General features: G+C 38.8%; 44 protein-coding genes, 2 tRNA genes and 3 pseudogenes (1 of these 49 running past the window's edge). 31 read left to right on the top strand and 18 right to left on the bottom strand.

All coding sequences use genetic code 11. The annotated features are described in order from the left end of the window. Positions 1–901, bottom strand: part of the annotated coding region (locus tag H6F39_RS20750; protein ID WP_242028642.1) for an esterase-like activity of phytase family protein (this coding region is incomplete at its 3' end). The annotated region extends 5467 nt beyond the left edge of the window; 901 of its 6368 annotated nt are in view. 402 nt (positions 902–1303) lie between these two features. Between H6F39_RS20750 and gshA the strand changes: the two genes are divergently transcribed. From gshA to H6F39_RS12150, 4 genes are all read left to right on the top strand, one after another. Further along, on the top strand, positions 1304–2464 hold the full coding sequence (gene gshA / locus H6F39_RS12165; RefSeq protein WP_137909078.1) for a glutamate--cysteine ligase: 1161 nt from the start codon (positions 1304–1306) through the stop codon (positions 2462–2464). A gap of 203 nt (positions 2465–2667) precedes the next feature. Then, positions 2668–3129, top strand: a complete 462-nt coding sequence (locus H6F39_RS12160) for a tRNA (cytidine(34)-2'-O)-methyltransferase (RefSeq protein WP_137909079.1) — start codon at positions 2668–2670, stop codon at positions 3127–3129. A gap of 823 nt (positions 3130–3952) precedes the next feature. Then, positions 3953–6268: a peptidoglycan DD-metalloendopeptidase family protein gene (locus tag H6F39_RS12155; protein ID WP_370539386.1), complete on the top strand. Its 2316-nt coding sequence runs from the start codon at positions 3953–3955 to the stop codon at positions 6266–6268. A gap of 171 nt (positions 6269–6439) precedes the next feature. Continuing rightward, positions 6440–6513 (top strand) — tRNA-Met (locus H6F39_RS12150). Here the strand turns inward: H6F39_RS12150 and H6F39_RS21050 are convergent. From H6F39_RS21050 to H6F39_RS12130, 5 genes and pseudogenes are all read right to left on the bottom strand, one after another. Further along, a pseudogene (locus tag H6F39_RS21050) lies at positions 6473–6646 on the bottom strand (hypothetical protein); the annotation flags it as partial. The gene H6F39_RS12150 and the pseudogene H6F39_RS21050 overlap by 41 nt on opposite strands. Positions 6647–6844: 198 nt before the next feature. Then, the gene (locus H6F39_RS12145; RefSeq protein ID WP_190396784.1) at positions 6845–7483 is read right to left on the bottom strand and encodes a Uma2 family endonuclease; all 639 of its coding nucleotides are present in this window, start codon (positions 7481–7483) and stop codon (positions 6845–6847) included. Positions 7484–7693: 210 nt separating this feature from the next. After that, positions 7694–8446: a GIY-YIG nuclease family protein gene (locus H6F39_RS12140; protein ID WP_190396783.1), complete on the bottom strand. Its 753-nt coding sequence runs from the start codon at positions 8444–8446 to the stop codon at positions 7694–7696. A gap of 6 nt (positions 8447–8452) precedes the next feature. Next, positions 8453–8971: a type I restriction-modification enzyme R subunit C-terminal domain-containing protein gene (locus H6F39_RS12135; RefSeq protein WP_162501205.1), complete on the bottom strand. Its 519-nt coding sequence runs from the start codon at positions 8969–8971 to the stop codon at positions 8453–8455. Between the two features lie 10 nt (positions 8972–8981). After that, positions 8982–9055, bottom strand: a tRNA-Pro gene (locus H6F39_RS12130). A gap of 125 nt (positions 9056–9180) precedes the next feature. Between H6F39_RS12130 and lipA the strand changes: the two genes are divergently transcribed. The 4 genes from lipA (at position 9181) to H6F39_RS12110 (ending at position 13614) form a co-directional block, all read left to right on the top strand. Further along, positions 9181–10050, top strand: a complete 870-nt coding sequence (gene lipA / locus H6F39_RS12125) for a lipoyl synthase (protein WP_190372711.1) — start codon at positions 9181–9183, stop codon at positions 10048–10050. A gap of 54 nt (positions 10051–10104) precedes the next feature. Continuing rightward, complete coding sequence (locus H6F39_RS12120) at positions 10105–11058, top strand: NAD(P)H-dependent glycerol-3-phosphate dehydrogenase (RefSeq protein WP_137909083.1); 954 nt, start codon at positions 10105–10107, stop codon at positions 11056–11058. Positions 11059–11607: 549 nt separating this feature from the next. Next, complete coding sequence (gene sigC / locus H6F39_RS12115) at positions 11608–12855, top strand: RNA polymerase sigma factor SigC (RefSeq protein ID WP_190396782.1); 1248 nt, start codon at positions 11608–11610, stop codon at positions 12853–12855. A 303-nt stretch (positions 12856–13158) separates the two neighbouring features. After that, positions 13159–13614: a Fur family transcriptional regulator gene (locus H6F39_RS12110; protein ID WP_028084223.1), complete on the top strand. Its 456-nt coding sequence runs from the start codon at positions 13159–13161 to the stop codon at positions 13612–13614. 228 nt (positions 13615–13842) lie between these two features. On the opposite strand, the gene cobN is transcribed toward H6F39_RS12110, so the two are convergent. After that, positions 13843–17547 (bottom strand): cobaltochelatase subunit CobN, encoded by a 3705-nt coding sequence (cobN, locus tag H6F39_RS12105; protein WP_190396781.1) that lies wholly within the window; start codon positions 17545–17547, stop codon positions 13843–13845. A gap of 182 nt (positions 17548–17729) precedes the next feature. Between cobN and H6F39_RS12100 the strand changes: the two are divergent. The 12 genes and pseudogenes from H6F39_RS12100 (at position 17730) to H6F39_RS12045 (ending at position 26896) form a co-directional block, all read left to right on the top strand. Beyond that, a pseudogene (locus tag H6F39_RS12100) lies at positions 17730–18602 on the top strand (Rpn family recombination-promoting nuclease/putative transposase). A gap of 332 nt (positions 18603–18934) precedes the next feature. Then, positions 18935–19111, top strand: coding sequence for an N-6 DNA methylase (locus H6F39_RS12095; RefSeq protein WP_199290919.1), 177 nt, complete (start codon positions 18935–18937; stop codon positions 19109–19111). A 39-nt stretch (positions 19112–19150) separates the two neighbouring features. Next, positions 19151–19426: a hypothetical protein gene (locus H6F39_RS12090; protein ID WP_028090247.1), complete on the top strand. Its 276-nt coding sequence runs from the start codon at positions 19151–19153 to the stop codon at positions 19424–19426. Next, positions 19423–19848: a PIN domain-containing protein gene (locus tag H6F39_RS12085; protein WP_028090246.1), complete on the top strand. Its 426-nt coding sequence runs from the start codon at positions 19423–19425 to the stop codon at positions 19846–19848. Before H6F39_RS12090 ends, H6F39_RS12085 begins: the two co-directional genes overlap by 4 nt. A gap of 35 nt (positions 19849–19883) precedes the next feature. Further along, complete coding sequence (locus H6F39_RS12080; RefSeq protein WP_190396780.1) at positions 19884–20552, top strand: N-acetylmannosamine-6-phosphate 2-epimerase; 669 nt, start codon at positions 19884–19886, stop codon at positions 20550–20552. A 65-nt stretch (positions 20553–20617) separates the two neighbouring features. Continuing rightward, entirely contained in the window at positions 20618–22681 is a 2064-nt protein-coding gene (locus H6F39_RS12075; protein WP_190396779.1) for a serine/threonine-protein kinase, read from the top strand. Positions 22682–22788: 107 nt separating this feature from the next. Then, positions 22789–23902 (top strand): peptide chain release factor 2 gene (gene prfB, locus H6F39_RS12070; protein WP_190372713.1). Its coding sequence is split into 2 segments (ribosomal slippage): positions 22789–22860 and positions 22862–23902, totalling 1113 coding nucleotides; the frame shifts between segments, so codons are not numbered across the junction. Between the two features lie 276 nt (positions 23903–24178). Beyond that, positions 24179–24334, top strand: coding sequence for a DUF3285 domain-containing protein (locus tag H6F39_RS12065; protein WP_071604830.1), 156 nt, complete (start codon positions 24179–24181; stop codon positions 24332–24334). 12 nt (positions 24335–24346) lie between these two features. Continuing rightward, positions 24347–24847: an rRNA maturation RNase YbeY gene (gene ybeY / locus H6F39_RS12060; protein ID WP_137909090.1), complete on the top strand. Its 501-nt coding sequence runs from the start codon at positions 24347–24349 to the stop codon at positions 24845–24847. A 140-nt stretch (positions 24848–24987) separates the two neighbouring features. After that, positions 24988–25443, top strand: coding sequence for a diacylglycerol kinase family protein (locus H6F39_RS12055; RefSeq protein ID WP_137909091.1), 456 nt, complete (start codon positions 24988–24990; stop codon positions 25441–25443). 85 nt (positions 25444–25528) lie between these two features. Further along, entirely contained in the window at positions 25529–26116 is a 588-nt protein-coding gene (locus tag H6F39_RS12050) for an aminodeoxychorismate/anthranilate synthase component II (RefSeq protein WP_137909092.1), read from the top strand. Positions 26117–26128: 12 nt separating this feature from the next. After that, positions 26129–26896 carry an MBL fold metallo-hydrolase gene (locus H6F39_RS12045; RefSeq protein ID WP_137909093.1) on the top strand — a complete coding sequence of 256 codons (768 nt, stop codon included), beginning with the start codon at positions 26129–26131 and terminating at the stop codon, positions 26894–26896. A gap of 729 nt (positions 26897–27625) precedes the next feature. Here the strand turns inward: H6F39_RS12045 and H6F39_RS20745 are convergent. The 3 genes from H6F39_RS20745 to H6F39_RS12030 all read right to left on the bottom strand — a co-directional run bounded on the left by H6F39_RS20745 (position 27626) and on the right by H6F39_RS12030 (position 35013). Then, a complete protein-coding gene (locus H6F39_RS20745; RefSeq protein ID WP_190396778.1) occupies positions 27626–31102 on the bottom strand; it encodes a cadherin domain-containing protein in 3477 nt (1158 codons plus the stop codon). Positions 31103–31681: 579 nt separating this feature from the next. Next, on the bottom strand, positions 31682–33430 hold the full coding sequence (locus tag H6F39_RS21045; RefSeq protein ID WP_190396777.1) for a hypothetical protein: 1749 nt from the start codon (positions 33428–33430) through the stop codon (positions 31682–31684). Between the two features lie 338 nt (positions 33431–33768). Continuing rightward, positions 33769–35013 carry a VCBS repeat-containing protein gene (locus tag H6F39_RS12030; RefSeq protein ID WP_190372666.1) on the bottom strand — a complete coding sequence of 415 codons (1245 nt, stop codon included), beginning with the start codon at positions 35011–35013 and terminating at the stop codon, positions 33769–33771. Positions 35014–35486: 473 nt separating this feature from the next. Here H6F39_RS12030 and H6F39_RS12025 point away from each other — a divergent pair, with 473 nt between their 5' ends. Together H6F39_RS12025 and H6F39_RS12020 are read left to right on the top strand one after the other, a co-directional pair. Further along, positions 35487–36794: an aminopeptidase P N-terminal domain-containing protein gene (locus H6F39_RS12025; protein ID WP_190372667.1), complete on the top strand. Its 1308-nt coding sequence runs from the start codon at positions 35487–35489 to the stop codon at positions 36792–36794. 235 nt (positions 36795–37029) lie between these two features. Then, a complete protein-coding gene (locus tag H6F39_RS12020) occupies positions 37030–37785 on the top strand; it encodes a Uma2 family endonuclease (protein ID WP_190396776.1) in 756 nt (251 codons plus the stop codon). A gap of 129 nt (positions 37786–37914) precedes the next feature. Here H6F39_RS12020 and H6F39_RS12015 read toward each other — a convergent pair whose 3' ends face one another. Further along, the gene (locus H6F39_RS12015; protein ID WP_137909512.1) at positions 37915–38697 is read right to left on the bottom strand and encodes an ABC transporter permease; all 783 of its coding nucleotides are present in this window, start codon (positions 38695–38697) and stop codon (positions 37915–37917) included. A 150-nt stretch (positions 38698–38847) separates the two neighbouring features. Here H6F39_RS12015 and H6F39_RS12010 point away from each other — a divergent pair, with 150 nt between their 5' ends. Further along, a complete protein-coding gene (locus H6F39_RS12010) occupies positions 38848–39453 on the top strand; it encodes a DedA family protein (protein WP_190396775.1) in 606 nt (201 codons plus the stop codon). Positions 39454–39548: 95 nt separating this feature from the next. On the opposite strand, the gene H6F39_RS12005 is transcribed toward H6F39_RS12010, so the two are convergent. The 3 genes from H6F39_RS12005 to H6F39_RS11995 all read right to left on the bottom strand — a co-directional run bounded on the left by H6F39_RS12005 (position 39549) and on the right by H6F39_RS11995 (position 42550). Continuing rightward, the gene (locus H6F39_RS12005; RefSeq protein ID WP_190396774.1) at positions 39549–40040 is read right to left on the bottom strand and encodes a GNAT family N-acetyltransferase; all 492 of its coding nucleotides are present in this window, start codon (positions 40038–40040) and stop codon (positions 39549–39551) included. A gap of 101 nt (positions 40041–40141) precedes the next feature. Continuing rightward, the gene (locus H6F39_RS12000; RefSeq protein ID WP_137909515.1) at positions 40142–40861 is read right to left on the bottom strand and encodes a class I SAM-dependent methyltransferase; all 720 of its coding nucleotides are present in this window, start codon (positions 40859–40861) and stop codon (positions 40142–40144) included. A 42-nt stretch (positions 40862–40903) separates the two neighbouring features. Further along, a complete protein-coding gene (locus H6F39_RS11995; RefSeq protein ID WP_137909516.1) occupies positions 40904–42550 on the bottom strand; it encodes an ABC transporter ATP-binding protein in 1647 nt (548 codons plus the stop codon). 224 nt (positions 42551–42774) lie between these two features. Here H6F39_RS11995 and H6F39_RS11990 point away from each other — a divergent pair, with 224 nt between their 5' ends. Both H6F39_RS11990 and H6F39_RS11985 read left to right on the top strand, forming a co-directional pair. After that, positions 42775–43659, top strand: coding sequence for an ABC transporter permease (locus H6F39_RS11990; RefSeq protein WP_137909517.1), 885 nt, complete (start codon positions 42775–42777; stop codon positions 43657–43659). Between the two features lie 31 nt (positions 43660–43690). Further along, entirely contained in the window at positions 43691–44050 is a 360-nt protein-coding gene (locus tag H6F39_RS11985) for a hypothetical protein (RefSeq protein ID WP_190396773.1), read from the top strand. A gap of 129 nt (positions 44051–44179) precedes the next feature. Here H6F39_RS11985 and H6F39_RS11980 read toward each other — a convergent pair whose 3' ends face one another. Continuing rightward, complete coding sequence (locus H6F39_RS11980) at positions 44180–44614, bottom strand: peroxiredoxin (protein WP_137909680.1); 435 nt, start codon at positions 44612–44614, stop codon at positions 44180–44182. Positions 44615–44776: 162 nt separating this feature from the next. Between H6F39_RS11980 and H6F39_RS11975 the strand changes: the two genes are divergently transcribed. Both H6F39_RS11975 and cobQ read left to right on the top strand, forming a co-directional pair. Continuing rightward, positions 44777–45181 carry an Npun_F0494 family protein gene (locus tag H6F39_RS11975; RefSeq protein ID WP_137909681.1) on the top strand — a complete coding sequence of 135 codons (405 nt, stop codon included), beginning with the start codon at positions 44777–44779 and terminating at the stop codon, positions 45179–45181. Positions 45182–45309: 128 nt separating this feature from the next. Further along, positions 45310–46782: a cobyric acid synthase CobQ gene (cobQ, locus tag H6F39_RS11970; RefSeq protein WP_190396772.1), complete on the top strand. Its 1473-nt coding sequence runs from the start codon at positions 45310–45312 to the stop codon at positions 46780–46782. A gap of 1062 nt (positions 46783–47844) precedes the next feature. Here the strand turns inward: cobQ and H6F39_RS11965 are convergent. Further along, positions 47845–48009 (bottom strand): hypothetical protein, encoded by a 165-nt coding sequence (locus H6F39_RS11965; protein ID WP_190396771.1) that lies wholly within the window; start codon positions 48007–48009, stop codon positions 47845–47847. A 152-nt stretch (positions 48010–48161) separates the two neighbouring features. On the opposite strand from H6F39_RS11965, the gene H6F39_RS11960 reads away from it, so the two are divergent. Next, the gene (locus tag H6F39_RS11960) at positions 48162–48620 is read left to right on the top strand and encodes a peroxiredoxin (protein WP_137909655.1); all 459 of its coding nucleotides are present in this window, start codon (positions 48162–48164) and stop codon (positions 48618–48620) included. 87 nt (positions 48621–48707) lie between these two features. Here the strand turns inward: H6F39_RS11960 and hpf are convergent, their stop codons facing one another. Further along, complete coding sequence (gene hpf, locus H6F39_RS11955; protein WP_137909656.1) at positions 48708–49352, bottom strand: ribosome hibernation-promoting factor, HPF/YfiA family; 645 nt, start codon at positions 49350–49352, stop codon at positions 48708–48710. A gap of 635 nt (positions 49353–49987) precedes the next feature. Here hpf and lipB point away from each other — a divergent pair. The 3 genes from lipB to H6F39_RS20730 all read left to right on the top strand — a co-directional run bounded on the left by lipB (position 49988) and on the right by H6F39_RS20730 (position 56553). After that, complete coding sequence (gene lipB, locus H6F39_RS11950) at positions 49988–50680, top strand: lipoyl(octanoyl) transferase LipB (RefSeq protein WP_190396770.1); 693 nt, start codon at positions 49988–49990, stop codon at positions 50678–50680. 76 nt (positions 50681–50756) lie between these two features. Next, complete coding sequence (locus H6F39_RS11945) at positions 50757–52241, top strand: ABC transporter permease subunit (protein ID WP_190396769.1); 1485 nt, start codon at positions 50757–50759, stop codon at positions 52239–52241. Positions 52242–52584: 343 nt separating this feature from the next. Next, positions 52585–56553, top strand: coding sequence for a bluetail domain-containing putative surface protein (locus tag H6F39_RS20730; protein ID WP_190396768.1), 3969 nt, complete (start codon positions 52585–52587; stop codon positions 56551–56553). An 894-nt stretch (positions 56554–57447) separates the two neighbouring features. Here H6F39_RS20730 and H6F39_RS11935 read toward each other — a convergent pair. Then, positions 57448–57671 (bottom strand): annotated as a pseudogene (locus H6F39_RS11935) (hypothetical protein); the annotation flags it as partial.

The raw sequence follows: 57671 nt of genomic DNA, 5'->3' as shown, positions 1-57671 counted from the left end.
CAGTGGTCTTAGCTACATCATCAGCCCTGTCTTCCGTTGCTTGAGTGTTATATACAACACTACGGTCAACCTTAACCCAAGTAGCGCCTACCTTTACCCCTTCTATCAAGGTTTCACCACTGTAGTCAGTAACTTTAAGAACATACAAATCACCATCTTTGAAACCGTTGGGATCTGCTGCTGTTTGATTACCAACGAACATATAGAGTTCGCCATCACCAGTGTCTTCAGTAGACAATAATACCGTTTTGTTGGAGTTAGTAGCTCGATACTGAGATGCTGCAATTACGTTTTCTTTGGAGAAGCGTCCTAAACCATCTAAAGCTTGAGCAGTGCCGTCGGGTGTGACTGCCCAACCCCGGCTGTTACCGTCAGATTCTTCTGGTGCGAAGAATACAGGACCGCCTTCAAAACCACTCTCCGCTAAAAAGGATGAACAGAAGCGACCAAAACCTGGTATGGTGGAGGTTAGGCTGACAATATCTGCTCCGCTAGTAGTAAAGGTGATTTTGCCTAGTTCAGTTCCCGTACTATCAACGGCTTTTTCAATTAGGTTTTTACCACCGATAACTTTCCAGTTTTTATCGAATTGGAATAGGGAAACTCTCGCTCCGGTGATTTGTCCTGTGACTGTGGTGGAAAAATCTGACTTGGTAGTGCTACCCAATTCGTGACTGACAAACACATAGTAACCTGTGGCTGTCTCATAAATTCCCAAACCGTCGGGAATGCCTGTGAAAGCAAATTTATCAGTAGCACTGGTAGTAAAAGAACCAAAAGCACCTTGTAATAAAGGAACTTCGTCACCTACAGTCAATAAAGGAACAAGGGCATATTGTGCGCCTTGGGGAAGTTTATTGACGTAAGCAGGAGCGGTTGTTCTTCCGTTCTGAATTGCCATACTGAAGATGTTTGTATTTTTGTTTAGTTTTTTGCATTGCTATTCAAGTTATTTGTTCAAGCTATTTGGTTAACTCTATCTTTCCCAAATCTCCAGCAGCTTGGTTTTCATAACCAGTAACAGCAACAATTCAAATAATGACATTCAAAGATTAAGGGAAAGATAAGCTTAATAGAATAATCGGTTAAAATTAGATTAGATATCTGAAACTTTCTTTCTCATCCTTAGGGAATATTTTCGCTGCAAGCTTGATCGTGGTTCATTCTTTCATCACTGCTGACTAAGCCTTATAAATAAAATAAAGTCAAATAAAGTCAAAAAACTTATATATACCAAACAAGTGCAAAAAATCGTCTAATTAGATACAATTTATAAACATTACCAGCAGCTTTGGAGAATAACATGATTTTATCAAAAGGCTTTGAAATTGAGATGTATACTGGTACGCCTCAAGGTGAAATTGTGGGACTATCGGACAAAATTATTTCCGATTTAGATGGTTTTATGCGTGAACCAGATAGCCGCAATGTGGAGTACATAACTCAGCCCTCGACGAGTTATGAGAATTTATTGTGCGCTTTATTAGGTCCTAGAAGAAAGTTACGGAATTATTTACAAAAGTTGGATAATTACACTTTAATACCGGGTAGTACCTTGTCCTTGCCAGGCAGAGATGCCTCCGGGGACATGAACCAACGCTTTTTCCGTTCTGACCCCACTAATCCCTATCATGACTACATTGAACAAACCTATGGGACAAAGGTGGTGACTGCCAGCGTCCATATCAATATCGGTATTAGTGATCCAGAGGTATTAATGCGTGCCTGTCGGGTGATCAGAATGGAAGCACCTCTCTTCCTAGCCATGAGTGCTTCATCTCCTTTCCTGGATGGTAAAACTACTGGTTATCATTCCACTCGCTGGGGCATATTCCCGCAAACTCCCGATCATGTACCCTTATTTACTAGTCATGCCCATCATATTCAATGGGTTAATGAACAATTAGACGCGGGTAAGATGCAAAATGTAAGGCATTTATGGATATCAGTGCGTCCAAATGGCGATCGCCGTCCTTATGATTTAAATCGTTTAGAATTGAGAATCTGTGATTTAGTGACAGATCCCATTGCTTTATTAGCAATGACTGCTCTGCTAGAAGCGCGGTTAATCCAAATTATTGACAATCCTAGCATTGATCCCTTAACTCAAAGCCCTTTTTCTCCCGAAGAACTGATCACCTTAACCATGAAAAACGAAATGGCAGCAGCCACGGATAGTCTTGACGCTAGATTGCAGCGGTGGCAAGATGGTAATAGTATTCTGGCTAGGGATTGGATCAGAGAACTCGACCAAGAAATTTGGGGTATTGCCAAACAACACGGCTTTAGCTGTTTTTTGGCCCCACTGCAAAATATCCTACAAACAGGTAATGAAGCTCAACAATGGTTACAACTACATAAAATAGGCGTTGAAATTCAGCGTGTAATTGCTCAAGCGATTCTGACGACTCAGGAACGGGAAACCGAACTAGAAAGCAAACTATGTTTATCTGTCAGGGAATAGGTAAAAGAGGAGGTGGGGGGACGAGGGATCATCAACTTTGTACCCTCCCTCAGATTTGGTTATCAAATCACCTGGTGTGATTTAAAAAACTAATCAATGGAAAATACTTTTGACATATAAAAAAAAACTATATATCGCCTCTGTATTTTGATAGATTTTGAGATGAAAAGAATTTCTAGAATAGACGACTAAGATTCAAAAAGATGCCGCAGATAGTTTTAGTGAACCCGCAAATTCCTCCTAATACAGGCAATATTGCCCGTACTTGTGCAGCCACAGCCACGGAATTACATTTAGTCGGACCCTTGGGATTTGAAATTAGCGATCGCTATCTTAAAAGAGCAGGGTTAGATTATTGGCCTTATGTTAAACTCCATTATCATGAATCCATAGAAGCATTTCAAAATGTAAAGCAACAAAGAGGGGGTAGGTGTTTGGGCTTTAGTGTTCGTGGTGATTTTAACTACATTAATTTTCAATTTCAAGCGGAGGATTGGTTATTATTTGGCAGTGAAACAGCAGGTTTACCCGGTTCTATTCTTTCCACCTGTGACTCCACCCTATATATTCCCATGTATGAACCGGGTGTCAGGAGCTTAAACTTATCCGTCAGCGTAGCCATAGGTTTATTTGAATGTCGCCGCCAGTTGGGCTACTTACAATAATCTATTAACAATATTAATATTATTGAGAAATAATATTGAAGAATCAAAATTTTTGATTAAATGTGATAGAAATATCTAGATAAGAGGAATCATGGTGAAACTTCTGGCATTTTTGTTATTTAAATAATATAAATGCCGTGGAGATAGTGATAAATACGGATAAGTATCCGGGAAATGACATAAGAAATTTGTATAGATATTTTGAGAGTAAATAGACTGCCAAGGATAAATTTTTGTAGCTTCCAGGTTTTGATTCCTCAGGAGAGAAAATTAGCAAAAACCTTGACTATTAATGATTATGAGAGATATGTATCCAAGACTACGACAGAAAGATGCAAAAATTGCTGATATTAGATACGGTTGTTTTTTAGATCATAATAAACGTAAAGTGTGCTGTTGATAGAACGGATTGAGTCAAAAAATCTTGAAAATAGTTAAAGCCGGAGGATCGCCTGTGCAGAAGCTGATGAGCCAACAGCGCCAATAGACCAAGACTTGCTATGATATTTGTTTAGTTCGTGCTATTTGCCGCCAGCAAATGAGCTTAGATAATTGTCAAGAGCTAACATTCTTGGGTTGTGAGGAGGGACTCAGACAAGGCATCACCAAAAATTTTCAGATTTACCAAGGTGCATGAACTTGTCCAAATTACCAGAAGCAGGTTAGTCTTGCGTAAATATCTCTGGTGAATGTGATCTTGATGTGTAGTTTGATGTGATATCAATCATTAAATAATATCTAACTTAAAAATCAAGGTCAGTTAAAAAGTATTGATCATAGGAGGTTGTCTTTGAAACGAGCATTGAAAAAAAGAGGGCAGGCTGTGTTAAAAAATAGCCCCAGCCGTGATGATGCCCCGGGAGGGCAAACAACTGATGACAAAAATCCCCAAATAACCCTCCGGTCACGGACTCATCAGGCCGCCATGATTGGCTTGGCAATATCCATGGGAGCAGCCAGCCTTTTGGTGACTCGACAAAGTGATCAAGCCCAAGCAGCAGCTCCTGTTGACAGTCAAAAAGCAGCTTCAACAAATTCTGTTGTTTCTGAGACTGAGATGAAATTTACCGCCACCAAGCTGGAGTCCCAAAGTATCTCACAGGTAGGGGGTGTAGTAAATCCTGTCATATTAGAACCAACAGTAGTTTCACGAGTACCTGGACCGGAAGCTAAATGGCAAATTGCCACCAACAACACACCTGTCCTCAGTGAAGCGTCTCGAAGAGAAGAAACTACATCCAATGTAATTTCACCTATTAACGCGGCTGAAAAAAATTCTGTCCACTCACAAAGCCAATTAGCACAGGGAGTGAGCAACCGCCCAATTCAGTCTACATTAGCAGCCGATAACCAAGAAACCGAAGCAGCACAACAATTGTCTAACGAGGTTGCAGCGGCGGAATTAGCCGGTGGAAGTGTTGATGCCAAACTAAAAGCACAGCAAGAGGTAGCTCTCAATCGCTTGCAGGAGAAATCAACCCGGTTAAGAAATAGTTTGGCACAGTTACGGGCTCAGAGAACGCAAAATCGATCAAACACTGGTATAAATGAAGAGCAGCCAACCACTGGATCTAATAACTCTGTCGCAAAACAGTCCAAGAATTTGACTGGTTCGAGCCAAGCTGAACTTGTAACTGAGTTAAAACAGAACCAGGAACCCAGTGCGACGGTACAGCAAATAGCAATGCCTGGATCAACTTCCACAAAAGTTGCCGCACAATTGCCTCCTTCAACATATCAGGTTAAGCCCGGAGATACATTAGCAGAGATAGCTAACAATTATGGTATTTCAGTTTCCGAGCTAATTAAAGCTAATAATCTTAGCGATCCTTATCAACTGCAAATTAGTCAAAACCTAATTATTCCAGCAGCGAAGATGGTAGAGAAGGTTAATAGAGTAGATAATCCTGTAAACACTCCTAGTTTTAACACTAACTCCTTTGTTGCTAACAATACTAGTGTTATAGTTCCTTCGCCCATAGCAACAGAGCAGCCTAAAGCTCTTGATAGTCGTGCTACTAATAATAGCGTAATTATCCCAGTACCAGTGGTGACAGGGGAGCGGCAAAAGAATAACAATCCTAGTATCACTAACCGTATTAATGTTCCCGCGCCCATAACACCCGCGCCCATAACAAATTATAACCAAGGGCAGATCCCTATTGCTATCCCGCAAGCATTACCCACTCCGGGTGAATCTTTTGGATTAGGTGGTGATGCTCCATTACCAAGAAACTTGTCGCCAAAACCGGTGGAAAAGGTATCTAAAGGTAAAGGTAATGAACGTATTCGCAGCTTACAAGCAGAAATTGAGAGATTGCGTTATAAATACCGCGCTCAAGAATCTGGTGTGGCTGCTACAGGTTCTAAAAATAATAGCCAGTCTGTACCTGTTCCTATTGAATCAACCAATAATCGCGTAGTGTCTCAAGTTGGACTACAGATTCCTGTACCCAAAGCGATATTACCCAGCTATAACAATCAACCTGTTCAGCCTCTAGTTACAGATTCAGGGTCTACCAATGAGCCAATTAACCCAGAATTTATGCCCAGTAAGACCGGTGTTGGCTGGAATTCTACCCCCAATTCATCTGGGATTAAATTAACAGTTCCTTCTCCTGGAATAAGTGCTTCTGACTCTTTAGGTAAATTGCGAGGAACTAATGTCTCTCCAGCTTTACCACCTTTGGCAGCAGTGGATATATACTTGCCAAAAACAACTGAGGAAAATCCCAATTTCCCATCTAATTCTACTCCTACCAGTTACATTTGGCCAGCAAAAGGAGTCCTTACTTCTGGTTACGGCTGGCGCTGGGGAAGAATGCACAGAGGGATTGATATTGCTAACTCAGTCGGTACACCCATTTATGCCTCCTCTGCTGGTGTGGTCGAGAAGGCCGGCTGGAATAGCGGTGGTTACGGTAACCTTGTGGATATCCGCCATGATGATGGTAGTTTAACTCGTTATGGACATAACAGCCGGATTTTGGTGCAAGCTGGTCAAAGGGTGCAACAAGGTCAGACTATTGCGGCTATGGGTAGCACTGGTTTCAGCACTGGACCTCATAGTCATTTTGAAGTTCATCCTTCGGGTAAGGGTGCCGTTAACCCTATCGCTTTCTTGCCAAATCGTTTGTAATTCCAGATAATCAGGAATTAAAGGGTTTTTTGGTAAATTGAGGGGGGTAAACTCCCTCTTTTTAGTTTTAGGCAAATTTGGGAAATTTGGGAAATTTGGGAAATTTTACAAATTGATAGTTGTCAATTGGAAATTTGTATGCTATATTAATAAGAGTTGGTTAAACAACGCGGCTCAGTAGCTCAGTTGGTTAGAGTACGGGACTCATAAGCCTGGGGTCGTCAGTTCAAATCTGACCTGAGCCATTTTCCAAATTTTTAAATCAAGTTTACCCAACTTGTAGCCACAATCAAAACAAATTTGGCTTGTTGCTTCCCATCTACTAATAGCGCGGAAATCCCTATTAAACTTTTCCGATTTACTTTCGCATAACGTTCTAAATTGTCGCCATTATATTACAGCAAGTAGCTTTGAGTGAGGTACACCTTGTGCGGGCAAGACTTGTACTGAGCTTGGTCGAAGTATGCCCGCACCACAAAAGTTTTATTATTAATATCTGTACTTCATAATATCGGAAACTGCTGTATTTGTATATATTTGTATATATTTGTATATTTGTATATTCGTAGTGGCAATTCACGAATCGCCCCGACGGATGTTTTCACGGAACTTTGAGATTAAATCCTTTGGTTTTCCACCAGACAAAAGCAAACTTGCCAACAGAGTTAAATCTAAACCCGGTAAAAATTCACTTTTTAATATTTTCTCATACTTATCACCCCGGAGAAAATATAACGAAAATTGATGATTCTGCCAAAACCAAACTTCCGGTACACCCAAACCTTGATAAATTAATAAATCATCAATTCCCCCACTCGTCACAACCACCTCAATAGCCAAATCAGGAATAGATTTTTCCGAATCAAAACAATAACATTCATCCGGTTCAATACCTCTAGCGGCTGCTTCCTTTCTAACAGTAGTTGAACCTAAAGGATAAAAATCAATATCTTTTTCTATAAAATAAGTTTCTAATAATAAAGCAATAATCTTTTTATCAAACTCATGACGACGACTAGGAGACATTATTTCTAAAGTACCTTCTAAATATTTAAAGCGATAATGAGAAATACTTTCAAATCTCTGTAACAGTATCTCATATATATTCCAGTTAATCCCATTCATCAGTAAAATCTGGTCAGAATCAACATTATCTAATACTGATTGACTTGTTAATTCTTCCCAGCAACTCAACTTTTCTAGTAAACCTAACATTGTCACTGCTCCAAAATTGCTTTAATCTCAGACATAATTCCAGCAACCCGCCGATCTTTCTCTAGGATATCATTTACCAGTTGCTCAGGCGCTAAATGTTCAAAATCCGTCTGATTATTGGGATTTTTGCCGTCAAGATTATAAATTGCCCAGTAAATAGCGTTCCCTTTGGCCTTCTGTTCCTTAGCAATGTCGCGCTGATTTTGTTCTTCAGTTTGAAACTGTTTTACCTGATCCTGAATTTTTTGAAGCTGTATTTTTGTTATTTTTCTGATAGGTATAAGTATTATCTAAAGTAATCTCTGGTGACTTTAATAATAATTCGATGAATTTCTTTTCTAAATAATCACCTTGTGCTTTATTCAAGCTATTAGTTATGCTAACTAGCACATAAGTATCTATCCAGAATTTTTTTTTATTGATATGCTGATTTAATCTTGTAGAAATCTCTTGTGATTGTCCTACATAAACTCTAGTGTTTTTATTGTTATCTTTTCCGACCAGAAAATAAATTCCTAAATATTTAGATTCATTGTATTTTATAAAACTGTTTATGTTTTCCTTTTGAAAGAAATAAACTGTTTCTACTCTGTTAGGAATATAGGCTATTGATATACCATATTCGTCTTCATAAATCCTAATTATAGGTTTACCTATTTTTTGTTCATTCTCGATAAATCGAGGATTACTGGGAATAACGTCATATCTATGTTTTTTCAAATCATCTACTGAAGAAATTAATATATTTTGCTGTTGCATGAAAATTTCCCAGTAATCAATTTCTCCATCCTGTGTTGGTAAATTTGGTCTATCTGTTTCTCTTGTTTTAATCCAATTCATAAATTCTGAAGAACCACTATTTGTATCATTAATAAATTCTTTTGAGAAATTCATTAATATTCTTCTAAGAAGTACTCCTGAACCACAATGTATATCTTTAATATATTCTTCCGTAAACATCATTAACTCCTATGCTGAATCAAGTAAACTTTGTAACTGATTTACCGCGTCCCTCAACTCCTGAACACCCCCAAACCGTTCAGCAATTTCAATTACATTACCATAATTAGCAAACTCCCGATTAGCCTTAAAAGTCGTGGTAATATTAAACTCCTCAACAGCCTTTTCAGCATACTTATCCAAAAGAATCTCTAAAATTGCCCTGGCTTCCTCCCCATATTGTTCAAAAAAGTCAGACTTACCACGACGCAACCTTTCAGCCCGTTGTTTGCAAGTCAACACCGGAGCATCAAAGGCTACATAACATAATAAATCAAAAGGATCAGCTTCGGAAAGATTAGTTACTGCTTTTAACTCATCAAAATCAATTCCCCTATCTGCCAGTAAATCAATAATTTCTGCCCGTTCTTCAGGAACAGCCCAGCGTTGTTGTATTTCTATAGTAGAACGATAGAGAGTCCTAACTTGTTCTCTGGTATAATCAATTAATTTAGACAAACGCAGTTGATTATCTTTGGCAAGTGACAATAACAGTAAATCGGGATGACTGGATTCGAACCAGCGGCCCCTTCGTCCCGAACGAAGTGCGCTACCAAGCTGCGCCACATCCCGCCATAGAAATGGTAATTTAGAACCATCATACCACAATTAGCAAAAAATAACAAATTTTTCTGCCGCCGGAGATGTCTTTGCTTGCTAGGATAAGACTTGTATAACTAAAATGGTAAAAGTAGACTGTGACTGTAAAACCAGACTGGTTGCGGGTAAAAGCACCTCAATGGGAGCGTGTTGGTAACGTTAAGGAGATTTTGCGGGATTTAGCCCTGAATACCGTTTGCGAAGAAGCTTCTTGTCCTAACATTGGTGAATGCTTCAATGCTGGTACTGCTACATTTTTGATTATGGGTCCTGCTTGCACCAGAGCTTGTCCTTACTGTGATATTGACTTTGAAAAAAAACCCCAGCCCTTAGATCCCACTGAACCTATAAGACTAGCGGAAGCAGTCAGCAGAATGCAGCTTAATCACGTCGTGATTACTTCCGTAAATCGAGATGATTTACCTGATGGTGGTGCGTCTCAATTTGTTAAATGTATTCATGCTATTCATGATATTTCACCTCATACTACCATAGAAGTATTAATTCCTGATTTATGCGGTAATTGGCAAGCTTTAGAGATAATTCTCCAAGCTAAACCAGAGGTACTGAACCACAATACAGAAACTATTTCCCGTTTATATCGTCGTGTGCGTCCCCAAGGTAATTATGAGCGGACTATGGAATTATTACAACGCTCCCGGCAAATTTCTCCTAAAACTTACACAAAATCTGGTATTATGGTCGGTTTAGGTGAAACAGACGCAGAAGTGCGTCAAGTTATGGAAGACCTCAGAAGGGTAGATTGTGATATTTTGACAATTGGGCAATATCTCCAACCTACTCAAAAACACTTGCAAGTATCTGATTTTATTACGCCAACACAGTTTGCAGCTTGGCAAACTTTTGGAGAAGAATTAGGATTTTTACAAGTTGTTTCTTCACCATTGACAAGAAGCTCCTATCATGCAGAGCAAGTCAGAGAATTAATGAAACGTTATCCAAGGTAACCCCTGGTGGTCGCTTCTTAACACCTATTCCCTATTCTCCATGAGTGAATCGAAGTGAGTCAAAGTGTAAAATCTGTCGTGATTCTTGGTGCTGGTGCTTGGGGTACAGCCCTGGCCAAATTAGCAGCAATTAATGGTAATCAGGTGCATTTATGGTCACGTCAGGGATCACAATCCTTAGTCAGTGTACTGGAAAATGCCCACATAGTCTTATCAGCTATTTCTATGCAAGGAGTAAGAGATGTAGCTTCTGTGGTACAATCTTCTCCTGTGTCTCCAGAGACAATCTTTGTCACCGCAACTAAAGGATTAGAACCCAAAACAACATACACACCTTCGCAAATTTGGCAAGAAATTTTTCCTAATCATCCCGTTGTTGTCTTATCAGGTCCGAATTTATCCCAGGAAATTGTCCGGGAATTACCAGCAGCAACCGTAGTAGCTAGTAAAAATATCAATGCCGCCCAAAGTGTACAATTAGTATTTTCTTCCAGTCGTTTTCGTGTTTATACTAATCCTGACCCTGTGGGAGTAGAATTAGGAGGAACGCTAAAAAATGTAATAGCGATCGCTGCTGGTGTATGTGATGGGCTAAACTTAGGAACAAATGCTAAAGCCGCTTTAGTCACCCGTGGCTTAACCGAAATAGTGCGAATTGGCAAGAATTTAGGCGCGAAAACGGAAACATTTTATGGTTTATCCGGTCTAGGAGACTTACTGGCTACCTGTAACAGCCCTTTAAGTCGCAATTATCAACTTGGTTATCAGTTAGCTCATGGAAAAACGCTCAAAGAAATTTTAGCGGGTCTTCCTGGAATAGCGGAAGGTGTAAACACTTGTCGGGTATTAATGGAAATTGCACAACAACGAAGTATTGCTATTCCTATTAGCGAACAAGTTTATCAACTACTGGAAGGAGAAGTTACACCTCAACAAGCATTAGATCAACTTATGTTACGAGATATTAAACCGGAATTTGATGATTTTCCCAAAGAACAAATGTGGTAAGTAAAGGTAAAATGCTTACAGAGTCAGGTCTGCAATGAAAATTAAATGATTACTGCTTTCAGTCCCGGAAAGAATTTGCCAAATTGTCAGGAAATTACGTTTTGAATGATGTAAATATGACCATGTAGTTTATAAACATCATGATCAAAAGTATGTTTTTGACACTATAATCAGTTAGAAAAATCACTGTAAATATCTCTAAAAATGGTAATTTTGACTAGTAGGTAACTTCTAATTGAAAGTTGGACTGAAAATTAGAATAGCTATTAGTTCCTGATGCTATTACAACGGAAAAAATCGTTAAAATATATTCTTTTCAGGCAGTCGAGTGCGGCAAAAATAACTATCAAGTTTAAAAAAGGTGCAAAAGCTGATAAATTAAGTTTTCTTCCTTTATGCCTACTTACACTAGTACAAAGTTTTGCCACTAATTGTACATCGAAGACTAAACTGTTTTATTTGATGAGAAATTACGGAATAGCAACCGTTGATTTGATCCTAATTTTAACTGCCCTTAATTTATTGTTACCTGGAGCAACTTGAGACATTATGCCAGCAACATCCGTTTATAAAAATACCGACTACGATAGCGAAAATCAAAGCGTACCTATGGATCTCGAAATCAGTAGTGATGAAAGTGAGTTATCCCTAGATGATTTACCAGATTTAGATATCCCTGTAGTTGAATCTGATTTACCCGCTCAAGTTAACCGCAACAGTACAGACCTAGTTCGTCTCTATCTGCAAGAAATTGGTCGAGTCCGGTTATTAGGAAAAGATGAAGAAGTTTCCGAAGCTCAAAAAGTACAGCGAAACTTACGGATGCGAGTAGTGCTTAGTTTAGCAGCCCAGGAGGGAGATGCGATCATTATCCCTTATTTGCGATTAATTGAAGTCCAGGAGCGTTTGGCTTCGGAGTTAGGACACCGCCCTTCTTTAGAACGGTGGGCAGCTACTGCGGGGATAAAATTATCCGATCTCAAACCCACTTTAGCAAATGGTAAAAGACGCTGGGCAGAAATCGCTCAGTTAACCGTGGAAGAACTAGAGCAAATTCAAAGTCAAGGACTACAAGCTAAATCCCAGATGATTAAAGCGAATTTGCGTTTGGTGGTATCTGTGGCGAAAAAATATCAAAATCGTGGTTTGGAATTGTTAGACTTAGTTCAAGAAGGGACTTTAGGTTTAGAACGAGCCGTTGAGAAATTTGACCCCACTAAAGGTTATCGTTTTAGTACCTATGCTTATTGGTGGATTCGTCAAGGAATTACCAGAGCGATCGCTACTTCTAGTCGTACCATTCGCCTTCCTGTCCATATTACCGAAAAACTGAACAAAATTAAAAAAGCGCAACGGAAAATTGCCCAAGAAAAAGGTCGCACACCTACTTTAGAAGACCTGGCAATTGAGTTAGATATGACACAAGCCCAAGTCCGGGAAGTGTTATTGAGAGTTCCTCGTTCTGTGTCTTTAGAAACCAAAGTAGGAAAAGATAAAGATACTGAATTGGGGGAATTGCTAGAAACTGATAACATTACCCCTGAAGAGACCTTAATGCGGGAATCTTTACATAAAGATTTGTATAGTCTTCTGGACGATTTAACCGACCGGGAGCGTGATGTTGTTTCCATGCGCTTCGGCTTGTCCGATGGTCATTCTTACTCTTTATCAGAAATTGGCCGAGCCCTTGACCTATCACGAGAAAGAGTGAGACAAATTGAATCAAAGGCTTTGCAGAAACTTCGTCAACCCAAGCGCCGTAACCTTGTCCGCGACTATCTAGAGTCTTTAAGTTAGAAAGTAATGGGTAATGGGTAATGGGTAGTTAATTTCTGTCACCTGTCACCCGTCCCCTGTTCCCTGTTCCCTGTCCCCTGTCCCCTGTCCCCTTTCCCCTTTCCCCTTTCCCCTGTCACCTGTCCCCTGTCACCTGTCCCCTGTCCCCTGTCACCTGTCCCCTGTCCCCTGTCCCCTGTCCCCTGTCCCCTGTCCCCTGTCCCCTCTCAACTAGTAAATATTCTCAATAAGCAATGATTGTTGCAAATTGGGACAAAGATTTGTTATATTCTCAATTAATGAGCTTTGTTGAGAAAATTTAGTATGACTGTCTACACAACTGGTTCACTCAAAGCAGAACTAAACGACCGTGGTTGGCGTTTAACTCCACAGCGGGAAACAATTCTACATATTTTCCAAGAACTCCCCCAAGGTGAGCATTTAAGTGCAGAGGATCTCTATCATCGCTTAGAGACTGACGGTGAAGGTATTAGTTTATCAACTATCTACCGGACTTTAAAGTTAATGGCGAGAATGGGGATTTTGCGGGAGTTAGAATTGGGGGAAGGACATAAACATTATGAAATCAATCAACCTTATCCCCATCACCATCATCACCTAATTTGTGTGCGCTGTAACTCGACTATCGAGTTTAAAAATGACTCTATTTTAAAAATTGGGGGAAAAACAGCGCAAAAAGAAGGTTACCATTTATTAGATTGTCAAATGACCATTCATGCTGTATGCCCTAAGTGCCAAAGGGCATTAATGCCTATTTAGAAACTAAGGGAAGTGACAGGTTACAGGTTACAGGTTAGAGGTGACAGGTTACAGGTTACAGGTGACAGGTGCTACGCCACGGGGACAGGTTACAGGTGCTACGCCACGGGGACAGGTTACAGGTGACAGGTTACAGGTGACAGGTGACAGAAATTAACTACCAATTACCCATTACCAATTACCCATTACCCATTACCAATTACCAATTACCCATTACCAATTGGTCAGTTATTTTTCTTCAATGGTGGCTTCTGCTTGATGGACTAAATTGCGGAGGTTTTCTAGTGTTTGTATAGCCACATTCTGCCATAAACCGCGCTGGTTTGCCTCTAGTAGTCTTTCCGCAATATCACGTAACGCCCAAGGGTTTTTGTTGTGAATAAATTCACAAACAGTGGCATCTTCTAAATATGCTTCAAAGACACCTTGATACATATAATCCTCCACACATTGGGCCGTAGCATCGTAAGCGAAAAGAAAATCTACCGTTGCGGCCATTTCAAATGCACCCTTATAACCGTGACGCATAACTCCAGCTATCCATTTAGGATTAACGACTCGCGTTCGGTACACCCTGGCAATTTCTGAACTCAGTTGGCGAATTTTGGGCTGGAGTGTATTGGAATTATCGCCAAAATAGGTTTCGGGATTTTTACCCTGAAGAGAACGCACAGCGGCGGTTAAACCACCTTGAAATTGATAATAATCATCAGAATCAAGTAAATCATGTTCGCGGTTATCTTGATTGTGGAGGACGATTTGCATTTGCTTTAAACGTTGTTCAAAAGCTTCCACATTTTTATTCCCTGTTTCCTGACCAGAAGAATAGGCGTAAGCGCTCCAATTTGTGTAAGCTTGGGCTAAATCCTCGTCATTTTGCCAATTTTGGGAAGCCATTAAACCTTGGAGTCCCGCCCCATAAGCGCCAGGTTGAGAACCAAAAACGCGATATTGCGATCGCTCTTGTGCTAAATCTAAAGATAAACCCTGTTGAGTCCATTGTTCAGTTTCATGACGAACCATATCTGCGAGGGGATTTTGATCAGGGGGTTCATTTAAAGCTGAAACCGCTTTTACAGCTTGATCAAATAAAGTGATTAAATTAGGAAAAGCATCCCGGAAAAAACCCGATATTCTCAGAGTAACATCCACACGGGGACGACCCACAACCGCCAAAGGTAATATTTCAAAATCTATCACCCGTCGCGCTACACCATCCCACACAGGTTTAACACCGAGTAAAGCTAAAGCCTCCGCTAAATCATCACCACCAGTCCGCATGGTAGCCGTACCCCAAACCGATAAAGCGAGAGTTTTAGGATATTCTCCATTTGCTTGGGTGTAGGTTTCAATCAGGGTTTCAGCCGCTTTTCTCCCAATATCCCAGGCCGTTTCCGTGGGAATGGCACGAATATCAACAGCGTAAAAGTTTTTACCTGTGGGCAGAACTTCGGGACGGCCGCGTGTCGGTGCGCCGGAAGCACCACTTTTAACGTATTTTCCGTCAAGTCCCCGGAGCAGGTTGGTGATTTCTTCACTAGTTTTTTGCAGGGACGGGAGGAGTTTGTCGCTAATCCAGTTTTGGTTTTCTGTTCCGGCTATGATTTTTTCTACTAAATGGGCGGCTTCTATTTCTAGGAGTTCAACGACATCCCCAATGATATGACAGGATTTAAGTCTCTCACAGAGGCGCACAGACCCAGACAGGGGCGTTGACAGGTCATCGGTGAGGGGATCTATGTCTAATCCCCATTGTTTGGCTATGGTGCGGGTAATACCTATAGAATAGCGGTTGGGGATGCGGGCGATCGCTACTATTAAATCTCTTAGTTGGGTTCCTTGGGGACATTGGCCGAATATGTGTAGGCCGTCGCGGATTTGGGCTTCTTTGAGTTCGCACAAGTAACCGTCTAGGGAGTTTAAGATTAAGGTTTCAAAGTTGGTGATGTCTTTGGGGTTGGTAATTCCTAAGTCTTTATATAGGTTTTCTTTGATGACTAATTCTTTGATGCGATCGCTAATTATTGCTAATCTGGAAGGATCTAAACTTTCGGCTTCGTAATATTCATCAATGAGGTTTTCTACTTGTTGCAATCCTCCATATAATTGCGCCCTTGTCATGGGCGGTGTTAAGTGATCAATAATTACTGCTTGGGCGCGTCTTTTAGCCTGTGAACCCTCACCAGGATCATTGACAATAAATGGATATAAATGGGGCATTGGTCCCAAGGCAATTTCTGGATAACAATTATTAGATAAGGCGACACTTTTACCCGGTAGCCATTCTAAGTTACCATGTTTTCCTAGATGAATTATGGCATCCGCAGCCAAAGATTCTCGCAGCCAATGATAAAAGGCTAAATAATTATGTGTTGGTTCTAAATCTGGTGCATGATAATTCAAACTCGGATCAAGATCATAACCTCTTGATGGTTGAACACCTACAAAAATATTACCAAATTTAATTCCCGAAATTGCCCAATTTTCAATTGTTTCTACTGCTCCCCACCGTTCAATAATTTCCTGTTGTATATTTGCTGGTAAAGTAGCAAAATATTTTTGATATTCGGCTGCTGAAAGACTTTGATTTATTGGTTTCCAGTCTCTTCCTTCGGGATCATTTGTAACACCAGATGTGAGAATTTGAATTAATTCCTCTCCAGTTTCGGGAATATTTCCTACTTCATAACCAGCTAATTTTAAAGCTTTGAGAATTTCCACACAACTGGCAGGACTGTCCAATCCTACGCCATTGGCCAGCCTTCCGTTGGTGTTGGGGTAATTTGCTAAAATTAAGGCTAATTGCCGTTCTGAGGGCATTTTTACCCGCAATCGTACCCAATTTGCAGCCAGTTGGGTGACAAATTCAATGCGATCGCTCAAGGGTTCATAAACTACAATATCGGTTTCTAATTTGTGATTTCGAGCTTGCAAAGTTTTGAAGGATACAGCCCTACTAATAATCCGTCCGTCTACTTCTGGTAAAGCCACATTTATAGCAATATCACGGGGTGTTAAACCTTGTGATTCTGATTCCCATTGTTCAATGGAACTAGCACAAAGAATTACTTGCAAAACCGGGACATCTAATTTTTCCCAAAGTTCAAGCGGTGTTTCTGTTTCTAATTGCGCTAGGGAAAAACTAGTGGTATTCATTAATAAACTAATATTTACCCCATCTTCATCTGTAAACCATGCACATAATTTATCACTTACACCCGGTTCACGCAATGAAGAGACAAAAACTGGTACAGGTTGTAAATTTTTCTCTAACAAAGCATTACACAAAGCATCAATAACTTTAGTATTTCCTGATAAATAATGAGCGCGATAAAACAAAATCCCAACTTTAGGCTGAATTGGTAAAAGTTCTTTTTTTTCTTCTTTCCACTCATACAAACCCACACGGGGAACAGGTTGTGGAGGTAGAGGATTAAATTCTGTTAATAAAGCCGTATCAGCGATAAATTTTAAAGCATTGAGGAAATTTTCTGTACCACCTTCTTGAAAATATTGCCAGATTTTCTGGACAATTTCTGGAGCAATTGTAGATTTAGAGATTAAATCAAGATCAAGTCCGTCATCTCCTGGCATTATAATTAAGGTTGTACCATTACGTTCTCCAATTTCCTGTATAACTTCTAGACCATAATTCCAATAAGAACTTCCACCAATAAGACGCAGAACAATTACTTGCGCTGATTCTAATACTTGTTCGCTATAATCATCTATACTTACTTGTTGTTGTAGTTGTAATAAATTAGCGACTCGAATTTCTGGAAATTCATCAGGTAATTTAGAAACTACAGTTCCTAGAGTTTGAATATCAGTATCTGCTGCTGTAATCAATACAAATGGTGCTATAGTTTGTTCTAGGAAAAATAAACCCTCTGACTGATTCCAGCCTCCAGCAGTAGCATTTATACGGTGCATAATTGGTGATTAATAATGGAAATAATGGAAATTTTGAGTTGGGAAATTTGGGAGATTTTTAACGTTATCCTTAAATAAGACAATAAATAAATTCATCAGTAAATCCTAGTTTAACATTGATAACAGTGGCAAATTTATCAGATAAATTCAAAACCATAGCCAGTAATTTATAGTAATCCCTGATGGTCAAAAAAGCCGATATCAGCACCAAAAAATTAATCAGCCTCAATCCTGAAAATTGGGTAAAATGGGTAACACAAATCCCCGACATTACCACCGGAGAAATTCTTAATTCCGAATTTCAATGGATAAGCAGAGAAAGTGATGTATTAGTCAAAGCCACCAGTCCCCAGTACGACGAATTTCTTGTTCTCAATGAGTTACAATTACGCTATAAGCCAGAAATGCCCAAAAGAATGCGGGCCTATGCAGCACTAGCAGAGGAAAAATATGATCTTCCCACATACCCTGTATTAATTAACATTCTCAAAGAAAGTGAAACAGAAATTCCCAAACGCTATGAATCAGAGTTTGCTGGCTTACAAGCGCGACAAGACTACCAAGTGATCAATCCTTAGGAAGTTGATGTAAAAATAGCTTTGAGTCAACCTATTCCCTCGCTACTTCCCTTTGTACCAATTCTCAAAGGTGGTGGAGAAGAATCAACAGTTAGACAAGCATTGCAAATGCTTCGTGCTGATGAAAAATTAAGCCAGTTGGAAACAGTTATGGCTTTTTTTGCTACCTTTGTACTAGATAGCGCCTTAGTTCAACAAATCATGAGGTGGGATATGGCAATATTACAAGAGTCTCCTTGGTATCAACAGATTTTCAGAGAAGGTGAAAAGCGGGGCGAAAAACTGGGTGAAAGACGAGCTATACTGTCATCCATTGAACTAAGTCTAGAGATAAAATTTAGTCAAGAAGGTTTACAATTTATGCCCAAAATATCACAGGTTGCTGATTTAGAACAGTTAAAAAACATCCAAAGGAGCATTTTAACTGTAAATAGTCTTGATGAATTGCGGGAATTTATGCAAATACAAATAAATTAAACTTCCGCTTTCACATTAGTATTCCCCTGGGTTTGGGGGGAATAATCTATGTAGATATTAATTTAATAAACAAACATCTCAGGCATATATATTACCAGTTAAACCTTTTACTGAATTTACTAGAAGTGATCAAAAATTATTGAAATTAGATAAAATTATTAGAATCGCACTTTACTAAGTGATTTATCTATGGTATAATTACCATAGTCTGGAATAATTATCACGGTATTTTCATATCAGTCTGAAAACCTTGTTATCTACCGCACAGTCGGGTATTGATAAAGCAATTCCGACAAAATTAGTAGATGAAAAAATGTTAAGGTGTGGTATCCATGCCGAGTAACATTTTTGCGAGGACGGGAACAAATGTTTCTATTTTGTTTATTGATAAGGGAAATAAGAATGATGTAGTTTTGATTGATGCTTCTAGTTTAGGTGAAACTGTGAAAGATGGCAAGAATCAAAAAACGGTGTCAGGTAACAGATGCTATAATTGTATTATTCTGTGAAGAATTAGGAATTAAACCGCCGTTTTAATGGAGGATTTTATGCAAGTTAAAATTGAGTTACCTGATGAATTGGGAAAACAACTTTTGGAAATGCCTGATATGCAGCTATTAGTACAGAAAGCTGTGGAAAAAATGTTATTAGAAGAGCAAAGCAGACGAGCCACCCATGATTTATTAATTGAACAGAGAGAATTGTTACACCAAACTAGCAATGATGAAATTTTGCCAATTACGCGATCGCTAGTTGGTGTTTTGAAAGGTTATCATGTTGATGTAGCAGACTATAAAAAACATTTAGAGGAGAAGTATCTTTGAAAATTGTATTTGATACCAATATTGTTCTTGATATTTTGCTAGAGCGTGAGCCTTTCGTTAGCTTCTCTATTAATTTATTTAATGCTGTTGAGCAGCAAATTATTCAAGGTTATCTTTGTGCGACAACGATAACTACGATTGATTATTTGTTAACTAAATCAATAGGAAAGCAGTCAGCCAAGGTTTCTATTAATCAATTGCTTAATTTATTTGCGATTGCAGAGGTTAATGATCTGATATTGAAAGCGGCGATAAATTCAGATTTTTCTGATTTTGAGGATGCTGTTTTATATCATTCAGGCATTTATGCGGGTGTTGATGGTTTTGTAACTCGAAATAGCAAGGATTTTAAAACTGCTAGTTTGCTTATTTATAGTCCAACTGAATTACTAAGCATTATTCAAGAAATAAAGCATGACTGACAGTATTTTATTACAACTTTTAGACAATATCAAACATGACTAACTTACCAAAAGGATTAATCGTTTCCTGTCAAGCACCCATAAACTCCCCATTACATGATCCTTATGTAATTTCTGCAATGGCACAAGCAGCAGTGAATAATGGGGCTGTAGGAGTGAGAATTGACACACCTATTCATATCCAAGCGGTGCGGAAAAAAGTCCAAGTTCCCATTATCGGACTTTGGAAACAAGTAATAACTGGTTCTGATGTATATATTACACCACAATTTCATCACGCTGTGGCCGTAGCAGCAGCAGGTGCTGATATTATAGCTATAGATGCTACTACTAGATATCGTCCCGGTGATGAAAAGTTAACAAATATTATTAATTTGATTCATGATCAACTAAATAAGCCGGTTATGGCAGATGTAGATACATATCAAGCAGCACAATTAGCTGTTAATGCAGGTGCGGATATTGTGGGAACTACTCTTTTTGGCTACACTGGGGAAACTCAAGACTTTTCTCCTCCTGGTTGGGAATTACTGACTAAAATAGTAGAAAATCTTGACACTTTTGTGATTTGTGAGGGTGGTATTTCTTCACCACAAATGGCCAAAAAAGCCTTAGATTTAGGCTCTAATGCTGTTGTTGTGGGTGGAGCAATTACCGGCATTGATTTGTTAGTTAAAGCTTATAATTTGGCATTGGAAAATTAAAATCTTCTCATTTTTCTGTGGCAAAATAGTCATAATATAACATATTATTCAAATAGGCTCATAAAATGCTAGGAAACACCCTTGTGGGCAGATACCAAATTACCAATTACCTGGGAGGTGGCGGATTTGGCGAGACTTATGTTGCTAATGATACGCATTTACCCGGTTTACCGCATTGTGTAGTTAAGAAACTTAAACCTCAGTCTAGTGATATTGCTACTTTGGAAATAGCCAGAAGGTTGTTTGACACAGAAGCCCAAGTTTTATATAAATTAGGGACTCATGACCGCATTCCCCAACTTTTAGCTTACTTTGAAGAAAATGCCGAATTTTACCTGGTGCAAGAACTTATTGTAGGTAATAACCTTAGTCAAGAATTAAGTTCAGGTACAATTTTTACTGAAAATCAGGTAATTTCCCTAGTACAAGAAATTTTAGAAATTTTGGATTTTGTACATCAACAAAAAGTAATTCATCGTGATGTTAACCCTCGGAATATTCTGAGACGACAACAAGATGGTAAACTAATTTTAATTGATTTTGGTGCAGTTAAACAAATTACGACTAAATTAGTAAATTCCCCGGATACTACTAAATCTACTGTCGCTATTGGCACACCAGGTTATACTCCTGGAGAACAGGCACAAGGAACACCCAAATTTAGTAGTGATATCTATGCTTTGGGAATTATTGCTATTCAAGCTTTAACAGGATTATCCCCTGAACAATTAGAAAAAGATCCCGAAACTAATGAAATTATTTGGCAAAATTCCGCCACGGTATCCCCAGAATTTGCTCAATTTTTAAATCAAATGGTATGTTATGATTTTCGACAACGTTATGCCTCAGCGACAATAGCATTACAAGCTTTACAAAATTTGCATAAAAATACATCGGAAACAATAGTTTTTTCTCCCGCAACTTTACCAAATCAAGTTAAAAATTCCCCAGTTAAAAAAGGGATATTCTGGAAATTACCCTTGGGGATATTTGTGTTAGTTATTGGTGCTGTCGGTGGAATATTTATAATTAATCGCCTGAATAATAAAAATGCCATAGAATTATATCATCAGGCAAATACTCTGCTGCAATTACAACGCTATCAAGAGGCTTTAACAATTTATGAAAAAGCCGGAGATATTAAACCTGATTATCCTCAAGCTTGGTATGGTCAAGGTCAAGCATTATTTCAACTAAAGAAATATGAACAAGCTTTAATAGTCTATGATAAAGCTATTCAACTTCAACCTGATTATTTAGAAGCTTGGAATAATCGCGGGTTGGTTTTAGTAAATCTCAAACGTTATTCAGAAGCACTTGCCACTTTTGATAAAGCTTTAGAACTCAAAAATGATGCTCCTCAAGTTTGGCAAGCTAAAGGGGATGTTTTTATAAAAATTAATAACTATAATAATGCAGTTAAGGCTTATGAACAAGCAATTAATTTACAACCTGATAATTCTGAATTATGGTACAAAAAAGGATTGGCATTACAAAATCTTAAACAGTATGAGGAAGCAATTACAGCTTACAAAAAAACCATAGAATTAAAACCAGATCATGAATTAGCTTTGTATAATTTAGGTAATTGTTCGGTGAATTTAAATCGTTATGAATTTGCTCTGCAAGCTTATGATCAGGTGCTACAATACAATCAGGGTAACTTTGCCGCTTTGTTATCAAAAAGTAATGTATTGATGACATTACGTAGATATCCAGAGGCCATTGATTCTTTTAACCAAGTGATTAAATCCAATCCTCGACGGTATCAAGTATGGTATAATCGGGGTTGGGCATTACATCAAGTTAAACGCTATCCAGAAGCCATAGAATCTTATAAAAAAGCTGTTTCCTTAAAGGGAAATGATTATTTACTGTGGTATAACCTGGGAAATACACAATATAGTTTGCAAAAATATCCAGAAGCGATCGCATCCTATAATAAAGCTATCCGTTATAAACCAAATCATTATGAAAGTTGGTATAGTCGCGGCAATGCGCTATTAAATATGCAACAATACAAAGAGGCGATCGCATCCTACGATAAAGCTATAGAATATAAACCAGACTACCAACAAGCTATAGAAGCCCGCACAAAAGCCCAAAATGCCCTAACCCAAAATCTATGATAAAATTGTAAACCCTTCTTTCTTCTGACCAAAATCCAGTAGAATATGAAATGCCAGTTATCCAATTAACTGAGAAAGATATCACATCCCTGCCAGTAGCCAAAATTATGGACGTATTAGAACTAAAACGCGAAATCGAAACATTGTCTAGCCGCCTGGGTAAAACCCAGGACTATCTTTGACGTACCCGCACTCCAAGCCAAAATTCACGACTTAGAACAAATTTCCGCCCAAACAGAATTTTGGGAAGACCAAACCCAAGCCCAAAACACCCTACAAGAACTCAATGATCTAAAATCCCATTTAGAGCAATATTACCAGTGGCATTCCCATTTAGACGATACTAGGGTAGTTGTTGAACTATTGGAACTAGAAACAGACACAGCGCTATTGCAAGAAGCCGAGTCTACCATTAACAAACTCAATCATGATCTAGATCAATGGGAATTACAACAACTACTTTCTGGACCCTACGACGATAAAAGTGCAGTCCTAACAATTAACGCTGGTGCAGGTGGTACAGACGCGCAAGACTGGGCATTTATGTTAATGCGGATGTATACCCGTTGGGGAGAAGATCATGGTTATAAAGTTACCTTAGCAGAAGAATCCGAAGGTGACGAAGCGGGTATTAAATCCGCCACCCTAGAAATAACCGGACGCTACGCCTATGGTTATTTGCGTTCTGAAATGGGTACTCATCGCTTAGTACGAATTTCTCCCTTTAATGCTAACGGTAAACGACAAACCAGTTTTGCGGGAGTTGAAGTGATGCCACAAATAGATAATACCGTCAAATTAGACATTCCCGAAAAAGATTTAGAAATTACCACCACCCGTTCTGGTGGTAAAGGTGGACAAAACGTCAACAAAGTAGAAACCGCAGTCCGCATAGTTCACATTCCCACAGGGATAGCAGTCCGTTGTACAGAAGAACGGTCACAACTGCAAAACAAAGAAAAAGCCCTAGCCCGTCTCAAAGCTAAACTACTAATTATAGCCAAAGAACAACGCGCCCAAGAAATAGCGGAAATTCGCGGTGATATGGTAGAAGCCTCCTGGGGTAATCAAATCCGTAACTATGTATTTCATCCTTATCAGATGGTTAAAGACCTGCGTACAAACGTAGAAACAACAGCCATTACCGACATCATGAATGGTGAGATTGATATGTTTATCCAAGCCTATTTAAGACAAGAAAATCAGATAGTAGAAGCTTAGGGAAAGCAGGGGACGCTTAGTTATACTATCAGAATCAGGATAGCCAGCGATTAAAAATAGCAATCCTCTTTTTGGGAACGAACCACAGAGGACACAGAGAACCCAGAGGTAGAGAGAAAAAAAGAGGTATTTACGTCTTGTTGAGAATTGCTATATATGAGGATTGTCTAATTTAGCTGTGTAATAGCTTAATTTAGGTTAATAGTCTGCACTCCCGACTCCTAATTTCCCCGTAACCTGTTAAAGTAATAAAGGAAATTATTGGAGAAATTAACTATGGACAAGTCCCCTACTAAAGAACCCCAACCCAGCTATGTTAAGCTGGCCATGCGGAACATGGTTAGAAAAGGCGGTACTTCCCTCAAACACTTCGCGTTAACTGCTGTAGGACTATTATCTGTCCTCGTTGGTTTAGCGTATCTGACCCGCTAAGGGGGAAAAATTGTGCCTTTACCAGTGGAATTATATTTAGAAAATTGTCTTGACGACTTTTCCCTAATTCCTCCCGAAACTTGGGAAAATTGGTTTCAGGAGTGGTTAGAAATTCTTAATGATTATCTACCAACTGCACTTAGTTATGAAGTTAGTTTGCGGTTGACAACTGATACAGAAATTCAAACCCTCAATTCCCAATACCGTGAACAGGATAAACCTACAGACGTTTTAGCCTTTGCATCTCTAGAAGCAAATTTACCACAAAGCGAGGAAATGCTCAGATCTATGCCCTTGTATTTAGGTGATATTATTGTTTCTGTAGATACAGCACAGCGACAAGCACAACAGCAGGAACATAGCTTATCCACAGAATTAGCCTGGTTAACGGCTCATGGTTTATTGCATTTGTTAGGATGGGATCATCCTGATGAACAGAGTTTGATGGAAATGCTACAGCAACAAGTTATCTTACTTGAGAAGATAGGTATGATTATTAACTTAGAGGTATAGTATATGTATATTTAAAATTAAGAATCTTAGTGATTGCTTCATAGTGTCGCTATTTAAAATAGCCTACAATTGCTTCAAAGTTGATCCGGCTATGAAAATCGGTAGATTCTTACTCTGTCATATATCATATTTTTTTATCTATGTCCCCAAAACTTTCGTCATCACCAACAAGTAACAGCTTACCACCGCTTGTGTCTAAAGACAGGGAACTTTCCTGGCAAATTGCCTCTAATTTATTTGTTAGTTTTAAGTACGCTTGGGCTGGAATTATCTATGGTTTTCAGACCCAGCGTAATTTTCGCATTCATTTAGCCGTCTGCGCCTTGGCTATTAGTTTGAGTCTATTCTTACGTCTAGAAACAGTGGAAATAGCTATAATTGCTGTTACCAGTGGGTTAGTTTTGACCTTAGAGTTAATGAATACGGCCATTGAGTCTATTGTAGACTTAACCGTCAAACAATCCTACCATGAATTGGCAAAAATTGCTAAAGACTGTGCGGCTGGGGCTGTACTTGTAGCAGCTTTAGTAGCATTATTAGTCGCAACTATACTATTATTGCCCCCTTTAGCGACTTTAATCCTGTCCAATTTCTAGATAGCGGGTTGTAATAGAGACGTTTCTAGGAAACGTCTTGAATATTTTCAAATATTTTCAAGAAAAATGAAATTAGGCAAAAATTGTGATATTAGTTATTGATAATTACGACAGCTTTACGTATAATTTAGTGCAGTATTTCGGAGAACTAGCCACAGATTTCTCTGTAGCCAATGATATCCAAATCGTGCGAAATGATAAGATGACTGTAGATGAAATTAAAACCTTAAACCCAGACGCAATAGTCATTTCCCCCGGTCCTGGTCGTCCAGAAGATGCGGGAATTTCCTTAGATGCGATCGCTCAATTTGGCGAAAAATTACCGATTTTAGGGGTGTGTTTAGGACATCAAAGTATTGGTCAGGTCTTCGGTGGTAAAATAGTTTCTGCACCAGAATTAATGCACGGAAAAACCTCCCAGGTATCACACCAAGGAATAGGAATTTTTCAAGGGTTAGAAAATCCCTTCACCGCCACCAGGTATCATAGTTTAGTAATTGAGCGGGAAACCTGTCCAGAAGTATTGGAAATTACTGCTTGGGTAGAAGATGGTACAATTATGGGTGTCAGACACCGGAACTATCCTCACATTCAAGGAGTCCAATTTCATCCAGAAAGTGTTTTAACTTCCTTGGGTAAGGAATTGCTGAGAAATTTTCTGCGAACCTTGTAAACGGAAAAACAGATGAAAAGACGACAGTTGATAGGCTATACTGGGGCGGGTTTAATAACCTCTGTAATGACTAACTTAGGTCTGCCAGTTTCAGTAAAGGCTCAGTCTAGCGGTGTATCAATTCATTGGTTAGGACATACTTGCTTTTTATTCACCACTGGAAATGTCAAAATTCTGATTAATCCCTTTCGGACATTGGGCTGTACAGCTAAGTATCGTCCCCCAAAGGTCGCGGCAGATTTGGTATTAATTAGTAGTCAATTATTAGATGAAGGTTATGTAAAAGAACTACCGGGAAATCCCAAATTAGTTTATCAACCGGGGGTTTACGAATTTAGGGGTGTTAATTTTCAGGGAATTACCACAGACCATGATCGTCACAATGGAAAACGATTCGGGAAAAATCTGGCTTGGAAATTCACCATAGCAGGACTTAATTTACTGCATTTAGGGGGCTGTGCTGCACCCCTGACCCTAGAACAAAAAATCCTCATGGGTCGTCCCGATGTATTATTTATTCCCGTAGGTGGTAGTGCTAAAGCTTACAATGCTCAAGAAGCAAAAGCAGCCATTACCGTCTTAAATCCTCAGTTAGTTATTCCCACCCATTACCGCACTCCAGCCGCTGATACAAACCAGTGTGACATCACCCCAGTAGATGATTTTTTGACTTTAATGCAGGGTGTTAATATCCGCCGAAGTAATAGTGACTCTATAGTAATTAACTCCCAGAATTTACCGAAAAATACGGAAATTCAGGTTTTGAGTTATAAATTTTGATATCACGAATTGAGATCCCTCCTGGAAGAAATCAGGAATCTAATAGCAGATTTCAAACTCATACAGCAGTTCCCGATATTATGAAGTACAGATATTAATAATAAAACTCTCGTGGTGCGGGCATCTGGCCTGCACCAGGTGTACCTCACTCAAAGCTACTTGCTGTATGAAGTACGGATATTAATAATAAAACTCTTGTGGTGCGGGCATCTGGCCTGCACCAGATGTACCTCACTCAAAGCTACTTGCTGTATGAAGTACAGATATTAATAATAAAACTCTCGTGGTGCGGGCATCTGGCCTGCACCAGGTGTACCTCACTCAAAGCTACTTGCTGTATGAAGTACAGATATTAATAATAAAACTCTCGTGGTGCGGGCATCTGGCCTGCACCAGGTGTACCTCACTCAAAGCTACTTGCTGTATGAAGTACAGATATTAATAATAAAACTCTCGTGGTGCGGGCATCTGGCCTGCACCAGGTGTACCTCACTCAAAGCTACTTGCTGTAAGATACAGGACTTACGCAACTGGCACATTGGTAGGGTGCTTTGCTACTGCATACCTGCAAATAAACAGATTGTTGATATCTGACGCACCCTACAACAGATTTTTGGTATGACACTTGCGTAAGTCCTAAGATACAAAAATACCCCACCCTCCCCAAATCAGGAGAAGGTCAGGGGTGTACATCATAAACCTAAAATAGGCTGTAATAGCTTATTTTACCTATACCGTCAAGTTGACCTTAACAATGACATCATTAAAGTCCTTGTCACCACCACCCGTTAGGTCTTCAAAACCAAAGGTATTATCACCTAAAAGCCGCACATGATCAACACCATCTGAGTTAGCAGCGCCGAAGGTGAAGTAAATCCTGGAGTTGATATTGTCGTAATTATCGGGTGTACCACCATTAGTGATAATAAATGGCGCAAAGACAGAACCACCTTGAAGAGTCTTATTGTTAAAAGTCGCAGTTCCGTTGTTATTGACAGCCAAAGCAAGGTCAGAAACACGCCCCCTAACAGCGGCTTGAGCATAACCAGCTTGTTCTGGGAGGATATCAGCACTACCATCTCCATTGGTATCAATACCTCCATTCTCATCAGCGACTTTATAAAAACCAACGAAGTTGTTATAAGCGGCTTCTCGGTTGACAACAAAGTCAGCTTTTACCGGACCATTGATACCCCGCAAATCTAGTAATTCTCCTTGGGGTTTGTTTTGCAGACTTGTAACCTGGCTTATAACTGTATCAGTTGGGATAATATCAGTTGGGGTAATTGTTACCTGCAAATCTTCAAACCCAGCTGTATTACCAGAACCATCTTCCCAAGCCAGGGAGAAGCCATTTCCTAAAGTAGTAGTCCTAACATTAGAAGAAATATCAAAGAGGACATTAGTTTTGGGAGTGGTATTGTTGAGTACAGAATCCGTTGAACCATCCTTAACCAAATAGAATCTCAAATTACTATTAGAATTTAATTCTAACAACCTGCTGAGACTAGATTGATTAAATCCAACGGGAGAATTACCAAGGAGAGAGAAAATTACCTGACCACGTTGTAACGCCTTCTCGGTATAACCTGCTGCATCGGGTGCAATACCATCTATTGTACCATTGGCATCATCAACAGTAAATACTCCTAGCTCACTATTGAGTTTAGAGTTGTATCCTGTTAATTTAACTTCCAGTCTTTCGTTACTGTCACCTTTTAAAACGAAAGTATTACCACTACTAGGTCTATTTAATGTGGGAGGTTCAGGAACGTTAGTTACACCAATGGTTAATTGTCTCTCAAAAGATAACCCATTTTGGTCTGTGGTTTTGACTCTAATGCTGTAACTGTTTTTGGTTTCAAAGTCAAAGACGGAGTTGGTTTTAAGCTGATTTCCAGTAATGGTAAATAAACTATTATCCGTTGCACCATCCCCAGTGACTAAACTATAGGTAAAGGTGTTTCCTGTATCTGGGTCAGTGCTGCTGAGATTACCAACCACTGTACCAATGGGTTTACCTTCATCAATTGTAGTGGTGTCAGTGTTGTTGTCAAGCAACAAATCAGTGGGTGCTTCATTAATGTCGTTAACGTTAATATTTAATTGTCTCTCAAAAGATAACCCACCTTGGTCTGTGGTTTTGACTCTAATGCTGTAAATTGTTTGGGTTTCAAAGTCAAATACAGTATTAGCTATGAGTTGATTATCAACAATACTAAATAAACTGTTTTCCGTGTCACCATCCCCTGTAACTAAACTATAGGTAAAGGTGTTTCCTGTATCTGGGTCTATGCTGATGAGATTACCAATTACACCATCTGTTTGACCTTCAGCAATTGCGGTGTTGTCAAGCAACAAATCAGTGGGTGCTTCATTAATGTCGTTAACGTTAATATTTAATTGTCTCTCAAAAGATAACCCATCTTGGTCTTCGGTTTTGACTCTAATGCTGTAACTGTTTTTGGTTTCAAAGTCAAATACAGTATTAGCTATGAGTTGATTATCAACAATACTAAATAAACTGTTTTCGGTGTCACCATCCCCTGTAACTAAACTATAGGTAAAGGTGTTTCCTGTATCTGGGTCTATGCTGATGAGATTACCAATTACACCATCTGTTTGACCTTCATCAATTGCGGTGTTGTCAAGCAACAAATCAGTGGGTGCTTCATTAATGTCGTTAACGTTAATATTTAATTGTCTCTCAAAAGATAACCCATCTTGGTCTTCGGTTTTGACTCTAATGCTGTAAATTGTTTGGGTTTCAAAGTCAAATACAGCGTTGGTTTTAAGTTGATTTCCAGTAATAGTAAATAAACTATTATCCGTTGCACCTGTTCCGGTGACTAAACTATAAGTAAAGGTGTTTCCTGTATCTTGGTCTGTGCTAGTGAGATTACCAACCACTGTACCAACAGCCTTGTTTTCCTCAACGGTGCTAGTGGATAGTGTTAAGTTAGTAGGAGCGTCGTTAACGTTACTGACTCCAATGGTTAATTGTCTCTCAAAAGATAACCCACTTTGGTCTGTGGTTTTGACTCTAATGCTGTAACTGTTTTTGGTTTCAAAGTCAAAGACGGAGTTGGTTTTAAGTTGATTTCCAGTAATAGTAAATAAACTATTATCCGTTGCACCATCCCCAGTGACTAAACTATAGGTAAAGGTGTTTCCTATATCTTGGCCTGTGCTAGTGAGATTACCAACCACTGTACCAACAGCCTTGTTTTCCTCAACGGTGCTAGTGGATAGTGTTAAGTTAGTAGGAGCGTCGTTAATGTTGGTAACGGTAATAGCTACGTCTTTTGTGGCGGTTAATGTACCATCATTAGCGAGAACACTGATGTCATAAATGTTATTTGCACCGTTATCACTAGGTAATTCAAAGTTAGGAGCGGTTTTGAAGGTGACAACGCCGTTGCTACTGTTGATGTTAAAGAGGTTAGCATCAGTACCGGATAAGCTATAGGTCAGGGTTGTACCTGCATCTGCATCGGTGGCAATAACGGTATAAACTGTTCCTGTACCGTTTTCGGCGAAGGTGGCGGTAGCAGCACTGGTAATAACTGGGACTGCTTCGTTAACGTTAGTAACGGTAATATTTAATTGTTTCTCAAAGGATAACCCACCTTGGTCTTCAGTTTTGACTCTAATGCTGTAAATTGTTTGGGTTTCAAAGTCAAATACAGCGTTGGTTTTAAGTTGATTTCCAGTAATATTAAATAAACTATTATCCGTTGCACCATCCCCAGTGACTAAACTATAGGTAAAGGTGTTTCCTGTATCTTGGTCAGTGCTGCTGAGATTACCAACCACTGTACCAATGGGTTTACCTTCATCAATTGTAGTGGTGTCAGTGTTGTTGTCATAAGATAAATCGGTGGGCGCTTCGTTAATGTCGTTAACGTTAATATTGTATTTTCGTTCTACAAGGGTTGACTCATCTTGGTCTATTTGCTTGACTCTAATGCTGTAACTGTTTTTGGTTTCAAAATCAAGTAATGTCCGGGTTCTGAGTTGATTACCAACAAAATCAAATGAACTGTTATCGATGTCACCAACCCCTGCAATTAAGCTATAGGTAAAGGTCTTTCCTGTATCTGGGTCAGTGCTGATGAAATCAGAGACTGTTGTTTCACCTTCATTAATTGTCAAAGTAAAGGCGCTGTTGTTAAGGGTTAAGTTGGTCGGGGCTTGGTTAGGCATCGTTTTTAGATCCTGGTGATAAAATTGGTAGAATAGAAACAACTAAAATACCTTATTATAATATCACTTTTTTAGTGACACTAAAGAGTATAACATAATGCTAATTTAAAAAAAGTTAAGCCTAGGTTAAACCTAGGTTAAGCCTAGGTTAAGCCTAGGTTAAGCCGAAATTGGCGTTAATACTGTCCGTTCGTTGATTTTGAGATCCAAAGGAGAATTAAAGCCTTAATGTAAAAGGAAACCAGTTTTTAAGTAACCCGTTAATTATCAGTAAAATATAGGAATCTGGTTTGATTCTGTGAACTTACTTGTGTGGTCAGGGAACAGGGAACTCTTAACTGGAAGAAAGACAGAATTGATACCTACTGAGTCTTGTATGGCTACGCCACGCAAGCTATCAAAAATCAAATATTATTCCTATATATGATCGTTATATTCTCAAGCCAAAAAGCGATCGCTTCCAGTAAAATCATGGAAAGTGAGCAAAAAAAGCGAGGAAGTCCAACTTCCCCGCATTAGTATAATCAATCAACTAAGTTATTGTTTGTGAAAAATCCGAGTCTAAGTAATAAGCCCAGATTAAGCAGTAATAATGAAATCACTAGCGACCAAAGTAGGAGCACCAACGATAGCTGCAAACTGAGCACCAGTACCAAGACCAGCAGCAGCACCATTTTGGTTATAGAAGAGGCTACCGCTACCTGTACCTGTACCTGAGACATAAACAATTTGAGCGCTGCTTGTTGCTGCACTAGCCACATTTGCAACAACTGCAAAGTTTGAGGCCACAGTAAATCCGGCACCAGCAACACTGGTTAAAGCCGTAAATACTGCCTTGCTCAAAACTATCTTGTCACCGGCACTAAAGTCAGCGATGTTGTCTAAACCATTACCAGTTGCAGCGGCACTGAAAGCTGCGGTGCCATTGAATACGAACTGGTCATTACCAGCACCACCAACTAAGCTGTCAGTACCCAAACCACCAACAAGGGTGTCATTACCAGCACCACCATTAAGGGTGTCGTTACCAGCACCACCATTAAGGGTGTTATTACGACTATTACCTATGATAATGTTATCACGTGCATTCCCTGTGCCATTAATCGCATTTGTTCCTGTCAGAGTCAGGTTTTCGGTGTTGGATAAAGTGGCAATAGTGAAAGTGACATTAGATTGAATGGTATCTGTACCTCCATTAGCAAGTTCCGTAATGGTGTCAGTGGTGCTATCTACAATGTAAGTATCATCTCCTAAACCACCAATCAAGGTATCAGTACCTAAACCACCATCAAGGGTGTCGTTACCAGCAAAGCCACTAAGGCGGTTATTACTACTGTTACCGATGAGGTTATTATCGAACTCACTGACATCAATAATTTGCACTCCTGTGGCCTCATCAGCTACATAGGCACTGAGTCCTACCAATTCAACACCTCTAGCAGTTCCAGGAGTGTCATAGGTAGACACAAGAGTGGGGTTGCTAGGATTGCTGATATCGAAGATTTGCAGTCCTGTCGGACCATCACCCACATAAGCATACCGTCCTACTACTTGAGCGCTCCGAGCAGTTCCAGGAGTATCATAGGTGCCAACGAGTGTGGGGTTGCTAGGATTGCTAACATTAATGATTTGCAGTCCTTTGTCGTTATCTGCTACGTAAGCTAAGTTACCTATTAGCTGAACACTATTAGCAGCACCAGGGGTATCATAAGTCCCTCTGAGAATAGGGTTACTGGAGTTGCTAATGTCGAGGATTATTAACCCAGTAGCAAAATCAGCCACGTAAGCTAAATTATCTATTACCTGGACACCTCTCGCAGAGCCGGGAGTATCATAAGTACCCTTGAGAACAGGGTTACTGGGGTTGCTAATGTCGAGGATTATTAATCCGGTAGTATCATCAACTATGTAAGCTAAGTTACCTACTACTTGAACACGGTAAGCAAGTCCAGGAGTGTCATAAGTACCTCTGAGAGTAGGAGCTGCAGGATTACTGACATCAATAATTTGTAGCCCTGAAGCCTGATCAGCTACGTAAGCTAAGTTGCCTACTACCTGAATACCCCTGGCATTTCCAGGAGTATCATAACTGCCTATGAGAGTAGGAGCGGCAGGATTAGTGATATTGAGAATTTGTAATCCTGAATCAAAATCAGCTACGTAGGCTAAGTTGCCTACCACTTGGACACGGTAAGCACCACCTGGAGTGTCATAAGCACCTGTCAAACTAGGCATAAATCCCTCACTATTCACAGTTAAAGTGTCTGTAAAAAATGTCTGTAGAAAATCAAAGTTGCTTTGGACTGGAAGATATTTATACCAGTTCAAATTAAACTCCTGTTTGTCAGTCGGTATTTAGTACAATTTAATGAAAGTATTTCATAGATTTTCTGAAAAAGCAAGTCTTTTCTCTAAAATTTTTTCTATACCTATATAGTTCTAGCAATCAGTAGAACATCAATTAATCATCAAACACTTTCTAAAATCAAGTTTTCACCCAAGTTAATGGGGGTAAATTCTGCCATATTTTCTAGTTAGAGAAAAATATAAGTTGCAATAAAAAAGCGATCGCTTTCCATAATGTTACGGAAAGTAATCGCTGATTCTGAATTTAGAAATTCTTAGTCATACCGACAATATATCTTGACCAATAACTACTAGCTAAATCAACTTGTATACCATTCTGGGGTCAGCTTATCTGCATCAGCGACAGGAGTTTCAGTAGCTAAAGTTCCATCCATAGTCCAGATTTTATCAGCGGATGTTTGTTGATCACGCCAGTAAATATCAGTCTTACCATCACCGTTGAAATCACCCAGAGATGCTGTCAAACCAGGGGTATTGCTAGGTAAGAAAGCTTCAGAACTGATGGTTGTACCATCCATCAACCAAGCAGTATTTGCACCAGTAGAGGCATTATGCCAGAAGATATCAGTTTTACCATCACCATTGAAATCACCAATTTTCGCAGTCCAATCTGTACTCAGTGTGCTGACAACACCTTCAGTCACAAAAACGCCATTCATCGTCCAAATCTTATTTTCCCCTGTTTGGGAGTTGCGCCACAAAATATCAGTTTTGAAGTCACCGTTAAAATCACCAAGAGTAGAAGTCCAGGAACCATCTTGAGCTTGGAGGTCATACTTGGTAGTTTGGCTACCATCCATAAACCAGACACTATTTTCACCAGTGGTAGTATTACGCCAGAATATGTCACTCTTACCATTACCATCAAAATCAACAATGGTTGCGGTTAATCCTGGCCCCGTAGTTTCTAAGACATTGGCGCTAATTACCTTTATACCATCCATTTGCCAAATGGCATTTTCACCAGTAGTTGCATTATTCCAGAAAATATCAGTTTTGCGATCGCCATTGAAATCGCCAATATTAGCAGTCCAACCTGGATCAACTCGATCTAAAGTCAAGTAATTAGCGACTCTTGTACCATCCATTAGCACAATCAAATTATCACCTGTTGTCTTATTGCGTAATAAGAAATCGGTCTTATTATCACCATTAAAATCAGCAAGTTTGTAGTCATAAGCTGTTAGATCATATTTACCTAAAGAACCCTGTTCTAAAACTTGTGTTCCGTTCATCAAGCGCACCAAAATTTCACCAGTTTGGACGTTAACCCAAAGTTTATCTGTTTTACCATCACCATTAAAATCAGGAACAATGGCTGCACTGGTTAAATAAGGATTAGGATTGGGGTTAGCACTCCCACCAATGGGGATTTGAGCTAATGGATTTGTTGGTACTGGTACTAATGGATCTGCTAATGGAGAAACAGAAGAACTTCTAATAAAAGATGAAGGTTTTAAATCTTCAAAGCTTGATGCTTGCTCAATTATATCTTGAGCTTGTAACCCGTAATTTCTTGTATCTAAAGATAATTGATCAGGCATGATGTGTTTTTATGAGTAATTAATATCTATTTTTGATTTGCTTTTGATAAAGATTCTGTAAACAGTAAACATCTGGTTAATTATTTTTATTAAATGTCAGTATTTATAGACATTTCCATCATGTTTATAAATAGGAAATTTTCCAAATCAAAAGTAATATCTAAACAATCAAAAAATATTTTATATTTTATTTATTCAAGTCATGATTTAAAAATAAAATCCTGTTTTCTTGACATCGAGATCCCGAATCATATATGTATTGCTTTTATTGCTTTTGTTCCTTTGCGTCTTGGTAAGCATAAAACTCCACCTCCGTGTCCTCTGTGTCCTCTGTGGTTCGTCCAAAAAAAAGATTGGTGAACACAAATCAAGAGAAAATTAGCTATTATAAGTAGAATTAGCAATTTTCTCGACCACATTCTCAGTAGTCTTTAATTGTTAAAGCTAAAAACAACACTATTAATAAATTAGCTATGCAAACAGAATATCAGCAACGTCGTCAGGATTTAATAGCGAAAATAGGCAGTAGTACAGCGATTTTCACAAGTGCGCCCACAGCAGTCATGCACAATGACGTTGAGTATGTTTACCGTCAAGATAGTGATTTCTTTTACATAACTGGGTTTAATGAAGCGCAAGCAGTAGCAGTATTAGCACCTCATCACCCAGAGCATCGCTTTATATTATTTGTGCAACCCAAAGATCCAGAAAAGGAAGTTTGGACTGGTTATCGTTGTGGAGTAGAGGGAGCAAAAGAATTGTATGGTGCAGATATAGCTTACCCCATTGCAGAGTTAGATGAGAAGTTACCGCAATATTTAGAAAAAGCAGACTGCATCTATTATCATTTGGGACGCGATCGCAATTTTAATGATAGAATCATCCAACATTACCAAAGTTTACTGCGAACCTACCCTAAACGAGGTACAGGACCAATTGCGATCGCAGATCCTAGTATTCTCCTGCACAATATGAGACTCTATAAAAGCAAAACAGAATTAGACCTTATCCGTCAAGCTGTAGAAATTGCGGTAGAAGCTCATAATTATGCTTTACAAAGCACTAAACCGGGACGTTATGAATATGAAATTCAAGCCGAAATAGAGCATCTTTTCCGGTTACGGGGGGGAATGGGTCCTGCTTATCCTTCCATTGTTGCTGCTGGTGCGAATGCTTGCGTACTGCATTACATTGAAAATAACTGTCAAATACAAGAAAATGATTTACTATTGATTGATGCTGGTTGCGCTTACGGTTATTACAATTCAGATATTACCCGCACATTTCCCGTTAGTGGTAAATTCACACCGGAACAAAAAGCATTATATGAAATTGTATTAGCAGCACAAAAACAAGCGATAGCAGAAGTAAAACCAGGTAATTCTTTCTATGCACCTCATAATGCAGCGGTGCGGATATTAACAGAGGGATTAGTGGAACTGGGTTTACTCAAAGGGGAAATTGATAAATTAATAGAGGAGGAAAAATATAAAGCCTTTTATATGCACCGTACCAGTCATTGGTTAGGCTTAGATGTGCATGATGTGGGACTTTATCAACATGGAGAAAACCCGCAAATTTTACAACCTGGCCAAGTGCTGACAATAGAACCGGGACTGTATATAGTCCCTAACACCAAACCAGCAGAAGGGCAACCGGAAATTGACCCCCGTTGGCTAGGAATTGGGATCAGAATTGAAGATGATGTCTTAGTTACTTCTGAGGGAAATGAAGTATTAACAGCCAAAGTTCCCAAGGAAATTAAGGATTTAGAAAGATAGAATCAAGACATACTTACTAGTAATTTGTGTTTTTTGGAATACAATTTTACGTAATAATGCTGTGCGTCAGACTGCATAAATCCTGCAAATAAACAGATTGTTGATATCTGACGCACCCTACTAATGTACCAGTTGCGTAAGTCCTGTAACTACCACCATACAAAAATACTGTTAAAAAGTCCCAAACAGATTATCATAGAAGTTTGAGGCTTGATGAAAAAGGTGATAGTTACTTATGAGTACCAACAATCTAGCCATTGTGAACTGGAAACCCCATAACCGACATACAGATTTAATATTTGATGATCATAAACCATTGAGATCCAATCGTCACCGAATTGCGATGAATGTCCTCATTCGTTCATTACAGCAGCTTTGGTCTGAGTGCAATGATTATTTTACTCAGGGTAATATGTTTATTTACTACAGCATTAGCCAGGTTAAAAACCGTAATTTTCGCGGTTCTGACTTCTTTGCTGTTCTCAATGTTGATAGTAGTAATTCTCAAGCAGATTGGGTGGTTTGGAAAGAAAATTGTCCTTATCTTGATATGATTGTGGAATTAATGTCAAGGTCTACAGCAGAAATAGATAGTATCAAAAAATACCTTAAAAATCAGATTTTCCGCACCTCAGATTATTTTGTTTACAACCCCTTTGACCCTAATTCTTTACAAGGATGGCATCTAGATGATAACCAAGAATATCGGTCTTTAACACCTAATGAAAATGCTTGGTTTTGGTGTAGACATTTAGGCTTATGGTTAGGAACTTGGGAAGGAACTATAAATAGGGAAACTGCGACTTGGTTGCGCTTTTATGATATTTCTGGTAATTTAGTTTTGTTACCAGAGGAGGCTAACAAAGCACAAGTAGAAAAGGTTAAAGCAGAAGCAGAGAAGTTTAAAATTCAAGCGGAAAATGCTAAAGCTAAAGCAGCGAAATTAGCCGCGAGATTAAGGGAATTGGGGGAAAACCCAGATATGTTGTAATTTATTTTGTTTTGTCTGGGTTAAATGTAGGTTGGGTTTTCTAGGGTCAGCCTACATTGACACACATTCTGTATCTCTTGTCTGTCCCCGTGGCGTAGCACCTATCACCTATCACCTATCACCTGTTACCTAACTGGAAGCACTAGTATAAAAACGGAGAGCAAATCGCCAAAACTGAGTAGAAAGGAAAAATAATACAAAGGCTAATAATCCCGCACCTAGCAACCAAGTAAATTCAATTTCTCCTAACATGGATTGGGCGGGGATAGTAGTTAAAAAAGACACTGGTAATATAAAGGTAAAGAAAAAGCGATAAACGGCAGGATAGCCAGTAATTGGATATCTTCCTGCTTCTAAAAGCCCTTTTAATACTTCTGTAATATTGTATATTTTAACAAACCAAATGCTGGTTGCTCCCAGTATAAACCACAAACTGTAAAGAATAACTAAACCGCAAAATAATGGCCAGAGGGTAAATAGATATCTGTCAATTCCTAAGCTAAGTTTAGTACCAGCGTAGCCAATTATCAGTAAACCAAAGATTAAATCTGGTATTCCCCAGGGGGAAAGGGTGTGGCAAGATAACCAAAACTGACTACGAATAGGTTTTAATAACACAAAGTCTAAAGTCCCTTCCTGGACATGGCGCACAATGCGATTTAAATTGGGAGATAGAAAGGTAGCACTAAAGCCTTGTAATAAGGTGAAAATTCCTAAAACTATTAAGGCCGCTTCCCAAGACCAGCCTGTAAAAGTGTAACCTGTGCGGTAAAATAGAAACAAACCAAAGATACTACCGAGTAAATTTCCTAAACTACTGAAAGCAGCAATGATAAAATTAACACGATACTCCATTTCCGTAGCGATCGCCGCAGTCCAAAATAATCTCAGCACTTTTAAATATCTTTGCATTTTTCGCCTTGACCCTAATATCCATTAAACATAAATTAAACATAAAATAAACATAAAATAAACATAAAATAAATTTAATATTATTTTTTATTTCTATAAATTTATAACCGTTAAAATGTTGAGTACAATTTCTTAAATAAGTGGGATTTTATGCACTTTGATTTACCAGAATTAGTTAAATCACTTGGTTACTTTGGAGTATGGGGAATTATCTTTGCTGAATCTGGTTTATTGATTGGTTTTTTTCTGCCTGGTGATAGTTTATTATTTACGGCAGGATTTATCGCTTCTCAAAACTTACTGAATATTTGGGTACTGATTTTCGGTGCGTTTGTTTGTGCGGTATTAGGTGATAATATCGGGTATTTTACTGGGCATAAATTTGGCAGAAAATTATTTGATCAAGAAGATTCTTGGTTATTCCATAAAAAGCACGTTGTCAAAACCCAAGATTTTTACGAAAAGCATGGTAAGAAAACAATTATCCTAGCAAGATTTGTGCCAATTGTCAGGACTTTTGCCCCAATTGTCGCAGGAATCGGAGCTATGCACTATCGTTCTTTTATGTCTTACAATTTATTTGGTGGTTTTGTATGGACTTTTGGCATTACTTTGTTAGGTTTCTTCTTGGGAAAAACTCTACCAGCGGAACAATTAGATAAGTATCTATTACCAATAATTGGCTTAATTGTTGTTGTTTCTTTATTACCTTCAATTATTCATGTAATTAAGGAAAATAGAGCTAATAAAGGATAACAGGACTGACGCAACTGGTACAAGGGACTCCTAGGGAGCGCTTCGCTATCCCTACAGAAGGAAGCCGGTCATTTTAAATCAGACCAAAAACCATCCTACATTACACGCAAACCTAAAATCATCAAATCCCGTTCTACACCGTCCAAATCAGCAATTTTCGGTAGATTTCCCCAAGCTTGAAACCCAAACCAGGCAAATAACTTTAAACTAGGTTGATTATGGGCGAAAATAAAACCAACTAAAGTTTTTAAACCTAGACTGGGACTTTCCGTAATTGCTTTCTCTAAAAGTTGTTTTCCTAAACCCCGTCCTTGGAATTTTGGGGAAATGTAAATACTGATTTCCGCTGTGGAATAATAGGCTGGTCTACCGTAGAATGATTGGAAACTCAACCATCCAGTAATTACCCCCTCCGTTTCAATTACCCATAGGGGACGTTGGGAGGGGACTCGTCCTTTAAACCAAGCGAGACGACTTTCCACAGATACAGGTTCTAAATCAGCAGTAGCCATACGGCTAGGGACGGCAGCATTGTAAATGGCTACAATAGCGGGTAAGTCGGTTTCTGTGGCATTGCGGATGATCATCGCTGATATTGGGGGTGCAAATTTTTGATAAAATCAAATAGATATTTCCAAATCATACAGCTTTCAGAGGACAATGCCCGATAGTTTTTTCTAAAACCTTTTTAAAACCGGACTTTGTACAATTCAAATAATTCTCCTAATTGCTGTTTAACAATCTTACCACCCCCAGCTTTAATTATTTTTTCCCATTCTGAAATCGGTTCGAGAAACACCTCCGCACCTAAATAGGTTTCCAGTACGGCCCAGTCTTCTGCTAGGGGTTGTTCAGAATTGAGAAGATCAAAAACAAAATTTCCTCCTGGTTTTAATACTCGTTTGACTTCTATTAATACAGCTTGCCAATATTCTAAAGGAAAATAGCAACTAAATCCTGTGGCAATTACTAAATCAAATTGATCTTCTGGATAATTCAAATGGTGTGCCGGTCCTAATTCTACACCTTTAAACAGTTTAGAATTTAATTGTGAACCACGGGAATTAAGAGTATCTTTGGCTATATTACTAATTTCTTGTCCATAAAAGAATCCTTGCCAATCTCGCCAAGGATAGATTAAAAAGCTGAAACCGCAACCAATATCTAAACAATGTTGATTTTTTTGAGGTTGGGCAATTTCCCAAAATGGTGAAACTATTCTATCATTTAATCTGCCATTAATCCATTCCTGAAATATTGGCATTGCTTCTATTTCTTCGGGTAATGCAAATTTTTGATTTTGATATTGGCGATTAAAACGATATGCTATTTGTCCTATTCTCTCTTGCCATTTATCAGAAGAATAGTTATTGGTTTTATAAGTATTAGCCGGTGAATTTTTAGACATTTATTACTTTGATAATTGGTAATTTTCTTGCTCCTAACTCCTTTAAGCTTTTGCTAGTAAAGGTGCCGCAGCTAGGAGGGTTTGGGTATAAGGGTGTTGAGGATGAGCAAAAATTTGTTTAGTCTGTCCTATTTCTACTATTTTACCACTATTCATGACGGCAATGCGATCGCACAAAAACCGTGCTAACCATAAATCATGGGTAATAAACAAGTAAGTTAAATCAAATTCTGCTTTTAATTGTAACATCAAGTCGAGGACTTGGGTTTGTACACTCGCATCTAACATACTCACCGGTTCATCACATATTATCAGTTTTGGACGAGTAATTAAAGCCCGGGCTATGGCTACCCGTTGTTGTTGTCCCCCAGATAAATCAGCAGGATAACGGTGATAATATAATTCTGCTGGGGTTAAACCAACTTTTTCTAACATCCATAATACCTGTTCTTTGGCTTTTTCAGCATTAGCTAAGTTATGAATTAATAAAGGATCTGTGATACTTTGTCCTACGGTCATGGCTGGATTTAAACAAGCATGAGGATCTTGAAATATCATTTGGATTTGTCTCCGAGAAGAACGGATTTCTTGACGGGATAACCTAGTTAATTCCTGTCCTAAAAATTCTACTTTTCCTGATGTGGGACTGATCAATTGTAAGATTGTTCTCGAAAGTGTACTTTTCCCACAACCAGACTCTCCTACTAATCCTAAAATCTCCCCAGAATACAATTCTAAGTTAATTCCATCTACCGCTTTAACTGTTTGACCTTCTCCTTTAAATATTCTTTCAATAAAATTCGGTTCTATGGTATAATGTTGTTTGAGTTCGGTAATTTTTAAAATAGGATTTTCTTGGTTGACTCTTCCCTTTTCCCCGTTCTCTTTTCCCTCTTCCTGTTGAATATGTAACGCTGCTTTTAATAAGGATTGAGTATATTTGTGTTCAGGGTGAGCAAATACAGTTTCCGTTTTCCCCATTTCCACTATTTTACCCTGATACATCACCCCAAGGCGATCGCAATATTCCCCCACCATGGCTAAATCATGGGAAATTAACAATAATCCCATATTTTCTTCTCCACATAATCGCGTTAATTCTTGGAGAATTTGAGCAGAAACAGTCACATCTAAACTAGTTGTTGGTTCGTCCGCAATAATTAATTTAGGACTCAATAACAAAGCTAACGCAATGGCTACCCGTTGACGCATTCCTCCGCTAAATTCATGGGGGTACTGATGCCAACGATTAGCAGGAATTTTCACCTTATCTAAAGTCGCTAAAGCCCTTTCCTTCGCTTGCTGTTTGGATAATTCTGGTGCATGAGCCTGTAAAGTTTCAATACAATGATTCCCAATAGTCATTAATGGATCTAATCGCGTCATGGGATCTTGGAAAATCAAGGCTACGGCTTCACCCCGAAACTTTTGCATCTGCATTGGTGTTAAATTAAGTACAGATTCTCCCTGAAATTTTACTAATCCTTCCACACGACTGGAGGCTGGTAATAAACGCATAATTGCTCTACCGATAGTTGATTTACCACAACCAGACTCTCCCACCAATCCCATGCTTTCACCAGATTGGAGAATAAAAGATACATCATCAACAGCCCAGTTTTCTCCTTCTCCACTGCGTTGAGGATAGGCTACACGCAGATTTTCCACAACAAATAAAGCTTCACTCATAATTCAGACTTTTTATAAACGTATTAATTTTAACTTTTTTCACAAGTATATTCTGTATACAGTTCAATGAATTACGGCTGTTCACCAAATTTTAGACTTGATATACCCGTCATATACTGTAATGATTTTAGTTATAATGTAATATTAAGAATCATAAATATTCTTTGCTAATTTAACATAGCAGGGATGTTTATAATTGATACCTTTTGATTTTAGCATTTTGTATGAGTAATGATAAATTAGCTATGAACTGGCAACAACTCACCTCACCAGATGTAATTGGTGATACAGACTCCAATTTATTTGGGGAAATTCTGCAAGAAACCTTTGCTTTAACCCGTCGTCTGTTTATTCAACTGCAACGACGACCTTCCAGCCTGATAGCAGGGATTATTCAGCCGGTAATGTGGTTAGTTTTATTTGGGGCGTTATTCCAAAATGCCCCCAAAGGTTTATTTGGTAGTACGTCAAATTACGGGCAATTTCTCGCAGCAGGTGTAATAGTATTTACCGCTTTCGCCGGGGCTTTAAATGCCGGTTTACCCGTCATGTTTGACAGAGAATTTGGCTTTTTAAATCGCTTACTGGTTGCACCCTTAGGCTCACGCTTTTCAATTGTGTTTGCATCTGCTATCTTTATTATTAGCCAAAGCTTACTACAAGCGGCGGTAATTGTGGCAGCAGCGGCATTTTTAGGGGCTGGTTTACCTGATTTTACCGGATTATGTGCGATCGCTCTGATTGTCTTTTTACTGGCCTTGGGTGTCACCGCTATTTCTCTGGGTTTGGCCTTTGCATTACCGGGACACATTGAACTGATAGCCGTAATTTTTGTTACTAATCTTCCCTTATTATTTGCCAGTACAGCCTTAGCCCCTTTATCCTTTATGCCCGGTTGGTTGCAGGTTATTGCTACCCTCAACCCTCTTAGCTACGCCATTGAACCGATTCGCTACTTATATTTACATAGCAGTTGGGGATTAAATAATATAGTCATGCAAGCCTTCTGGGGTGATGTTACCTTTGGGTCCGCATTATTAGTCTTACTAGGTTTTGCCCTCTTTGCTTTACTTAGTATTCAATCCCAAATACGTCGAAGCCTTGCTTAATCCAAAAAGCAAAATTAGGAGGGGAAAATCCATGAAAAGATCATTTTTAGCAATTCACAAAATTATTGCCATCACCATTGCCAGTATTAGTGCTGCTATAGTCACCTTAGGACCTGCCTTAGCTGATACTAACCAACCCTTTAGCAGTTTGGAAAGTGATCGCAATAGTAACCCTTTATCTGGTAATAGCTCAGATTTTAATATGTTCAACCTGATTCATCAAGCACAAATGGGGACTATCCAATGGAACGCTGAAGAACAGAATCAACAATTAGATCAAGCAGCAACAGCATTTAAAGCAGCACAACAGAAACGGCTTCAGAGTCAACCAATACAAAACCCAAGTGCATCAGAATTGCTTTTAAAAACCCTACCATCATCAGGCAAATAAAACCTGAAGCCGGAAAAAATCCTCATCAACCTCCTAACTCTGTGTCCTCTGTGCCTCTGTGGTTAGATCATAAATTACCTTTTACCCAAGAGACACAGAACCCAGAGGAAAAAAACTCAATGCTGATAATTACCCAAGTTTTGCTAAGACATCACTAGCGTGGGTAGAAGTGTTAACAGCAGCATCAACATCAATAATTTTGCCATTACCATCAATGATGTAAGTAACACGCTTGGCATAACCACCACCATCAACATCATAAGCTGTAATGATGCTTTTATCGGTATCAGCCAATAAAGGGAAATTTAGACTATACTTCTGGGTGAAAGCTTGATGACCAGCTTCATCATCAGCACTCACACCTAACACCACGATACCTTTGCTTATATATTCTGATTGAGCATCGCGGAAACTGCAAGCTTGTTTAGTGCAGCCTGGTGTGTCATCTTTGGGATAAAAGTAGAGAACCACTGTTTTACCAGCAAAATCAGACAATGAAACTGTGTTACCGTTAGTATCTTTAGTGGTAAATGCAGGTGCGTCTGTACCAACTGCTAGAGGCATAATTCACCTTATCCTGTTTAAGAAATATTCATGCAATCAAGATTTTACAATAATTTACAATATTTAAATAACCTATTTAAATAACCTGATTATCCAATATGTTCCTCCAGAAGTATTTATTTTCAAAGCCTTGACAAAAAGCCCAATTTAGAGTAATAAAAAATGTCTGCTGTGGATTCTCCAAACCTCAAACCCCTAGTTTATACTAAGGAAGCACTAAAAAGAGCCGAGCGATCGCTAATTTGTTCGCCCTTCAACCTGAATTTATTTGTCGCCATGACTAGTCAAAGCATCCAATTGGGTGCTATAGCAATGGATAAAGGAGTTAAGCAAAATTACACCAACCGCCCATTATCAGAATTAAGCTGTGAAAACGCCTTAGCCTGGTTAATTGATGTAGGCGTATTGCGACGAGAAGTTGACGGCCAGGGAATTACAGACAGTTTTCGCCTAACGCCCCTTGGTCATCAATTAATCGGCAAGTTAAAAAATCACAATCTTCCTCATGCTACACTGAGCGATCGCTTGAATGATTTTATCACCCGTTGGTTACGCTTACCCTTTTAACTAACTTAATTGTGGTTAAAACTCTTGTATGGTAGGCATCCTGGCTACCATACTTATACAACTTCAAAAAATAACAGTTTATTCACTGATACACTACTGAATCTAAACATACTAAATACTAGTTAAAAATGAAATCAATTATGGTAGTGGGAACAACATCCCACGCGGGAAAATCACTGATAACCACAGCTATTTGTCGGATTCTTTCCCGGCGCGGGTTGCGAGTAGCCCCTTTTAAAGGTCAAAATATGGCTTTAAATGCCTATGTTACGGCCAATGGAGGAGAAATTGGTTATGCCCAAGCGGTACAGGCCTGGGCTGCGGGAGTAGCACCCCTAGTAGAAATGAATCCAATTTTGCTCAAACCTCAAGGGAATATGACATCCCAAATCATTCTCAAAGGTAAATCCATAGGTACAGTCAGCGCCACAGACTACTATGAACAATATTTTGAACTCGGTTGGCAGACTGTTCAAGAATGTCTACAATACCTATCAACAGATTTTGAATGCTTAGTTTGTGAAGGTGCGGGTAGTCCTGCAGAAATTAATCTCAAACATCGGGATTTAACTAATATGCGGGTTGCTAAACACTTAAATGCACCTACATTATTAGTAGTAGATATTGACAGAGGTGGAGCTTTTGCTCATGTGGTGGGAACATTAGAACTATTAGACCCAGACGAACGCGCCCTAATTAAAGGTGTAGTTATTAACAAATTTCGGGGACAAAGATCAATTCTCGAACCCGGAATTAAATGGTTAGAAGCACGGACAGGTATACCTGTTGTCGGTGTAGTTCCCTATTTAGAACAGGTTTTCCCCGCAGAAGACTCCCTAGATTTATTGGAACGCAAACCCGCAAAAGCTACAACTGAACTGAATATTGCAGTGGTTCGTTTACCCAGAATTGCCAATTTTACCGATTTTGACCCCCTAGAATCAGAACCATCAGTAACAGTAAAATACTTACATCCAAAGCAAGATTTAGGATATCCAGACGCAGTAATTATACCGGGGACAAAAACCACCATTGCTGATTTAATGGTCCTACAAAAAAGCGGTATGGCGCAAGCAATTCAAAATTACGCAGCTTCTGGTGGCACGGTTTTAGGCATTTGTGGCGGTTTCCAAATGCTAGGACAGACTATAGTAGACCCAGAAGGAATAGAAGGACCAGATGGTAAATATCCAGGGGTAAATTTATTACCAATTAAAACAGTAATTACAGGTCAAAAAATTACCCGTCAGCGTCAAGTTACCTCCAATTATCCCCAAGCGGGTTTACCTGTCATAGGCTTTGAAATTCACCAAGGACGTACACGCATAGAAAACCCCGGAGATCAAAAATCCTGTCAACCTCTATTTGATGATGTTAATTTAGGGTTAGTAGATAGTTGTCAATCAGTTTGGGGAACGTATCTGCATGGAATTTTTGATAATGGACCTTGGCGACGCGCTTGGTTAAATCGTCTTCGTCAACAACGGGGTTTAAAATCTTTACCCACAGGTGTAGCTAACTACAAAGAACAGCGAGAACAGCTTTTGGACTCTTTAGCGAATCACATCGAAGAACATTTAGATTTAACACCGTTTATATAAATCAAATAATCAGGGAACAGGTGATAGGTGATAGGTGATAGGGAACAGGTGACAGGTGATAGGGAACAGGTGACAGGTGCTACGCCACGGGGACAGGTGACGGGGAACAAAACGCAAAAAACCGCGAAAAATTTGCTTTTCAGGTGTTGACAGAGGATTTTAAATATGTTATCGTGGTCTTGATAAGGAAGAACTATCCTAAATTATTTATAGTAGGGTGTGTTAGCAACAGCGTAACGCACCATTGGTAAAAACTTTAGGTGTAACATAGCGATAGCGAAGCGCTGCTGCAAGCAGTTCGCTACATCATAACTATATAATATAGTAACGCACCATATTAAATCAGGGAACAGGGAACTCTTAACTGGGAACAGGTGACAGGTGACAGCTTTTTGAGTAGGGTGTGTTAGCTGTATTCGTAACGCACCATTGGTAAAAACTTTGTGTGTAACATAGCGATAGCGAAGCGCTGCTGCAAGCAGTTCGCTACATCATAGCTATATAATATAGTAACCCACCATATTAAATCATTGACATCATCAGAAAATCCTCCTCCTCATCCTGTACATCCTTTCATCAGTTGACAGTTGACAGTTGACAGTTGACAGGAAACAAAACGCAAAAAAACCGCGAAAAATTTTATTTTCAGGTGTTGACAAAGGATTTGAAATATGTTATCATCATATTGATAAGGAAGAACTATCTGAAATTAGGTGACAGGTGACAGGGAACAGGGAATAGCTTTTTGAGTAGAGTGTGTTAGCTGTATTCGTAACGCACCATTGGTAAAAACTTTGTGTGTAACATAGCGATAGCGAAGCGCTGCTGCAAGCAGTTCGCTACATCATAGCTATATAATATAGTAACCCACCATATTAAATCATTGACATCATCAGAAAATCCCCCTCCTCATCCTGTACATCCTTTAATCAGTTGACAGTTGACAGTTGACAGTTGACAGGAAACAAAACGCAAAAAAACCGCGAAAAATTTTATTTTCAGGTGTTGACAAAGGATTTGAAATATGTTATCATCATCTTGATAAGGAAGAACTATCTGAAATTAGGTGACAGGTGACAGGGAACAGGGAATAGCTTTTTGAGTAGGGTGTGTTAGCTGTATTCGTAACGCACCATTGGTAAAAACCTTGTGTGTAGGATAGCGATAGCGAAGCGCTGCTGCAAGCAGTTCGCTATATAATATAGTAAGTTCAGCTTGTGCGGGCAAGATGCCCGCACCACAAGAGTTTTATTTTATTATTAATATCTGTACTTGAGGTAAAGGCTTTGGAGGTAGGATAGCGATAGCGAAGCGCTGCTGCAAGCAGTTCGCTATATAATAGCGTAACGCACCATTTTAAATCTTTTTATTTTTTCAATATGTCTATCAAAGTTGGAGATACCGCACCTAATTTTAACCTACCTGCCCAAAATGGCAAAAATGTCAGCCTGGGAGATTTTCGTGGTCAAAAATCCGTTGTCCTCTATTTTTATCCCAAGGATGATACACCAGGATGTACTATAGAGTCTTGCGCTTTTAGAGATCAATATGAAGTGTTTCAAGCTGCGGGTGCTGAAGTTATCGGTGTGAGTGGTGACTCTAGCAACTCTCACAAAAACTTTGCCAATAAATACAATTTACCTTTTACACTTTTAAGTGATCAAGGTGATAAAGTACGAAAACAATACGGTGCAACCACCGCTTTTGGTCTCATTCCTGGACGAGTCACATACCTGATTGACAAAAATGGTATTGTTCAATATGTATTTGATTCCATGTTCAACTTTAAAGGCCACGTTGAAGAAGCATTAAAAACTCTCCAACAGTTGCCAGCTTGAGATACTTTACAACAATCTCCTTTGCATAAACAACATGGCGGAGACGTTTCATGAAACGTCTCTACCCATGAATAATTTAATCAGACTCTATTTAGAGTGCGACTTTTCTGCAACCCCAATATTGGCGTTAGCTGATTTGCCATTTCTGCCGTTAGCATGACCGTTATTGCGAGGTTGAATTACCCCATAACCGCCGTGGTTACGTTCATAAATAACATTAATCTCGCCTGTTTCCGCATTATGGAACATATAAAAGTCATGTCCCACCATTTGCAGTTGTTCCTGGGCTTCTCCCACTGTCATGGGAGGCATGGAGAAGTATTTGGTGCGAACCACCTCTTGGGGTAATTCTGGGGTGCGATCGCCTATTAAATCCGCTGCAACGCTCTCTGGCGCTACTGCTTCGTTAGTTGATATAGGTTGGGTTTTATGATCCTGTCTTTTTTCTTTATATTTCCGCAATTGCCGGGCAATTTTGTCTGCAACTAGGTCAATACTTGCGTATAAGCTTTCGCTGCTTTCTTCCGCCCGGATAATGCTACCATTAGCATAAATAGTTACTTCCGCCGCTTGTTTTGTACTAATGCGGGGATTGCGAGCCACGCTCAAATGGACATCCACTTCATTGGTGATGTTCTGAAAGTGATTAACCGCCTTTTCAATTTTTTGATGCACATATTCCCGGATTGCATCAGTGATTTCAATGTTTTTACCGTGGATGACAAGTTTCATGTAAACTCTCCCGCTCAATATTATATGTGATGTTTTTGGGTAGGAATAGAGATTGCGCTAATGTCTATCACTGCTACCGACACAAGTAACCTATTTTTAAAACACTGCTCTGTTCCCCATGTTTCTCCCATCTTCAAGTTTGCGCTATTCATCGTCTTAATTTTAGTTTTTATCCTTTACGACGATTCCCAACTGGTTGTTAAGCAATGGGCTGTTCAACCAAAACTATGGAATTAAGCAATTTGAGATCTGGCTTACTACCAACTACTTCTATGTAACTTTAGAAACATAGGAGTACATACTCTTGCTCTCGTCCCTTGGTCTTGTTCCCCATTGTATAGAAAATGTGACCACTTTGGGCGGTTTGATCCTGATTGATGCAAATCAATTCTGGGAACATCATCAGTCAGCGTCATTGGTTTCTCTTGTCTAGGCTTGATACTTCTGGCAAATTCCTCCCAACACCATTGAGGTTATATATTCAAACTAGCACTTTATTGGTTGTAAAGTATTTTTCCTTGACGTTACTTTAAAATCCTTTGCATACCTTGACATTTGTTCTCGATATTTTCGGTCAAGTGAGCGCTATATATGTCCAGTAAGGCAGTTAATCTTTTTATTTCTCCCGTTCCCTGATGATTGATAACACTCAATTTCCACCGTACCGTTGTTTACTATATAATCCTGGTTTAATACCATACATAACTGCTCATCAGTGGCAGCGATCGCTAGTTACTGAGCGTATTCACAACCCAGAATTAGATGATGTACTGATTTTACTGGAACATCCCCCTGTTTATACTTTGGGGACCGGATCAAACCCAGAATTTATTAAATTTAATCTTGACAAATGTAACTATGATGTGTATCGCATTGAAAGAGGTGGTGAGGTTACCTATCATTGTCCGGGACAATTAGTCGCTTATCCAATTTTAAACTTACGCCGTTATCGTCAAGATTTGCATTGGTACTTACGCCAATTAGAGGAGGTATTAATTCGCGTTTTAGCACATTATGATTTGCCTGGGGAACGTATCGCTGGTTTTACTGGTGTTTGGTTAGAAGGATACAAAGTTGCTGCTATAGGTATTAAAGTTAGTAAATGGATTACTATGCACGGTTTTTCCTTAAATGTTTGTCCCGACATGACAGGATTTAATCACATTGTCCCCTGTGGGATTGTGGATAAACCAGTCCGTAGTTTAGCCGCATGGATTCCTGATCTTACTTGTCATCAAGTGTCCTCTGTAGTCAGTCAGTGTTTTAGTGAAGTATTTAATGTCAAATTAGTTGCAGCTAAATCAGAAAAATTAGGGAATAGGGAATAGATAAAAGTCTTTTGCTGTATATTATTCAAGTCTATACTAATTTATTTAACGTGCAAATTATACTCTAGAGGAGAAAATGGTAAAATTTGATTTTGGTCGTTTATGTGTGCTGATGAGCTTAATTTGTGGTTTATTAGTTGGTTGTGGTGGAAACATACCTCGAAATCAAATTATCCGAGTAGCTACTGAACCTACATTTCCACCTTTTGAGTTTCAGGGTAAAGACGGAGAATTAGCAGGTTTTTCGATTGACTTAATGAAAGCTATAGCTACTGCGGCTCATTTCCAAGTAGAATTTCAGAGTTTACCTTTTGATGGCATTATTCCAGCACTGCAAGCTAAAACCGTAGACGGTGCTATTAGTTCCATGACTATCACCCCAGAAAGGGCGAAAACAGTGGCCTTTTCCCGTCCTTATTTTAAAGCAGGTTTAGCGATCGCTGTTCGCAGAGATAATCAAAATATTACAAATTTTCAAAGTCTGCAAAATCACAAAATTGCTGTCCAAATTGGCACAACTGGCGCAAAAAAAGCTGAAACTGTCACAGGTGCGGAAGTTCGCAGTTTTGACTCTGCACCCTTAGCCCTGCAAGAATTGCAAAATGGTAATGTTGATGCAGTTATTAATGATGCACCAGTGACTTTATATGCTATTAACACAGGTAATTTGCAAGGAATTAAAGTTATCCAACAACTACTAACTGAGGAATTTTACGGAATTGCAACAGCTAAAAACTCTCTTTATTTACCTTTGATTAATCAAGGTTTAAGTACAATTTTAGAAAACGGTAAATATCAACAAATTTATCAAAAATGGTTTAAATCCACACCGCCAATATTACCAGAAAGATTACCTAATGCAAATCAGAATCCAAATAAAATTAATTCTTTGATTGTATTTTGGCAATCTTTACCAACTCTATTAACTGGTGCATTAGTAACATTGCAATTAGCATTTATTTCCGGTTTATTCGGTTTAACTAGCGGTTCTTTGATGGGGATAATTCGTCTTTCTACAATTAAACCTTTGGGGTTTTTAGCTAGGGCTTATATAGACTTTTTTCGAGGTACACCGTTATTAGTGCAGATATTTATGATTTACTTTGGTTTACCGGCGATTTTTCAAGAAATCGGTTTTAATTTGACTTTAAATCCCTTTATAGCTGGAGTAGTTGCGTTAAGTTTGAATAGTGCAGCTTACATTGCAGAAATTGTGCGCGGAGGAATTGAATCAATTGAAAATGGACAAACAGAAGCAGCTAAATCATTAGGTTTAAATCCTCTACAAACGATGACTTATGTGATTTTTCCCCAAGCATTTCGGCGCATGATTCCACCTTTAGGAAATGAATTTATTAGTTTATTAAAAGATACGAGTTTAGTCGCAGTCATTGGGTTTGAGGAATTATTTAGAAAAGGACAATTAATTGTTTCTGAAAACTATCGCGCTTTAGAAATTTATGGGGCTGTGGCTGTAATTTACCTGTGTTTAACTTTGATTTCCTCTCAATTTTTTAGTCAGTTAGAAATATGGATGAATCCGAGTAGTAAAAATGTATAAATTTCCATTTAATCACAACAATATAATGATCATGATGAAAATTATACTTGTCTTAACCTGAATAACGCAAAATTATACTTATCTTAAGTTAACATTAACAAATAGATAGACTTCAGTGGTATAATCTGCTAGCAATACGGCATATTACGTAACGGTTAGGGTTTAATAATTAAAGGGATAAATTGAAAAATCAACTCAAATCTGTCCCAATTGGTGACTTAAAGTGCTATATTATAGTCACATTAGTATAGTCACATTTGAAATCAATTAGTGTTTTTCAGTAACCAGTGACTTAATACCTTAATGACCGTATTTTATCAAATTAATTAGGGGCAAATCTATTATGACAACTTTCACGACAACACCGCAACAAGATATCATTGATGCAGGGGATGGAGATAATACTGTTAGTACCGTCTTTGCTGACCTCCAACAAAATGACACTATTAATGGTGGTGATGGTACAGATACCCTAATCATCACCGGGGGAAGTGCTGAGGATACCATAAATATAGATGTCAGTGATATAACTAATCAATTAGACATTGATGGAACAAAAGTAACAGGATTTGAACATTTTGATTTAAGTAACTTTACAGGTGCTGTAACCTTTAAAGGCAGCACTGGTAATGATTGGATTCAAAGTGGTAATGAAGATGATCTTTTAAGTGGTGATAATGGAGATGATTACCTAAACGGTGGTGTAGGAATAGACATTTTAATTGGCGGTAGAGGCAATGACACTTATGTCGTAGATAACTTGGGTGACATCGTTTATGAATCTTTAAATAGCGGTATAGATACGATTCAATCTTCCGTAACTTGGACATTAAAGGCAAACCTGGAAAACTTAATTCTCGTTGGCACAGATATCATTAATGGTACAGGTAACAAACTTCATAATACCCTCACTGGTAATGTAGCAGATAACCAACTCTCTGGTAATGCTGGTAATGACACCATCTTTGGCGGAACAGGTAACGACACCCTGAACGGTGGTGAAGGTAATGACACAGCAGACTACAGCCAAATTGGACAAAGCATAACTTTATCACCAACACAAATCATCACTAAAGGTGGTGGACTGGGAAATGATCAACTTTTTCAAGTAGAGACAATCATCGCTGATGCTAGTGCGGTTAATAATACCATTGATGCATCCACAGATGTAATCTATTATTATCCATATTATCCATATTATGGCTACTATTATGCCTATTCATCTATCAACGTCAATTTACAAACAAAACAATTGACTATCAATAGTGTCGGAACATTCACAGTCACCAATTTTGATCATGTTCAAGGAACAAGTCAAGACGACTCCATTGCTGGTGATACTCAAGACAACCAACTCTCTGGTAATGCTGGTAATGACACCATCTTTGGCGGAACAGGTAACGACACCCTGAACGGTGGTGAAGGTAATGACACAGCAGACTATAGCCAACTTGGACAAAGCATAACTTTATCACCAACAGGAATCATCACTAAAGGTGGTGGACTGGAAAATGATCAACTGATTCAAGTAGAGACAATTATCGCTGATGCTAGTGCGGTTAATAATATCATTGACTTATCTGCATACGTAGGTAGTTATGTCTATACCTATTATGGCTATGTCTATTCATCTATCAGCGTCAATTTGCAAACACAAGAATTGACTATCAATGGTGTAGAAACACTCACTGTCACCAATTTTGATCATGTTCTAGGAACAAGTCAAGAGGACTCCATTGCTGGTGATACCCAAAACAACCAACTCTCTGGTAATGCTGGTAACGATACTCTTGATGGTGGTGATGGTAATGACACTCTTAATGGTGGTGATGGTAGTGATGCCTTAATTGGTGGTACAGGTGATGATATCTACATTGTAGATAGTACCACTGACATCATTACAGAAAATGTTAATGAGGGTACAGATACCATTCAATCTAGCGTTACTTACACTATGGCTACCAATGTTGAAAACCTGACACTGACAGGAACAACAGCAATTAACTGTACAGGTAACGATGTTAATAATATCATCGTTGGTAACAGTGCTAACAATGTCATCATTGGTAATGCTGGTAATGATACCCTTGATGGTGGTGATGGTAGTGATGCCTTAATTGGTGGTACAGGTGATGATATCTACATTGTAGATAGTACCACTGACATCATTACAGAAAATGTTAATGAGGGTACAGATACCATTCAATCTAGCGTTACTTACACTATTGCTACCAATGTTGAAAACCTGACTTTAACAGGAACAGCAGCCATTAACGGTACTGGTAATGCGGGTAATAACATCATCACTGGTAATAGTGGTAATAACACTCTCAACGGTGGTGCGGGTACAGATACCCTAATTGGTAGTTTGGGCAATGATATCTACATTGTTGATAGTGCCACTGACACCATTACGGAAAATGTTAATGAGGGTACAGATACCATTCAATCTAGCGTTACTTACACTATTGCTACCCTAACCAATTTTGAAAACCTGACCCTAACAGGAACAACTGCAATTAACGGTACGGGTAACGCAGCTAATAACGTCATTACTGGTAATAGTGGTAATAACACCCTTAATGGTGGAGCAGGTAACGACACCCTGAACGGTGGTGCTGGTATTGATAGCCTAATTGGTGGTTTGGGTGATGATATCTACATTGTTGATAGTGCCACTGACACCATTACGGAAAATGTTAATGAGGGTACAGATACCATTCAATCTAGCGTTACTTACACTATTGCTACCCTAACCAATTTTGAAAACCTGACCCTAACAGGAACAACTGCAATTAACGGTACGGGTAACGCAGCTAATAACGTCATTACTGGTAATAGTGGTAATAACACCCTTAATGGTGGAGCAGGTAACGACACCCTTGATGGTGGTGCTGGTAAAGATACCTTAAGTGGTGGTTTGGGTGATGATATCTACATTGTAGATATCATCACTGATATCATTACCGAAAATGCTAACGAAGGTACAGATACTATTCAATCTAGTGTTACTTTTACTATTGCTACCTTAACTAACATCGAAAACCTGACACTGATAGGAACAGCAGCAATTAACGGTACTGGTAACGCTGGTAATAACATCATCATTGGTAATAATGCTAATAATGTGATGATTGGTAATGCTGGTAATGATACCCTTGATGGTGGTTCTGGCAATGATACCCTAATTGGTGGTTTGGGTGATGATATCTACATTGTAGATAACACCACTGATATCATTACTGAAAATGCTAACGAAGGTACAGATACTATTCAATCTAGTGTTACTTACACTATTGCTGCTAATGTTGAAAACCTGACTCTGACAGGAACAGCAGCAATTAACGGTACGGGTAACGCTGGTAATAACGTCATCACTGGTAACAGTGCTAATAACACCCTTGACGGTGGTACTGGCAATGATACCCTAATTGGTGGTACAGGTGATGATATCTACATTGTAGATAACACCACTGATATCATTACCGAAAATGCTAACGAAGGTACAGATACTATTCAATCTAGTGTTACTTACACTATTGCTGCTAATGTTGAAAACCTGACTCTGACAGGAACAGCAGCGATTAACGGTACGGGTAACGCTGGTAATAACGTCATCACTGGTAACAGTGCTAATAACACCCTTGACGGTGGTACTGGCAATGATACCCTAATTGGTGGTACAGGTGATGATATCTACATTGTAGATAACACCACTGATACCATTACCGAAAGTGCCAACGAGGGTACAGATACCATTCAATCTAGTGTTACTTACACTATTGTGGCTGCTAACGTGGAAAACCTGACATTAACAGGAACAACAGCCATAAACGGTACGGGTAACGCTGGTAATAACGTCATCACTGGTAACAGTGCTAATAACAGTATTGATGGTGGTACTGGTAATGACATCCTCACCGGAGGAGTTGGAAAAGATACTCTAACTGGAGGGTTAGGAGTGGACCGTTTTGACTACCGCACTTTAGCTGATTCTGTTTTCAGTAACTTTGATATCATTACCGGACTCACTGCTACTACTGGCAATGATTTATTCCTTGTTTCCACTGCCCGCAGCAGATTCTCTAATGCCGGATCTGTGGCAACACTTGATACAAATGGAATTGCAGCTAAGTTAACTACTGCTGCTTTTACAGCTAACTCTGCTGCTCAATTTACCTTTGGTAGTCGTACTTTTGTCGCTATTAATAACGCTACCGCAGGATTTAATGCCACTACAGATGCCATCATTGAGGTGACAGGTTTAACTGGTACTCTGACAGTTAATAACTTTACTACTACTTTAGTGTAGTTTCTGGTATCCTTGAGGTAAACCACTTTGTAGAGACGTTTCATGAAATGTCTCTACATTAGCTTTAGTTTCTCCTGTGATTGATGAGATATGATCAAGATTCAATTATTAATAACCGCACATTAGACAATTTAAATGATTTGATCATGTGGTGCGTTACTAATCGCTAACACACCCTACATACCATAAGTTAACCTATTTGTCAATGGTATATTTGTTCTAATAGTCAAAGTACATGATTTGCTGAATAATTTTTTCCCAATTGACTCTTTCAAACCACTCCTAATTTGTAAAGTTTTGTATATTTTTTCAAAATTGATCTCTGAAACGACTATAAATAAAGACTTTTACAGATCATCTTTTGAGCAGGGTGTAAAATTGACAATAGTAACCCAATTATGAAATTCTCAATAATTCTAGCAAATCGCCGAAAGTATTGCAAGCTCGTTGCTAAATAAAAATTATTCTCAATTAATTGTTAAGAAAATCTCAAGTTGAATTTTCCTAAGTTCTGAATATTAAAAGTATTATAGATTTTATATAAGTTTTAATTATGATTTATTGTGAACTCAGTTATAAGTAGTGATAACGGAAACAATAAACTCAAAACGCACCAGGAAAAGAGGATTTTATAGAGATAATTTAGAATTATATATGTTTAAGCCTTTGTAAAGCGATCGCTTTTAATGATTTACGTGGACTTGATTAGGTTGAAATCCTGAATTTTTTGCTAGTTTGTATAGCCGTGATTTCTAAGCACTCAATCATATTTGACATTTGTTTGAGCAAACCCTACTTATTACAGCAGTTCCCTATCTTATGAAGTACAAATATTAATAATAAAACTCTTGTGGAGCGGCCATCTTGCCTGCACAAACTGTACTTCACTCAAGCTCAACTTGCTGTATGTGTGAGATATTTGTCAATATCACCATTAAATAATTTGATGATCGCATTAACAACTATTTTAATTTTTAAAGGATTATTATCACATAAATCACATAGTTCATATTTTTGTTGTTCTGTCCCCAATAGTTGTTTTGATTGTATCAAAGAAAACGCTACTACTAAAGAACCAAACAACTTCAAAGAACGTACTGAGGATGACCAGTTTTCCA

Source organism: Dolichospermum sp. FACHB-1250 (assembly GCF_014696335.1).
Lineage (GTDB): Bacteria > Cyanobacteriota > Cyanobacteriia > Cyanobacteriales > Nostocaceae > Dolichospermum > Dolichospermum planctonicum.
The sequence above is the reverse complement of the archived record's forward strand: the minus strand, read 5'-3'. Positions and strand labels throughout refer to the sequence as shown.

Bases quoted from the DNA above. Each gene is read 5' to 3' on its own strand.
- gshA (WP_137909078.1), top strand. From the start codon at position 1,304: ATGATTTTATCAAAAGGCTTTGAAATTGAGATGTATACTGGTACGCCT.
- H6F39_RS12160 (WP_137909079.1), top strand. From the start codon at position 2,668: ATGCCGCAGATAGTTTTAGTGAACCCGCAAATTCCTCCTAATACAGGC.
- H6F39_RS12145 (WP_190396784.1), bottom strand. From the start codon at position 7,483: ATGTTAGGTTTACTAGAAAAGTTGAGTTGCTGGGAAGAATTAACAAGT.
- H6F39_RS12140 (WP_190396783.1), bottom strand. From the start codon at position 8,446: ATGATGTTTACGGAAGAATATATTAAAGATATACATTGTGGTTCAGGA.
- sigC (WP_190396782.1), top strand. From the start codon at position 11,608: ATGCCAGCAACATCCGTTTATAAAAATACCGACTACGATAGCGAAAAT.
- H6F39_RS12110 (WP_028084223.1), top strand. From the start codon at position 13,159: ATGACTGTCTACACAACTGGTTCACTCAAAGCAGAACTAAACGACCGT.
- cobN (WP_190396781.1), bottom strand. From the start codon at position 17,547: ATGCACCGTATAAATGCTACTGCTGGAGGCTGGAATCAGTCAGAGGGT.
- H6F39_RS12095 (WP_199290919.1), top strand. From the start codon at position 18,935: ATGCCGAGTAACATTTTTGCGAGGACGGGAACAAATGTTTCTATTTTG.
- H6F39_RS12090 (WP_028090247.1), top strand. From the start codon at position 19,151: ATGCAAGTTAAAATTGAGTTACCTGATGAATTGGGAAAACAACTTTTG.
- H6F39_RS12080 (WP_190396780.1), top strand. From the start codon at position 19,884: ATGACTAACTTACCAAAAGGATTAATCGTTTCCTGTCAAGCACCCATA.
- H6F39_RS12075 (WP_190396779.1), top strand. From the start codon at position 20,618: ATGCTAGGAAACACCCTTGTGGGCAGATACCAAATTACCAATTACCTG.
- H6F39_RS12065 (WP_071604830.1), top strand. From the start codon at position 24,179: ATGGACAAGTCCCCTACTAAAGAACCCCAACCCAGCTATGTTAAGCTG.
- H6F39_RS12055 (WP_137909091.1), top strand. From the start codon at position 24,988: ATGTCCCCAAAACTTTCGTCATCACCAACAAGTAACAGCTTACCACCG.
- H6F39_RS12045 (WP_137909093.1), top strand. From the start codon at position 26,129: ATGAAAAGACGACAGTTGATAGGCTATACTGGGGCGGGTTTAATAACC.
- H6F39_RS20745 (WP_190396778.1), bottom strand. From the start codon at position 31,102: ATGCCTAACCAAGCCCCGACCAACTTAACCCTTAACAACAGCGCCTTT.
- H6F39_RS12030 (WP_190372666.1), bottom strand. From the start codon at position 35,013: ATGCCTGATCAATTATCTTTAGATACAAGAAATTACGGGTTACAAGCT.
- H6F39_RS12025 (WP_190372667.1), top strand. From the start codon at position 35,487: ATGCAAACAGAATATCAGCAACGTCGTCAGGATTTAATAGCGAAAATA.
- H6F39_RS12020 (WP_190396776.1), top strand. From the start codon at position 37,030: ATGAGTACCAACAATCTAGCCATTGTGAACTGGAAACCCCATAACCGA.
- H6F39_RS12015 (WP_137909512.1), bottom strand. From the start codon at position 38,697: ATGCAAAGATATTTAAAAGTGCTGAGATTATTTTGGACTGCGGCGATC.
- H6F39_RS12010 (WP_190396775.1), top strand. From the start codon at position 38,848: ATGCACTTTGATTTACCAGAATTAGTTAAATCACTTGGTTACTTTGGA.
- H6F39_RS12005 (WP_190396774.1), bottom strand. From the start codon at position 40,040: ATGATCATCCGCAATGCCACAGAAACCGACTTACCCGCTATTGTAGCC.
- H6F39_RS12000 (WP_137909515.1), bottom strand. From the start codon at position 40,861: ATGTCTAAAAATTCACCGGCTAATACTTATAAAACCAATAACTATTCT.
- H6F39_RS11995 (WP_137909516.1), bottom strand. From the start codon at position 42,550: ATGAGTGAAGCTTTATTTGTTGTGGAAAATCTGCGTGTAGCCTATCCT.
- H6F39_RS11990 (WP_137909517.1), top strand. From the start codon at position 42,775: ATGAGTAATGATAAATTAGCTATGAACTGGCAACAACTCACCTCACCA.
- H6F39_RS11985 (WP_190396773.1), top strand. From the start codon at position 43,691: ATGAAAAGATCATTTTTAGCAATTCACAAAATTATTGCCATCACCATT.
- H6F39_RS11980 (WP_137909680.1), bottom strand. From the start codon at position 44,614: ATGCCTCTAGCAGTTGGTACAGACGCACCTGCATTTACCACTAAAGAT.
- H6F39_RS11975 (WP_137909681.1), top strand. From the start codon at position 44,777: ATGTCTGCTGTGGATTCTCCAAACCTCAAACCCCTAGTTTATACTAAG.
- cobQ (WP_190396772.1), top strand. From the start codon at position 45,310: ATGAAATCAATTATGGTAGTGGGAACAACATCCCACGCGGGAAAATCA.
- H6F39_RS11960 (WP_137909655.1), top strand. From the start codon at position 48,162: ATGTCTATCAAAGTTGGAGATACCGCACCTAATTTTAACCTACCTGCC.
- hpf (WP_137909656.1), bottom strand. From the start codon at position 49,352: ATGAAACTTGTCATCCACGGTAAAAACATTGAAATCACTGATGCAATC.
- lipB (WP_190396770.1), top strand. From the start codon at position 49,988: ATGATTGATAACACTCAATTTCCACCGTACCGTTGTTTACTATATAAT.
- H6F39_RS11945 (WP_190396769.1), top strand. From the start codon at position 50,757: ATGGTAAAATTTGATTTTGGTCGTTTATGTGTGCTGATGAGCTTAATT.
- H6F39_RS20730 (WP_190396768.1), top strand. From the start codon at position 52,585: ATGACAACTTTCACGACAACACCGCAACAAGATATCATTGATGCAGGG.